Source organism: Coprococcus intestinalis (assembly GCF_023656595.1).
Taxonomy (GTDB): domain Bacteria; phylum Bacillota; class Clostridia; order Lachnospirales; family Lachnospiraceae; genus Coprococcus_A; species Coprococcus_A intestinihominis.
The window spans coordinates 1-49,206 of the sequence record NZ_JAMOKJ010000023.1 but is presented as its reverse complement, the minus strand read 5'-3'; the positions used below and the strand labels follow the sequence as shown (position 1 = coordinate 49,206).

Here is a 49,206-nt window from a genome sequence, read left to right as displayed (position 1 = left end):
TTTAACTCCGTTTTCAGGGATTTCATATATCTAAGTCATTATTTTTCTATTTTGTATAGAATTTAACCCTGCAAAGTAGAATTTACTTCTGCAAAGTAGAAGTTACTTTTGCAACTCACCTATGTCTATGATTTATCCTGCCCATCTTATACATTGTCGAATTCCAGTACATCGTTTCGTAAATAACTATACCAATCGCGTAGGATGCGAATGGTGTAGTTATTTCGAAAACGATGTACTAGCTTCTGTAAGTATCCAGAAATTCCTGATACATACTCTGTCCTTCAGCCTTCTGTCTGTGATAAATACCATTCAGTGAATAGGACACCAGTTCATCTCCCACATACTCCAGCCGCAGTGAAAAGAATGGTGCATCATGCTGCATCAGCCAGAAAAAGATCTTATCTCCCTCCCAGACTTTCAGATTAAATACTTCTTTCTTGTCCAGCCACTCCAGATTGCCTTCATTGCACTCAATCATCTCACCTTCCCAGTCATCCGCTGTATAAAGGTGCATAAATTCTGTCTCATAACGGTCTGTCACAAAAGTGATGATGCCCCGGAACTTCCATGACGTCAAAGTCAGTCCGGTTTCTTCACGTACTTCCCGAAACAGACAATCCTCCGGACTTTCCTTGTCCTCAAACTTGCCGCCAACACCGATCCACTTATCCTTGTTGATATCATGCTCTTTTTTGACACGATGCAACATCAGATACTGATCACCCTTTTCTATATAACATAATGTTGTTAAAAGCATACGTTTCATAATTTATATCCATTCCCTTCAGTCATTCATAAACCTTATCATACACCTGTTAAACCAAAAAGTGTACTTCCAAAAGAAAGAAAAGAACGCTTTCTTTCATATTCATACCAACCTTCTTCAGCAACTCTACGATCTGTTCATCAATATCGCTTTTTGATGCGTTGGTATAAAGGGACATCGGTTCACGGATAATCTCCTCCACATTGTGATGCGGATCCAGAGCTGAATACGGATCCTGGAAAATAATCTGCATGCGCTTATGATAAGGCTGCAGTTTGGCGCCTTCAAGCTTTGTGATATCTTCGCCGTCAAAAATAATCTGTCCGCCTGTCGGCTTTTCCCTCCTTATCCATTGCATTTAATTCTTCTCCCGTAAATACGCACATGGCACGCTGTGTCCTGGTATACTGACGATACGCCGGCATCTCGGATTCGCACTTCTATTTTAGCCATTTCCTACTATTTCGATCAGCTTTTATTTTAATCAACCTTAACCTGATCGATCATAATGTTCAGGATCTGCTTGTCTGTATCTTTCATACCGACACGGCCGATATAGCCCATACTCTTGATAGTACCTTCCACATCCTTCTGAACAATGCCTTCCCCAGGCTGGAACCAGTGATGCTTTCTTCCGAGAAAATGCCCAAGGATCGCCGCATCTACCGCAGATGCGATCTTTGCCGCACAGGAAGATTTCGCTCCATCACAGACAATACCGCCGACATTACCAATCGTATTCACAATCGTTGCGGAAATGTCCTCATAACTGCCGCCGTAAAGATAAGTGATGGCGGCACCGCTTCCGCATGCTGCACTGACAGCGCCGCAGTATGCGGACAGGCTGCCTATATACTTCTTCTGATGGATTGCCACCAGATTGCTCACAACCAACGCACGATACAGCTGTTCTTCTGTACAGAATAAAGACTTGGCAAATTCAATAACCGGCAAAGACACCGTCATTCCCTGATTGCCGCTGCCGGAATTAATAACGACAGGCAGGGAACAGCCGCCCATTCGTGCATCGGAACCGGCTGCTGCTCTCGCCTTCGCACGAATCTTCACATCATCTCCATATACCTGCAGAAGTGTACGGCCGATCTGTGCACCGTAAGGATGCATCAGCCCTTCATCCGCAATGGCCGAGTTCATATCGATCTGTCTCTTTAATACGGCTCTGACATCATCGATATCCACTGTATTGGCAAACTCAAGAATATCTTTCACATTTAATAAAGACTTATCCACATAATTGCTGGATTCTTCACTGACTGCCACTTCAAAAAGAATCGCATCATCCTTTACAATCTTCGTAATATATGTATGGCGGTTAATAATGGTTACCTCCGCATAGTGACTGCCTTTACACACTTTAGCCACAATATAAAGATTCGCCACATCCTCCTGCAGTGTGCATGTACAATATCCTGCCGCCGCCAGTTCTCTTGTCTTCTCCACGTCCTCAGGCTTCACGGACTCCAGCACTTCCAGCTCTCTGGATGCATCGCCACCTACGATACCAAGAATCGCTGCCACATCAATACCTTTCTGCCCGTCAGAATTCGGTACCGTCACACCCTTGACATTCTTGATAATATTGCCGCTGCATCGCATTTCCACATGATCCGGAAATTCTCCCAGAATTTCTCTGGCCTTGGCTGCGGCATAGGCAATGGCAATGGGTTCCGTACATCCCAATGCCGGCACCAGTTCATTCTCCAGTATCTTCACGTAATTGTCATATAATTTCTTATCCAAAATCATTTTCTCCCCATTTGCATTCATATTATTAATATATAACATTACTGTTTTAAATAATCAATAGTCCAATCATATCTTTCTCAACAATATCCCGGCAGACACAAAAAAGCCGTTTCTCACAAGGAGTTCTCTCCCCGGAAACAGCTTTTTGTCTCTTCATTTGTCTGATAAAGGCCCTATCTGCCCATCTGCAGCAACAGCAGCTGGTAACCGACACCAAGTCCGATACAGCCAAGAACAGCCGTCAATGTATACATCCACTGAACCTTTCTGTCATCATTATCATCCAGAATAATACCCATCTCATCGCTGTCCTTATCCTGCACATAATGCTTAATATTCACTTCTGTGCCCTTCGGATACTTCGCACGCATCTCTTCACGGGTATCATAAGTCTTTCTTGTGTAACAATACAGACGCTTTCCGGCCTTCTGTTCACGATACATCAGACGATAACACCAGACAAGATCACAATTCTTGCCTTCCTTCGGATGAACATAACCATCTACAACTGCCTTTGTCTTCTTGCCGCGAATGTAAGGTGCCCAAAAAGTGTAGCAAATTACGCAGACAATGATCAAAAGCAGAAAATTCGATGTATTGAATATCATAGAAAACATTTCCTCTTCCCCTTTCCAAAAATCGACATAACTGTATTATATCGTTTGATAAGTAGACCGTCAACGGATAACGACATTTTTTGACACTTTACTTTGGCAATTCTTTCGGTAATTCCTCTTCCAGAAGAACGGCTTCTTCTGCTTCTTCCGTTGCCTCTGCTGCCAACTCTGCAGGTGTCTCATCCTCAACAGGACTTTCACCGACAGCAATCAGGATTCTCGCAAGTACAAGAGGAATAAATGCCACATATGCCCCCCGCACATTCAATATATACACGGACCATGCACCCAGACATGCCCCACCAAAAAACGACAATACAGTAAATGAATAGATAATCCCCTTCCTAAGGAATTCCTTATCCTTTGTCAGTATGTACTGCGTCCATCCGAGAAGCGCCTGCTTATAGTTATTCGTTGTAAAAATAGAGGCGCTGTTAAATCCGCCTGCCGCAGAGTATACACCCCACTGAAAGGAAGCACAGAAGAAAATCGGATAAAGGCCCACCAACACCGGATCCAGCGGGAGCAGTGACGCCAGTGTTAATCCTGCTGCATCTACCCACAAGGCCAGCTTTCGCATGTTCAATTTCGTATAATTAGTCAAAAGATAAGCGGATACCACACCGAAACCGAAAATGATGAATGCAATCAATCGAAGCAGCACCTTCGACCATTCCATCGAAATCAGATCTGCCGCCATTTCCATAATGTTGCCTGTCTGTGCCGAGCCGAAGTTGCCGGCATGCAGCAGAACTGCATAAGTTCCCATGAAACCGCCCACCAAAGTCAGCAGCCAGTGCATCAAAACTTCCCATTGGTTGTCTGTTAATTTTCTCATTTATTGAAATGCCTTTCTTATTGCATGCTGCGAAACTCTATTGTGTACGGAACATCACAACTTCTGAAATTTCACAATGAATGCTTTTGATTACTAAAAATAATAAAATACCGCTAATTATTTTAAGACAACACTATCCATTTTTCAAGGGGGAAGAATGACTATTTTTGCTCTTATTCAAAAAACTGCTTCAAACTAAGCCTGTCCTGACTTAATTTGAAGCAGTTCATTCAATTCTTAACGTCTGTCACTTATACCTCTATCACAGTTCCCGTCATCAGCGGATGAATTTCCCGCAATTCCCGTGTCAGGATTTCCAGCGCCTTATCGCCGGTACAATGTCCGGTGTAATAAACAGCATCCGGAAGATTCGCTGCCAAATCCATGATAACCGGTTCAGGCAGACATTCGCCTGTTCTAGGACTGTAGAGGTGGAAACCGCCAATCACAATATCCGGTGCTGCCGGACATTGTCTGATAATATTCAGCACACCTTTATGACCGCAGCCCATAAGAAGCACATTCTTCCTGCCCTGAATAAGCAGATGCTGTTCATGCACAAAGTCATCTCTTGTCTTATCTTCTTTCAGCAAATTTTTGTTTGTATCATAAATTTCACCTGTCACATGGCTGTAAATCTGCAGTTCATCATCAATCACATAACTGCCATCCAACAGTTTCACCTGCGGGTGTGTCTTCAATGCCTGATTCAGACCGATATATTCCGGCCCGGTCTTTTTAGCTGTATAATGATCATTAAATGCCTTCTCCTGCAAATAAATCACAGCATGGTCATTGATCGCCAGAAAAGCATCCAGCCCGCCGCCATGGTCATTGTGCCCGTGGGAAATAACAACCGTATCCACCTGAGATAAATCTATCCCCAATGCTTTGGCATTCTTAATAAATAAATCTGTTGTTCCCACATCAAATAGCAGCTTGTGCTTCTCTGTTTCCGCATAAATACTGAGTCCATGCTCTGCCCCAAGCTCACATTTTGTCGTATCCTCCACCAATGTAACAAATTTCATGATCAATACCCCCATTCATTGCTTACTTATATTCTATCATACTTTGCTCAAAATGTCATATGCCATTTATTTTTCAAAGTAATTTTCTTTTGCCAACTACCCTATTCTGTTCGCAGTGCTGTTACCGGGTCGCTCTTTGAAGCTTTATTGGCAGGAATCAGGCCGCCCAAAAGTGTCAGAACAACGCTCAATGCAATTAAGATAAAGGCTGCGCCAATCGGAAGTGCCGCATTCACATCCGTATTACCGGATACAGTGTGAATAATATAGTTCATCGGGAAGATAGCAATAATCGTCAGACCGATACCGATCAGGCCCGCCAACAGGCCGATAATAAAGGTCTCTGCATTAAACACAGCACCCACATTTCCTTTGCTGGCACCAATGGCACGAAGAATACCAATCTCTTTCCTTCGTTCCAGTACACTGATATAGGTAATAACACCAATCATGATGGAGGATACAACAAGCGAAATGGCCACAAATGCAATCAGGACATAGGAAATCATATTCACAATGGATGTAACTGAAGACATCATCATCCCTACCATATCTGTATAGGAAATCACTTTGTCCTCCTGACCGCTGTTCTTCATGTCATCGTTGTAATCCTCAATAATCTGGTCTACCACCTGTTTACTGTCGAAATCAATCGGATAAATGGAAATCGTCTGCGGATCATTCTCATCAGCATATCCCATTTTATTCAGATTACTTTCATAAGAAACCGTGCCGGTTGTCATAAGGGATGTCATCAACTCCTGTAGATCATCCTCCGACATATTCACCTGAATTGCCTTTGCAAAGGCATCCGGATCAATGGAAAAAATATCCTGCATATTACCCATGAGGGATGTCATGGCATTTCCCATGGATTTCTGAAGATTTGTACCAACCTGCTCCATGACTTTTCCCATAGCACTGCTGATCTGACTGGTCAGTTCATTGGTAAAACCACCCATGACACTGGCCATCTTATTCTGGAGATTTGCCTGCAGCGTCTTTGTATCCACAATCTTTTCCGCATACTGTAAGAGCAGCTTCTGTCCGGCATCGGAAGAAATATACTTCAGAAAAGCTGCCTGAATCTTATCAGGCTGTGCCAGATTATTGGCTTTTGCATACTCACCGTATCCATTGGCCAGATCAGTAAGAATTTCTTTTATCTGATCATCCGTAATTGTGACTCCGGACAATTTATCCTTGATTCCCGCAAGTTCCTCCGACAGAATACGGCTCACAGCGTCTGTTTCCAGATAAGCTCTGAAATTCGTGTTAAAATCATCCGGATTCTCCTGTTTTAAGGCAAATTCCTGATAATCTTCCATCACACGGCCAACAAAATCCTTCAGCATATCTTCTGTGATCACGCCTTCCAGCTGCGGCTGCAAAATATCCTTCAATTTCTGCGATAAATACTGAACAGCTTCATCCGAGGTCAGATACTGTTTCAGGCCAGCTGTCAATCCGGTAATATCTGTTGCCGGATCATCCCCCACAGAATCCTGATAGCCCTTCAATAATGCATTGAAAAGCTCAGTCAGGGTATCCTGCGTCAGATTCACGGATACACCTTTCATAATATCCTGAATATCATTAGTCGAGAAAGACGGCATTGCAGCGGATAACGCATTAGCATCAATCAGATCACTCATATCCACATCACTGAAGTCCATATCCGAAAATGACGAAGCATCCATATTCATCCTGGAGGTATCCACCTTAAAAGCATCTTTGAAGGCTTCCTCATTGATTTTGAACAGGTCTTCCATATTCAATCCATCTTCGTCATCCGGGTCATCAAAAGATTTACCGTTAAAGACATTGGTCTTCTGATCTTTCAGCTGATCCTTCACAATATCACTCTGGGCTGCTTCCTGGATCACATGCTCCAGAAGAGACGCAGGATAGCCGACACCTGCTGTCAATGTGGTAATATCCTGTCCTTCCTTTGGCTGAACAACGCCGACAACCTTCAGATCCTCACCATTTTTCACCAAATCTTTGACATATTTATCATTATCCGACTTATCTTTCCACACAGAGAATTCATCGTCATAAACATAATAATCACTGGCATTAACCAGTTTCAGGGTCACCCCGAGAAAATCCTCATAATCATAGGTTTCCGGATCCTCATTGACTTCCACTGCTTTATCATCGGAAACTGCCTCAAGAATCTTGTCCAGTTCCTCCCCGGATTTCAGTCCCAGTGAATACAGCGTCATATCATAAATCTGTCCATCCTGGGTCAGAATAACCACACACTCATGATCATTCTCCGGCCAATGGCCGGCCTTCACATCATACTGATCCTTGTAAAGGGCATCATTGGCCGGCAGCGCATGAAACTGTTCAAAGCCGCTGCTGCCCATCATGGCCAGCATCATGGATGATGAACCGGACAGAGAAGTCAGCGTCTGATCCGGGCAAACCTGACGCACTTTGCCGTTATCTTCCTGCAGATAAATCTGCGGCGTAATGCCAAAATCATACTCAATCGCCTTTGTCTGATTCTTAATATCGGACTTTCCGCTTTCAAAATAGGTTTTCAAAGACTTCAGATCGTTATACTCTGTTCCGGATACAAGCTGTGTCAGGATCTGCATTTCCTTAACTTTGTTATCCGTGCTGGTCGGTTTCTTGGACGGCGTCATCATATCCGCACTCAATGACATCATATTCGTTGTGGTCTTTGTAATCTGCAATGGATATTCCGACATGGTCTTTTCCTCCATGTCTTCAATGTATTTATTCACTCCATGGGACAGGGACAAAATCATGGCAATACCGATAATACCGATAGATCCGGCAAAAGATACCAAGATCGTCCTGGCCTTCTTAGTCTTCAGATTATTAAAACTCAGTGACAATGCCGTCAGGAAAGACATCGATGACTTACCCATATTCTTATGCACCGGCACCGGTACTTCATCCTCCGGAATCTCATATGGATCTGAATCCTCCAGAAGCTTTCCATCCTTCACCTTGACGATTCGTGTCGCATACTGATAAGCCAGCTCCGGATTATGGGTAACCATGACAACCAGTCGGTCCTTGGCCACTTCTTTCAGCAGATCCATTACCTGAATACTTGTCTCACTGTCCAGGGCACCTGTCGGTTCATCCGCCAGAAGAATATCCGGATTATTCACCAGGGCACGGGCCAGAGATACACGCTGCATCTGACCGCCGGACATCTGATTCGGTTTCTTATGGATCTGATTCCCCAAACCTACTTCTTCCAGCGCCTTAATGGCACGCTCCCGACGTTCCTTTCCTGAAATACCGGAAATCGTCAGGGCCAGTTCCACATTCGCCAATACTGTCTGATGCGGAATCAGATTATAACTCTGAAACACAAAACCAACGGTATGGTTTCGATAAGAATCCCAGTCTCTGTCCTTATATTTCTTCGTAGAAATACCGTTAATGATCAAATCACCGCTGTCATACCGGTCCAGACCACCAATAATATTCAGCAGCGTCGTTTTGCCTGAACCACTGGGTCCCAGAATGGCCACAAACTCATTGTCTCTGAGATTCAGGCTCACATCATCCAGCGCCCGCTGAACAAGGTTGCCTGTCTTGTATGTCTTGCTTATATTTTTAATTTGCAGCATAGTCTCTCCTTAAACAAAGCATAAACTGAAGGTTACATAAAATAGTGTCTTTCTTTATGCCACATTATACTCCATAATTATCCCTATAGGCAAGTTGAAAACTGTTTAAAAAGAAACTATTTTGAAAAATATTTTATTCCTCCTATTGTGCAACCTTTTGCCTGGATTTTTTATCTAATAGATGTAATAACTTAAAGCCGGCTTTGAACAGTTACAGAAATAATGATAAAATCCATGATAAGGAAGTGATGAACCATTGACAAAAGAAGATTTAGGACACTTAATTATTGCCTCAACCGATAGTCTTTATAGAATTTCAAAGTCAATTCTAAGAAATGAAACAGACTGTGAAGATGCCGTTTCGGAGGCCATTGTAAAGAGTTTCGACAAAATAAACACTTTACAACATGCATCCTATGCCAAAACATGGCTGGTTCGTATTTTAATCAATGAATGTTACCGCATTTACCGCCAAAAGCAATTTGCGCCGTCAAATGATTTTACATTCAAAGAAAACCTATCCGATGAAGCGGATTATTCTGAATTATATCATGCAATGATGCAGTTGGACGATAAGTATAGAATCCCTGTCGAATTATATTATATTGAGGGCTACAAGATCCATGAAATTACAGATATTCTCAACCGCAGCGAAGGCACCATCAAAAGCCAATTGGCCCGCGGCAGACAGCAATTAAGAAAATATCTTGAATCGGAGGCAGCACAATGAATAAAAATGATTATTTAAAAACACCTGAACATTTTAAGATGTTAGTAGAATCAAAAGTCAATGAACAATTAAATACTCCAATCTCAGATAAGAAAAACCCGACAACATCCATACAGACGAAAAAAGAAAAATCCGGATACCATTTTAAAAAAATCGCAGCTGCGGCTGCTGTCATCGCCATTATTACCACGACTTCGGTTTTTGCAGCTAAACATTTCCGACTTAGCGACTATTTTGAAAGCAGCACAGAAACATACAACGAAAGCTATATGGAAACCATTGATAACCGCGACATATCTGTCAAAAACGGTTTTCCTGAACAAATGAAGCAATTTGAGCAAAATACAAATAAAGTTTTTGACGAACCACTTTTTACATTAACAGAAGCCTATTATGACGGCAACTACCTCTATATTTATGCCCAAGCAACGGATGTCGGACAGGAATATGATGCTATTACCAGTCGAATATTCATTAATGGTACTCAATATATCGGTGATTTCGGACGGCTTCTCGGTCAAACCGAAACGAACGGTTTCAGTCAGGATGAGTATGTCGGAACATTTGCACTTGATGGATTAGAATCAGATAACTTTACTGTAGAAATGCCATTAAGCATTTATCTGGCATCAGAAGAAACTTCTGTCACAGAAACCTCTGCTGTGGTCGAAAACGATTCTGCAGACAACACCGTAACGCCCGCACTCATCCGCCAAGGACAGCAAACTGTATCATTCAAGGTGACCGCCGCAGACAGAGTACTCGGCTATACTGATCAGCAGGTTACAGTCAATTCAGATGTCACAGCGGACATATCCGATTTAAAACGCACTGAGTTAGGCATTCGTCTGAATTTGACCTGGCATCTGGATGCATCCGCGGCCGAAAGATATCTGTATGATTTTGAATATACAGATGAAGAAAACGATAATCTAAGCGGCTATGCCAAACCGGATTATCAGGTCACAGACGATAAAGGAACAGATTACGGTAATGACCAGATACACATTAATCAAATTCAAGCCACCTCGGAAGATGTCGACCCTGTATTAGTCATTAGAAACGAAGACGGCAGCGCAGACTGCATCAGCAAAATCTTTATCTCGGATGTGCCAGAAGACGCAAAACAGCTGACTCTTCAGTTAAAACACAACGGGCAGGCCATTGATGAAATGTCAGTTGAAATCTTGCTAAAATAGTCTCTTCATAACTCCAAAATCCATTTTAAGCAGATAATTTTCAAGGAGAATGCAGCTCACTTTAAATTGCATTCTCCTTGTTTTTGGGGCTGTCGTGAAATAGACAGCTCCTTTATCTTTTAATAAAACAGAAAATAAGATGCCTATACAGAAAGTATGGCTTTATCAAGGATTGCCTTTACCTCCGCAATACTTTTCCTGGCTACATCTGCAATCAATTCAATTGAACAGCCTTTATCATACATACTCCGAATAAACTGCTCTGTCATTTCTTCCGTTACTTCTCTTGTTACTTCTTCTGTTACTTTCTTTGTTACACGTTCAGTGGTTTCTTTTATGGCTCTTTCTTCAATTCCTTCACCTAAATTACACATAATATTCACGTCCCTTCTTAAATCATCATTCATCAGAATATGATATTCATTTTCTATAACCTCTATTTTCTCCTGTACTTTTATTTTATCTGATAACAATGCGTTAAGTAATCGATGCAGTTCATATTTCTTATCACGTTCAGGTAAATCTTTTGTCAATCCAATGAATATAATATTTATCAAATCCTGCTTGCCTTTCCAGTGGCACTCACCTAAAATATTCTCATTAGCAAGATAATATCTGGATAAACTGTTTTCATTCATATCCAGACAAATCCAGATGTTGAAAACCCTCTTTAAATCATTATACTTTGACTTCACGAAATCTCTGCCTTTTTGTGAAGAAATCATCCGGCTTACATAATAAATACTTCTGTTCAAAAGATGATAGTCTGCTGGCTGGTCTTTCTGTATCTCAATGTTAATAATCATCTGCGCCAGACCATCTTTCATCCGTACATAAAAAATGATATCAAATCGTATCGTTCCTTCGTTAATCTCACTGTCTTCTGTATTCAGCCCTTTAATTGACTCAGTTAATATAGTTCTTTCCTTTATCCTACCAGTATTGGTCATTCCTGGATTAACTGGTACAATCCCAATCAACGGCTCTCCTTCAATATATGCAACTGCCTCTTCCGGCTGCATCCCCTTGAATTCATCAACAGTTCTTACAAGTATGTGAGCCAGTATCATCTTCTGTCCAATCAACCGCTTCGCACAAGCATCATACTGTGCCTTATCATTTGCAGCTGCAATAGTGTTCATCAGCTCAGTGTTCATAGTTCAGCATCCCTCTCCCTGTGTTCTTCATTTCGGTTATAAGTTACATCTAAACACTCAATGATTCCACAAGAAGCACTCCGCTTACCCTCATTATAACGAAGAGAAACTCTGGAATCAACTTAAACGAGATGAAACACGCTTTGCGAGTTTCATTCGTTATCGCGATACTCGTCAAGGCCACATGCAAGCCTGGGCTTTGACTCGTTATCCGCGTAAAACACAGCATCTGCGCAATATGCGCAGTATGCTGCTTCTGTATATTCTATAGGTTTCTCTTTCGTAAGCATTAGGCAGAACGTATGTTTTTATTATATCATACATATCCACCGCATGCAATGCAATATCCGTTAATATTCCGTTATTCTTTATTCGTCATATTCGACAGTAAACGCCGCAAAATCAAGGTTTGTATACGTATGCTCTTCTCCGTCTTCTACGCCTGTTCTCACATAAGGTGTTACTGTCAGAGATGTGACATCCTGATTCATGCCTTCGATAATTCCAAACATTTCCCGATAATATTTGCCGTCGGCTTCATAGGATTTTCTCTGTTCCGCACCGGACCAGTCATCTCCATCTACAGTGAACACAATTGTCTGTCTCGTATCCATATTGTCTTCTGTTGTAAAATGATTGCCGTTGTTGTCATCCAGTGCCATAAATACCACCTGGTTACCTCCGCCCTCGCTTGACATCTTATCGTAAAGCTCTTTCTGGCTTTCATCGAATTCCCAGGTCACATGGATATACGTACCTGATTCTGCAATTTTTAACACATCCACGGTAGCTACCACACCATCCTCTGTTATCACAGTCTGTGCCGGCTTAATGATGGCATTTTCATCCAATTTGGCATCAAAGGATATGGTCTGAGTACCCAGAGAATCGGCATCCACTATCAGTGATGCTGTAAAAGAATCCGGCACATCCCTTCCTCCCAGCTGAACGGTGCCCTTATAATCACCCTTTTTAACACCGGAGCCTTCATTCTCCTTAACTTCCTCATCTGAAAGCTTGTCAAAATGAATCATATACACCGCATCTCCGATAGCCAATCGGTCTGAATTTAACTGATGCCTTTTTCCTTTACCTGTCGGGCGTGCATAAAATGCCAGACTCAGACCATCATAATACACCTGGGTAATATCTAGCAGCGGCTCACTGACCCCTTTTACCTCAGCAGCATTATCCTCACCTCTGATATCCACCATAATCTGCGGCCATCCCGGCGTTACGGTCTGATTAAAAGCGCTGGCATCTGTTGTCAAATAAGCTTCCGCACCTGTCTCATCCACTTCTCGACCTACCAGTGATGATGCACCGGATTTTGTCACAGCATAAACTCCTCCGCCAAGAATGCCTGCCAGAACCAAAGCAGCAACAGCTATTTTAACCACTCTCCACCTTCGATTTGAAACATTTGCACTGCTTCGTCTATCTTGCATATACTTCGTATTTCGTTTATTAATTTTTCCTTTTACATGGTTTGTTCCGTCATTCACTTTTACCTCAATTTCATCATCCGCTATTTCTTTTTCCACCATCTCTTTTAAAGCCATTCTAAAACTTTCCGGTGTTTCCGGGAAATCCTTCTCCCAACTATTTTTCTCACTCATACCGCATCCTCCTGTTCATACATACGCCGCATCATTTTCCTGGCCCGGCTCAGACGCATTTTTACTGCACTGTCCCCCAAGTCCAGCATCTGACCGATTTCCTTGATTGTATATTGATTCAGATAATACAATACCAGCGGCACCCTATATTCGATTTCCAGTGACATGATTTTCTGATACAAATCTGAATATTGATGCTGCCTAATCTCTTCTCCGGAAATCTGTTCATGATAAGCTGCCTCACGTTTCCTTTGCCGCAGCATACGATAACATTCATTCAGCAAAATTCGTATAAACCAGGTTTTGGCATATTTCTTCTCACGCAACGTATCAATCTTTGCGAAAGCCTTACTCACTGCTTCCTGAACAGCATCCTGGCAATCCGCATCTTCTTTGAGAATCGACTTTGCCACACGATAAAAATCATCCGTGCCGTCGATAATCAACGCCCCTAACTCTTTCTTGTTCATCCTCTTCACTTCCTCCTTTGATGTATACACCATTTATTTATTCGAGCTCTCATACAACTATCTGTTATATCTATTAGATGCAAAAATACTGACCCTCGTCACAACTTTTTCTCATATTTTATCATTTTACTGCTATTTTTCGAAAAAAATAACAAAGCATCCATTCACCTTGGTAACGCCCTGGATTTCAGCAATATTTCTTTGATATTTTAACCAAAATATGATATAATAAATGAACAATTTTTAGAAGAAAGGACGGTGTGTCCATTGAAGATGCAGGAATCTCCAGAAGATTATCTGGAAACCATTTATATGCTCTCACTTCACAGCTCAGAAGTGCGTTCCATCGATGTAGCCAGACATCTTGGTTACTCCAAGCCAAGCGTCAGTGTTGCCATGAAGCGACTCCGCGAAAACGGATACGTCAATATGGATGACAACAATCTTCTCACGTTGACAGAATCCGGTCTGGCCATCGCCCGAAGCATTTACGAGCGTCACCAGGTTATCTCCGGTTATCTGATGTCCATTGGAGTCAGCGAGGAAACTGCGTTGAAAGACGCCTGCCGTATTGAGCATGTTCTTAGCGAAGAAACATTCCATAAGATAAAGGAAATATTCTATCAGTCACGCAAGTAATAAAAGCATTGTACTGCTAAATAATAAGCGGACTGCATGATGCCTTTTTCTTTGTCACAGAATACGAAAAACCTTACTACGTACAAGAGGCAGTCTGGAATTCAGACTGCCCCTTTTTCTTTTCCCTAAATGCATTTTTTATAATTTCACATTATTATTTTGCAAGTTCCTTGTATTTCTGATAACGTGCTTTGACATCTTCAATTTCTTTCTGGTAAAGTGCATCTGCTTTCTCAGGGAAATTATTCTTAAGAGAAGCATATCTATTCTCTCCCATCATGAAATCCAGGATCTTATCTGTATCTGGTTCCGGTGAATCCAGCTGGAATGGATTCTTTCCTTCTGCAGCACGACGAGGATCATAACGGTATAAATGCCAGTAACCGCATTCTACTGCCTTCTTCATTTCCTCCTGAGAGCATCCCATACCGGCCTTAATATGCTGCTCCAGACAAGGACAATAACAAATTACAATTGAAGGTCCATCATAAGACTCCGCTTCTCTTAACGCCTTCAGTGTCTGATTCGGATCTGCTCCCATAGCAACCTGAGCAACATAGACATACTTATACTGCATAAGAATGCCACCAAGGTCTTTTTTAGCTACAGTTTTACCACCGGCAGCGAATTTAGCTGTCGCACTGATTGGTGTCGCCTTTGAAGATTGTCCACCTGTGTTAGAGTAAACTTCTGTATCAAGAACAAGCAGGTTAACATTACGATTCTGTGCCATTACATGGTCGATACCACCGAAACCGATATCATAAGCCCATCCATCGCCGCCTACTGCCCATACGGATTTCTTCGCAAGATATTCCTTATTTGTTAAAATATACTGAATATCCTCATTTACAGGAAGCTGTTCAAGTGCCTTAACAAGATTATCTGTAACTTCACGTGATTTTTCAGAATCATTCCAGTGTTCCATATATTCACCGATAACCGCCGGTTCTGAGCCTGCATTTTTCAAATTCTCAAGGCGGATCAACAGTTCTTTGCGAATTGCATCTTGCGCCAGATAGAAACCATAAGCAAATTCTGCGTTATCCTCAAAAAGTGAATGCTCCCATGCCGGTCCATGTCCTTTGCAATCCTTGCAATATGGAAGAATCGGTGCCCCGCCGGATACAGCAGATGAACATCCAGCTGCATTACCAACGTACATATGGTCTCCGAACAACTGGCTAATAAGCTTAATATATGTTGTCTCGGCACATCCTGCACAAGCAGCAGAGAACTGGAAGTATGGTTTTGCAAACTGAACATTCTTAATTGTTTTATCATTAATGACTTCTTTTTTGAGATAAGCTTCATTCATTGCAATATTATCAAAATTGTCCTGCTCACTCTTCTGCTCTTCAAATGGTGACATGACAAGCGCATCATCCATCTTTTCGTTCTGATTAACCGGGCAGACCGTCTGGCATACGCCGCAACCAAGACAATCATACGGAGATACCTGCATTCTGAAGAAATAGTTCTTCTGATTGCCTAATCCTTTAGCCGGTGCTGTAACAAATGATGCTGGTACAGCCGCCTTCTCTTCTTCTGATAATAATACAGGTCTTATTGCCGCATGCGGGCAAGCCATTGAACAACGATTACACTGAATACATGAATTTGGATTCCACTGTGGTACTTTTGTTGCTACACCACGTTTTGAATAAGCAGATGTACCATTTTCCCATGTACCATCCAGTACACCATACTTCTGAAAAACAGAAACAGGAAGTTTATCTCCCATCTGTCGATCCATAGGAACTACAATATCACGTACAAAAGGTGTTGCATTCTTCGGCATAGCTGCAGGTGTATCTTCTGCGGTTGCCCATTCTGCAGGTATATTGATTTTTACTGCTGCACTGATTCCTAAATCTACTGCCTTATTATTCAAGTCAACAATCTTCTGACCGGCCTTTTTGAAATAGGAATTATAGTTATTGCGTTTCATATCTTCCTCTGCAACATCCATCGGAATAACCTTTGTCAGTGCAAAAAAGGCTCCCTGAAGAACATTGTTCGTACGTTTTCCAAGACCTATTTCAGCTGCAATCTTAGCGGCATCAATAATATAGAAATTAATATGTTTCTTTGCAAGGTCTCTTTTAATCTTTCCTGTCAGTCTTGTCTCAAGTTCATCCTCTGTCCATGGACAATTTAAAAGGAATGTACCGCCCTCTTTTAAATCCTCTGTAACATCATATTTACCAATATAAGTAGGTGCATGAACAGCAACAAAGTCCGCTGAGTTGACCAGATATGTAGAGCGGATCGGTTCATCTCCAAAACGCAGATGGCTTTGAGTTAAACCGCCTGATTTCATCGTATCATATGAAAAATAAGCCTGAGCATACTTGTTGCCAACTAATCCAATCGTACTAATTGCATTTTTATTGGCACCAACGGTTCCATCACCGCCAAGTCCCCATAATTTACAGGAAATTTGTCCCGGATGAGGAATTTCAATCTCTTTATACTCAAGAGAAGTATATGTCACATCATCATTGATACCAATGGTGAAATTGTTCTTTGGATTATCCTGACGCAGATTGTCATATACTGCAATAAACTGCCCAGGTGTAACATCTTTTGATGAAAGGCCATAACGTCCGCCTACGACTGTAATATCTTTTCTTCCTGCCTGGTTTAATGCAGTTACAACATCCAGATATACCGGTTCACCGACAGAGCCTGTTTCTTTACTACGATCAAGAACAGCAATCTTCTTGCAGCTTGCAGGAATAGCTGCTGCAAAGTGTTCTACTGAAAATGGTCGATACAGATGAATCTGTACAAGGCCTACCTTCCGTCCATTAGCATTAAGGAAATCAACAGTTTCTTTGACAGCTTCAGATGCAGAACACATAACAACAATAACTTCTTCCGCATCTTCTGCACCATAATAGTTAAAGAGTTTATAATCCCGTCCTGTAATCTTATTAATTTCATCCATATAATGCTGAACAGTTTCCGGTACAACTGCTGCTTTAACATTTGCACCCTCTTTACACTGAAAATAAATATCCGGATTTACATTATTACCACGATTTGTAGGATGTTCCGGATTTAAAGATTTGTGACGAAAAGCATCCAGTGCTTCTGTATCCATCAGTGGACGAAGATCTTCATAATCCAGTGCCTCTATTCTCTGCATTTCATGAGAAGTTCGGAAACCATCAAAACAATGCATAAAAGCATACCCTGCCTTAATTGCCGAAAGATGTGCAACCGCTGCCAAATCCATTGCTTCCTGTGGTGATGATGACATTAACATGGCATATCCTGTGGTACGACATGTCATAAAATCTGTATGGTCACCAAAAATGGAATGATGATTAGATGTTACAACTCGTGATGCAATATGCATAACACTTGGAAGGAACTGGCCTCCCATGGCATACATTGCCGGAATCATTAACATCAATCCCTGTGAAGATGTAAATGTCGTTGTAAGTGCCCCTGCCTGAAGCGAACCATGACAGGCGCCTGCCGCACCTGCCTCAGACTGCATTTGCGTAATATCTACTGTCGTACCAAAGAGATTCTTTTTCCCTTTCGCTGACCACTCATCAACTTTTTCTGCCATTGGCGAAGATGGTGTAATCGGATAAATCGCTGCCACTTCTGTAAACGCATATGCTGTATATGCTGCAGCAGTATTTCCGTCCATCACAACATATTTCTTACTCATAATAATATTCTGTCTCCTTATTGTATAAATTATTCTTTATATGTAACTGTTCAGAGCCAAGCAAAATTTCAAAAAACAGGTATAAAATGCTTGCATTTTTAAGACTGTTTTTGAAATTTTATTTGGCGGATACGCCACACCGACGAAATGCGTAGCATTTTGGAGGTCAGCTCTGAACAGTTACCTTTATATTATATAATTAAACGAAATTACAAACCCGGGCAATTGCCATCTCCGTAAATCCAAGAGATTCTGCCTTTGTTTGTCTTCCGCTTGCTACTTCTGCTGTTAATTTAAGGAAATCATCCCCCAACTTCTTCAATTCACCACCATAAATAATCGGTGATGCATCTACATCAATATTGTCACTCATATTAGCATACGTCAGTTTGTTGCCTGTTATTTTGATGACAGGTGCAATCGGATTACCTGTAGGAGTACCACGGCCAGTTGAAAAAACAACAATCTGTGCTCCGCCCGCAACCATTCCGGCTACTGATGAAGGATCATTTCCCGGGGTATCCATAATCACAAGACCCTTTTTCGCCTCAACCTGTTTTGCATAATCATACACTTCCATTACCGGTGTATGACCACCCTTATGAATACATCCGAGGGATTTTTCTTCCAATGTTGTAATGCCGCCTGCTTTATTACCCGGAGAAGGATTGCCTTCACGCACCTCTTCACCTACAAGCTGCAGTGCTTTTTCATATCTGTGAACAATTTCAAATATTCTGTCCCGCACTTCAGGTGTTGCAGCCCGTGAAGCCAAAATATGTTCTGCACCTATAAATTCTGTTGTTTCAGAAAGAATTGAAGTTCCTCCTTCAGCTACAATCCGATCACTGAGTTCACCGATCAGAACATTTGCTGCCAGACCACTGGTTGGATCACTGCCGCCGCATTCTGTTCCAATAATTAACTCGGACATTGGGAATTCTTCTTTCTGAAGAAGTGAAGCCTCTTCAACCATCTCTTTTGCATAGCGGACAGCAATTTCTGCTGCTTTGATTGTTCCTCCTGCTTCCTGAATAATCACCTGTTTCAAAGGTTTATTTGTTCTCTCTTCAATTGCCTTTACCACAAGATCCATCTGACAATTTTCACATCCCAGAGAAACAACAACCGTACCATACACATTCGGATTCGCAGCATACCCTGCCATCACATCCATTGTGTACTGCTGATCCGACGCCACCTGGGAACATCCCAGCTGATTATTAAATGTAACCGATCCAACAACCTGTGACGAAATAATACGCGCTGTATCAGAGGCACAGACACTCGCCGGAAGTATGAGTACCATATTACGAACACCTACACGCCCGTCAGGTCTTCTGTATCCATAAAAATTCATTGCCATATCCTCCTATTTTACTTTAGCTTCCAAGTTTTCTCTATGCCCTTCAACGTTATGGATATGAACATGTTCACCAGCCTTTATGTCTGCGACAGCGATACCAATATGTTCACCATATTTAATAACAGGCATTCCCTTTACAATATCGCGACAGGCAATCTTGTGGTAAATTGTAATATCCTGAAGTGCAGTGAGTGTGTTTTCTTTACCATCACACATCCATGTGACAGTATCCCCTTTTGCAATAGGCTCAATAGCAACAATCACATTGTCCCTACTATCTATAATCATCGCATTCTGCATATGTATCCTCCTATATTTAATACAGTAACTGTTCAGAACCGCCACCAAATCTCGGTTCTGAACAGTTACATATGTTCCTTATTAAAGTGGAATAATCAGAGCACCAATAATTGCAAGTACAAAAATACATACTGATGAAATAAAGGAACCCAGTGTATATGTTTTAAGACCTCCTGTTACGGTTAATCCAGACATATTTGTTGCAACCCAAAAACCGGAATCATTGACATGTCCAATTGAATTACCTCCGGAGAGACATGCAAGTGCAATCCATACCGGATGGCATCCGATAGCTGGTGCAATCGTTGCCATAATACCCATGGAAGTCATGCCTGCAACAGTACCTGATCCCTGTGCCACACGGAAAACCATACCAATACCATATGCAAGGAACATAGCCGGTAATATAGATGTTGTATTTGTTCCTAACAGACCTACAATTGCATCGCCAATTCCTGTAGCTGTAATAACAGACGCAAATGAACCGCCTGCACCTGTAATCAAAAGTACAACACCTGCACTCTTAAGTGCCTCACCCGCAGACTTTTCGATTCCATTCTTTCCAAGGTAAGGCAGACTGACTAAATAAGCGCCAAGTGTACCTAACAGCATAGCAATAACTTTATCTCCAAGGAATGAGCAAATCACAGGTTTCTCTGCAAATAAGGCTCCACCGATTGTACCAAACAGAATACAAACAACCGGAATGATGATTGGAAGAAGTGAAATAAGCAGAGACGGTTTCTTGGTTCTATCTTCCTGACTCTTTCTTCCTTCACGAGCTGCAACCAATTCTTCTGTAACATTTGAGCTATGATTGACATCCTTTTCCTCATTCCAAATACCCTGATCATGAATCTTGATATAAATGAAATTGGATACCATAACTGTAATAAAGCCTACAATTAAACCTACAATAAGCATAATACCAAGGTCAAAGCCAAAAATATCTGCTGCTGCAAGTGGATTTGGTGTTGGTGGTACAACACAGTGTGCAGTTGTTGCACCAATCGTCAGACATCCTGTAACATATCCCATTTTAAGATCAATTTTAGAAGCAATTGTAATACCAATTGGAATAAGAATAATAAATGTTACATCAAAAAATACTGGAATGGATAAAATAAACCCTGCAATACTTAAGCCCCAGATAGCCTTTTTTGCCGGGAATGCAGATACAATTTTATCTGCTATTACCTCAGCTGCACCGCTATCATTCATAAGCTGTCCAAGAATCGTACCAAAACCAACCGGTAAACCGATACTTGTCATCATATTTCCAAATCCAGACGCAATCGTCGATGTTGTAGTGAGCAAATCGAGTCCACCCATAACTCCCATAACTAAACAGGCAATAACCATACCAATCGCTGCATTCAATTTCAATACAATAATACAGAACAGAATAACAGCAATTGCAACCACAAGAGCCAAAATCAATAATCCAGGTGATGTCATACTCTTTTCCTTCCTTTCCTCTCTTTAAATATTAAACTAAAACAAATTTCCATTTTCATCAAATGGCAAATCATATGGTTCTGTAAGAATTTCTATATTTGGATTTTCTTTTGCTAACGGCAAAAGTCCTTCTGATATTTCTATGTATTCGATATGCGCGGTATCCGGTATACGAATCATTTTCATGTTATTCTGATCCTCTGCTTCCGGACAGCAACACAAAGCAAGCTGCAATGCCTCCCGATCATTATCCATGATCATAGGAATTTTCATAAGATGTAAAAATGTGTTGGTTACTCCTGTAGGATACGTCATTTCCAGTTTCATTCTATTAACCAAACGACGTGTCGTAACTTCTGCAAGTCCTACTCCCTGTGCATTGCCATGTGTCTCATCTGTAATATCTAAAATGACACACTTCTCTGCCTGAATTCCGCCTGAGCAATACTGTGGAAGAACAAATCTTCCGGATATATTTGGATCCATTCCATCGCCGGAAATATTCTTACCAATCTTATCAACAACTAAAACATCACATTTATCAAACAATATATGTGCGATCGTCTTATAAGAAAGTTCTTTAAGCTTCGGCTCTTCAGTAATAATTTCCTGCGGCGTAAGCCCTTTGATCAGATATGTTTCATCATAAGCATTTTCAATGACTGCAATACCGCCAATAATAGGTACGTTATCAATAAATGTCCTTCCATACTCCTCAATTAATTCGTGCATAATTGCCGGACTTTGATGATGAATACTCTCTGCACCTTTCTGTTTGCCAAGACCAATTGCCATCATTTTCATAAGACCACTTTCATAAGGTCCCCTGAAAGAAGTATGCGGCTTAATACGGTTAAAAAGGATAATACCATCCGCCTCTGAAGCATTTTTATCCATAAACACAGGCTGATGTCTTACACCAGATAAACCAATCTGTACCGTATCCATTGAACTCTTAATCGGACATCCCATTGCTTCTTCTGTAATGCCATAATCTTTAAGAATCTGAAGCTGTCCTTCAGCAGTTGCGCCACCATGACTGCCCATTGCAGGAACAATATACGGTTCTGCACCTTTTGACTTGACAAAATCAACAATTGCTTTTGCCATCACTGCATTGTTACTCATCCCGCGGCTGCCACATGTAATTGCGATGCGCATTCCCGGTTTCACCTGACCACCCAGGGCTTCTCGGGACAATTCTGCATTTACCATATCCGCAATCATATTCACCGGAATATGTGTATCGTCAAAAACCTCTCGAATTTTCACCATGCGTGGTACAGATACCCCTTTAATGAGATCTGTAATTGTTTCCATGTTCTTTTCTCCCTTATATGTTTTGTTTGTTCCTATATAAGAACTCAGTTCTTATATAGGTTTTTATGGGTATAGTTTATCAATATGTTTATTTTTTGTCAATCAACAAAGTCAACAAAAAAGCGACTTCAAATTTGTTATGTTTTTTGATCTGTTTGGCAAGCATTTTGTCTGAAACAAAAAAAGAGCCTCAATTTAAAAATTGAAGATCTTTTTATTCCCTTATATTTCTTATGGCTTTATGAGTTCAAAGTTATACAATCCCACAAGTTGTTCTATTTGCTGTTGTGCCTCTCTCAGACATTGACAAATCTGTACTCTCTTTTCATCTGTATAGCGGAAAATCGGAACAGAAATACTTAATGCTGCATCAACTCTGCCATTCTGCCGGATTGGCACAGCAAAACAACGCATCTGGGGAGTGGACTCCTCTGTTTCTGTTGCAATTTCTCCGCATCGTATCTGTTCAATCTGACCAAGCAATAGATCCATATCTGAAATCGTATGTTCCGTAAGCTTTGGCAGGCCATCTCTATACAGATCTCTAATCTGTTCATCTGTAAGGTCACTTAGCAATGCTTTCCCGATGGCAGTTGCATTTGCCGGAAGTTTTGTTCCTACCCAGGATATCATTCGAATGGCCTGAGGTGAATCTTTCTTTGCCACATATAAAACATTACCACCTTCCAAAATTCCGAATTGGCTTGTTTCCTGTGTAGACTCAGTTACACTATTCATAATGTTGATCAATGGTTCAAATCCGCTTTGTGACGTACATGAAGCGCCAATAATATATGTACGCAATCCCAACCTGTACTTCCCGCTCCCCGCATCACACATAATATACTTTCTCTGCTCCAACGTATGCACGATCGGGAAAAGGCTGCTTTTAGGTGCTTTCAAGGCTACTGCAAGTTCTGTAAGTGTAAGTCCCTCCTGAACTTCAGAAAGTGATTCCACAATGTCCAATACACGTGCCGTTGCCCTATGTTGTTCTTGTCCCATAAATAACCCCTTTAAAAAAATATTCCATAAAATATACTGCAAAAATTAACCTTTATCTTTAACGTAACTGTTCAGAGCTAACCTCCGAACAGTTACATTTTAACAAACTTTATTTAATAATGCAATGATAGCGTGACCGGGTAATTACTCACAAAAGCAGTAAAAAATAAGGGCGTGTGAAAAACGAAAGTTTTTCACACGCCCTTATTTTTTATACAGCATGTTCAAGTAAAATACCCTCCAATGCTGAACCGCTGCTTGTGTGGCAACGAACGATTTTAAATTTCTTTTTCTCAGCTTCATCTACGGCACATCGTACCATTTTGTGAGAAACGGTATTTGTAAACAAAATGCATAAATCAGGATCACCAATCTGCTTGTCCAAATCGGCAGACATCTGAGTGAATACCTTTGCTTTACATTTATGAGATTTACAAATTTTCTTATACTGACAGACCATTCTGTCATGACCACCGATGATAACAACACTCATGGCTATCCTCCTTCTCAAAACATTTTTTCAGCTGTTCAGAACCGATTTCCGGACTGCCCGGTCTTTATCAGTCGATGAGATTGTCTTCGGCCCTGAACAGTTATTATTTTAAATACCTTCAAGTAAAAATGAGTATAAGTGATAAAACTTCGAAATCGTATTGCTGTTAATTATAAAGCTGCTAACTCTTTGCCCAGTGCTTCGAGTTTTTCTTCAGCTTCTGAATCAGGCTCATTCATGCAAATAGCATCTTCACCGCCGTATACCTGGGCACCGGCCTCTTCCATACGAGCTACCCAGTTGCGCATCCATTCACCGTCTCCCCATCCGTAAGAACCAAATAAACCGATTTTCTTACCTGATGCAAAACTCTCAACTTCTGTTACGAAATCTTCCATGTATGTTTCTTCAAGAGTTTCATTTCCCATGGATGGGCAGCCAAGAGCAAATACAGGATAATCTTTTAAATCGTCAGCTTTGATGTCTTCTACAGACACAACCTTTGCTGTTGCTCCACCATCCTGAATACCTTTGCCTAAAATTGCTGCCATTGCTGCTGTGTTGCCTGTACCGCTCCAGTATGCGATCATAATTTCTTTCATTGTTAAAACTCCTCCTATAAAAAGTGTTTAATTATATCAAAAACGGTGAATGACCGCTCTGATTATACAAATTGATATTGTTCTGCCATTCCAAAACCCATGCCCTGTCTGACCATATCCATGGCAATCTGCTTGACTCTGGCATATAGGCGGAATGTCTCACAGGCCTTTTCTTCATTCTCATATACTTTCCAATATCCGCTGCATAAGCAGTTACGACCATGATGTTCAATAAAGCCTTTGACATCCCCCAGCGGATATCCAAGAAAAATACCCATTTCATGAGGAAAATCCGCTTTGCCAGCCTTGTACTCTCTGAAACGTTTTGCTGCATAAACAAGCATCTCATCCATCGTCATATCTTCAGTATACCCAAACTGCTTCATAAAAGCCCTGTTATCAGGATCCATCAGTTGCCTGTAAAGGGGCTCCTCGCGAAACATGAACCATACCTGGCGTTCTTCACGATGTTCAAAGCACCGCACCTTCAGGCCTGTTGTTTCAACCAGAGATTTCAACGCCTTAGCGTAACTCTGCTCAATAATCAGCAGGTTTGAGGGCTTGATACCAAAAATAACCGGTGCACACTGCTCTGCTGCTTTTTCCTGTATTCCTCTTATTATTTCATACGTCTGCCTGTATGCAACCATCCTTTTACTCTCCTTTACTTGGTTAGATATACCTAACCACCTGATGTCATTATCATACCAGCTCTGTCAAAAAATTGCAATACCATTTATTGAGAATGAATCTCATTACCATGTTTATTGTCATTTTTCATCCAATAAAGTGTTAAAAGGTACTCGTTTATGCTATACTAAAAGCAGTTTTTTATTAAATATAAGGATTACTGGAGGGAAAAATATTGAATACACCACCTGATTTCAGTAAATATACCAAACAGCTTAACATAGAGCAGCTAAAAAAACAAGGTACACAGGCTCTGGCTGATGAACTTTCCTATACACGACAGCTTTATGAATCTCTGGACACAATTTTTCAGGATTCCCTGGACGGTTTCTTTATCACAGATGGCGAAGGTAATGTTTTAAAAGTCAACAAGTCCTATGAAGAAATGTCCGGCATCACCAGTGAAGAGATTATCGGTCAGAATATGCATGACCTTGAATCTACGCTAATCAATTATTCTGCTTCACTGATTGTTATGAAAACAGGGAAAACCGCAACCATTGAACAGAGTTTTCTCAGAACAGGGCGTAAAGCTTACATCACCAGTACTCCTGTATTTTCACCCGAAGGCAAAATTATCATGGTCATCAGCAATACCCGTGATTTCAAAATGATCGAAGAACTCCGTCAGCAGCTCAGTGAACAGATGGTTCAGGTGTCCGAATACAAAGAGAAAATCCGTGCGCTGACACAGCAAAACATTGACCGTTCCCAGTTTCTGGTCAATGATCCTAAAATGTACGAAATTCTTTACAGTGCCACCAAAGTAGCTGACAAAGATACCACTGTACTCATTCAGGGTGAAACAGGAACCGGCAAGGAACTTCTGGCTCACTTTATCCATCAGAACAGCTCCCGCAGGGATAATCCGATGCTGAGCGTCAACTGTGGTGCCATTGCCAAGGATCTCATCGAAAGTGAATTATTCGGTTATGAAGGCGGCGCTTTTACAGGTGCCCTCTCCAAAGGCCGCCCCGGCTATTTTGAAGTTGCCAACGGCGGTACATTATTTCTTGATGAAATCGGTGAAATGCCTATGAATGTCCAAATGAAACTTTTGCGCGCTCTTCAGGAAAATGAAATCATGCGTCTCGGTTCCAGTCAGCCCCGCAAAATCGATGTTCGCGTCATTGCCGCCACTAATCGCGACCTGAAAGAAATGATTGATGCCAATGAATTCCGTTCCGACCTTTATTATCGCCTGAATGTCGTCAATCTGGAAATTCCTCCTCTTCGCGAGCGCAAAAAAGACATCATCCCTCTGGCTCAACATTTTCTTAATCAATTTAATGCCAAGTTTAAAACACATAAAACACTGAGTCCTTACTCCTGCAAAACGCTGGAAGAATATAACTGGCCCGGAAATGTCAGGGAGCTCAAGAACACCATTGAGAAGATGGTTATTCTCAGTGATGAAGATATTATTTCATCTGCCGAATTATGGAGCAGCGAATCCAGTCTGATCAAAGATAATGTCCAGCTTGGCAATATCCAGCTGAAAACCATTCTTGAGCAGATCGAACTGAAGTATATCCGGGAGTACTGCAGTTTATACGGCACCCTTGAAAAAACAGCTGAAAAACTGGATATGAATTTGAAAACTCTGTCCCGAAGGAAAAAGCACCTTGAAGAAAAATATCCCCGTTCTGAAAATCTGTAGTTCTTATTTTTGAGAAGTTTCTCATTTTTGAGATTCCAATTTGTCGTTTTTTCTCATTTTTGAGATATACATAAAACAGTCCTGCCACGAATACCGCAAAACAGGGCTGTTTTTTCTTTGTCAATGTTGGCACGCATCTTGCTTATAACTAAGAATATCAAGTACTATTGATACATTTAATCAATGGATACATGATTCTAAACTATTTACACATTTTAAATTTTTGGGAGGAATTTATTATGCCATTAATGACAGGAGACGAATACGTAAGAAGTCTGCAGAAAATCAAAATGAAAATCTTTCTTTTCGGTGAAGAGATTGACAACCCGGTAGGTAATCCGATTCTTCAACCGGCTGTTAATTCAGTCAAAGCAACTTATGACCTTGCACAAAATCCTGAATATGCTGATCTGATGACAGCGACTTCAAACCTTACAGGTGAGAAAATCAACCGTTTTACACATATTCACCAGAGTTCTGATGATCTTGTTAAGAAAGTTAAAATGCAGCGTTTGCTTGGTCAGAAGACCGCAGCCTGTTTCCAGCGTTGTGTCGGCATGGATTCTTTCAATTCCGTGTACAGCACAACATATGAAGTAGATAAAAAATACGGCACACACTATCATGATAATTTTGTTAAATTCGCTACTTATGTTCAGCAAAACGACCTGACAGTTGATGGCGCCATGACAGATACTAAAGGTGACAGAAGCCTTTCTCCATCCAAGCAGGCAGACCCTGATCTTTTCCTGCATGTTGTTGAACGCCGTCCGGACGGTATCGTTGTCCGCGGTGCAAAAGCACATCAGACAGGTATTCTGAATTCTCACGAAGTGATTGTCATGCCTACCATCGCTATGGGACCTGATGACAAGGATTATGCCGTTTCTTTTGCTGTTCCTCTGGACACAGAAGGTTTAATGATGATTGTCGGCCGTCAGAGCTGTGATACAAGAAAGACTGAAGGATGCCAGCTTGATCTCGGCAATTCTACATACGGTGGTATGGAAGCACTGACAGTCTTCGATAATGTTTTTGTCCCTAATGACCGTATTTTCCTGAATGGGGAAACAGAATTTGCAGGTATGCTCGTTGAACGTTTTGCAGGTTATCACAGACAGAGCTATGGCGGATGTAAAGTCGGTGTCGGCGATGTCCTCATTGGTGCTACAGCCCTTGCTTCAGAGTATAACGGCGTTGAAAAAGCTTCTCATATCAAAGATAAACTGATTGAAATGATTCATCTGAATGAAACTCTTTACTGCTGCGGTATTGCCTGTTCAGCCGAAGGTCAGCCAACAGAATCCGGCAACTACCTGATTGATCTGATGCTGGCCAATGTCTGCAAACAGAATGTTACCCGTTTCCCATATGAAATCGCACGTCTTGCACAGGATATCGCAGGCGGCCTGATGGTTACACTGCCTTCCGAAAAGGATATGGATCATCCTGTAGTCGGTCCTGTTATCCGCAAATACCTTGCAGGCCCTGCAAAGGTAGATGTTATGGATCGTTTCAAGATTATGCGTCTTATCGAAAATCTGACCCTTGGTACCGCTGCTGTCGGTTATCTGACAGAATCTATGCATGGTGCAGGCAGCCCACAGGCTCAGAGAATTATGATTTCCAGACAGAGCAATATGCCTGCTAAGAAAGCAATGGCAAAGCACATTGCTCACATTAAAGATTGATGATCGGAGGTCCTCCCTTTGAATACACTGAACAAGATTCAGCAAGTTGTATCCGATCGTATCCGCCCTGCCCTTCAGGGGCATGGCGGTGATATGACCATTACATCTTTCTCAAATGGAATTCTCAAATTTAAATTTACCGGCATGTGTTCTAATTGTCCTTCAGCATGGATTACAACAGAGGAACTAGTGAAAAACGAAATCCTTTCTAATGTTCCTGAGGTAAAGGACGTCCAAATGGAATTTGCTGTCAGTGATGAACTGATTGACATGGCCAAAAAGCTCCTCAATCATGAAACATGATAAACATGATAAAGTAAAAAGGAACTTCCGATTTAAACCATAAACCGGAAGTTCCTTTTTGTGTACGAATTAATATTTATTTTTATCAGGACTACTGTATAGTCACTTCAACAATTTCATCAGCCGCATTGTAATTATAACCTTTACGGCGCAGTACATTTTGAAGTACTTCTGTCCATTCCGTCTGATTAAGGACGATTTTATTTTGATTTTTCAAGAGAATCTGGCATCCGCTTCCTGAACCTAAAGCGGTCTGGGGTTTCAGTGTTGCCACCTTTAACACCCCGATATCCGTCAGTGTATTGACCATACGGTATACCGTTGCCATACCGATACCCGGATCACGCTGAATGGCTTGATAATAAATCTCTTTACAGCTGGCACATTCATGCTCGAACACGATATCCAATATCAGCTCTCTTTGCTTTGTCACGCGAAAACCACGTTTTCTCAGTAAATAGAGAATTTCTTCCTTCTCTCTGCTGACACGATGATATTGTTCCGTGTCTCTATTTGCAACAGCTGCTGCCGCCACCGCATCCACCTCCACAATGACTGCAATCACCACAGCCCTTGCCATTTTTCTTATCTTTAATCATCGAGCGAACAATCGCTGCGACAATGACTATCAGTATAACGCCTACTATAAGAGTTCCCATTAAGCACTCGCCCGACCTTTCAAATCAATTTAAGCTACTGCTTTGCCTTTTACTTCTAATGTGTTGCTTTCCTTGTATGGACGGAACAGCAGATAGAAGAATCCAATGATTACCAGGATAGCGACAACTGTGAAGATACCAAATGTGTGATTTGCAACAAGGTTACCAATCTGGTTGATAACGAGGGCTACAAGATAAGCGAAACCGCACTGATAACCAACTGCAATCCAGAACCATTTTGCATTGTTCATCTCACGCTTGATAGCACCCATTGCTGCGAAGCATGGTGCACACAGCAGGTTAAATGCCATGAATGCATAACCGGAAACAAGTGTAAAGGAAGCTGCCATTGCCTGATATACTGTACCATCGCCGCCACCATAAAGGATACCCAGTGTACCAACGATGTTTTCCTTTGCTACAAGACCTGTAACAGATGCTACAGTTGCCTGCCAGTTACCAAATCCAAGTGGTGCAAAGATCCATGCAATTGCATGACCTACTCTTGCAAGAATACTGCTGTCTAACTGGTCTTCCGCAAGCATTGTAAATGCACCGTCTACCCAACCGAAATAGGACAGGAACCAAACAAGGATTGTTGATAATGTAATAATTGTACCAGCTTTCTTAATGAAAGACCAGCCACGTTCCCATGTTGCTCTGAGTACAGCACCCGGAGTCGGAATATGGTATGCCGGAAGCTCCATAACAAAAGGAGCAGGATCTCCGGCGAAGATCTTTGTCTTCTTCAGGATAATACCTGAACAGATAATTGCTGCCATACCAAGGAAGTATGCACTTGTTGCAACCCATGCAGCACCGCCGAATACAGCACCTGCGATCATCGCAATGAAAGGTGTCTTCGCACCGCAAGGGATAAATGTTGTTGTCATGATGGTCATACGACGGTCACGTTCATTCTCAATTGTTCTGGAAGCCATGATACCTGGGATACCACAACCTGTACCAACAAGAATAGGAATGAAGGATTTACCGGAAAGACCGAATTTACGGAAAATTCTATCCATGATGAAGGCGATACGTGCCATGTAACCGCAGGACTCAAGAATAGCCAGCAGGAAGAACAGGACAAGCATCTGAGGTACGAAACCAAGGACAGCACCAACACCGGCGATAATACCATCTACGATCAGACCCTGAAGCCATTCAGCACAGTTTGCATTTTCAAGCAGGCCGCTGACTGCATCAGGAATACTGCTGATAAATGTGCCATATGCTGCCGGATCCGGAGCTTCATAACCAGCTTCTGATAAAGCAGCGACAGCATCTGTCAGATCTGCATAAGAAGCAGTTGTTTCTTCTGTTGCAAGTGTTTCTTCATCTTCTACAAGATATGTTGCCTCTGTAGATGGATCTACCTGAGCAACAAATGCATTCACTGCTGCTTCTGCTGCTGATGGATCATAATCATCTGCTTCAGAATCAAGGGCTGCTTCAACAGCGCTTGTATCCATACCCTGATCTGCTTCGTAACTGATGAATCCATTTACAACTTCCAGAGCACCTGCATAAGCTTTATCAGCATCACCATAACCGCCGTCGCTGCCGATAAAGAAGCCATCACCGAACAGATTATCATTTGTCCAGTCTGTTGCTGCAGCACCGATTGTTGTCATGGAAATATAGTAAACAAGGAACATGATCACTGCGAAGATTGGCAGAGCCAGAATACGGTTTGTAACGATTCGGTCAATCTTATCAGAAATTGTATCTGCGCCCGCATGTTTTTTCTTCAGGCAGCTGCCGATAATACTTGCGATATATTCATATCTTTCATTTGTGATGATACTTTCTGAGTCATCATCCATTTCCTTTTCGGCTTTGGAAATGATTGCTTCTACATTTGGTGCGCTCTTCATCTGAGCTGCAATCTTGTCATCACGTTCAAACAATTTAATTGCATAGAATCTCTTCTGAGCATCCGCAACATCAGAACCAAGAAGTGTTTCAATATCATTCAGATATCCTTCGACTTTATTGTTAAACTTATGTACAGTGCCCTGAACAGCTTTGGACTGAGCAGCCTTAACAACTGCATCGGATGCTTCCTTGATACCTGTATTCTTCAGAGCAGAAATCTCATATACAGGACAGCCGCATACTTCACTCAGTTTCTGAATGTTGATGTTATCACCATTCTTCTGGACAAGGTCCATCATGTTGATGGCCATAATAACCGGAATACCAAGTTCCATAAGCTGTGTTGTCAGATAAAGATTACGCTCAAGGTTCGTACCATCAACGATGTTAAGGATCGCATCCGGTTTCTCGTTCAAAATATAATTTCTTGCTACAACTTCCTCAAGTGTATATGGAGAAAGTGAATAAATACCCGGAAGGTCAGTGATAACAACGTCTTTATGACCTTTTAATTTACCTTCCTTTTTCTCAACTGTTACGCCAGGCCAGTTACCTACAAACTGGTTAGAACCCGTTAATGCGTTGAACAATGTTGTTTTACCGCAGTTTGGGTTGCCGGCAAGTGCAATTCTGATTGCCATTTTTTTACCTCCAGATTTTCAACAATTAGAACAGTTAAAACAAACGATAAGGTTTGATTAAGCTAACCTTATGTCCTAAAAAAAGGTTCAATATTTACTGAACCTCAATCAGCTCTGCGTCAGCTTTACGCAAAGATAATTCATATCCTCTGACTGTTACTTCTATCGGATCACCAAGCGGTGCCACTTTACGAACATAGACGGATGTGCCTTTTGTCAGACCCATATCCATGATACGTCTCTTAATAGCGCCTACACCTGTAATCTTTGAAACTGTGACAGTCTGGCCGACTCCTACATTTCTAAGTGTCATGGCTTTGTCTCCTCTCTTATCTGAATGCGCATGCATTCTATCTATACAGACATCCGATTAACGATTCACCGTAATCTTGGATGCCATGCCACGATTCAAGGCTACTCTTGAACCTTTGACAGCAATAATCATGCCGGCATCTGTATTGCCGACAACTTCAACATCTGTTCCGGCAGCAAATCCCAGATTATGCAGATGATGGATAACATCTTCCTTGCCGCGGATATCTGTGATCGTACCTGACTCTCCTACACCTAATAAAGCTAAAGGCATCATGTTTCCTCCTTTAATTCAGGTCCATGTATGCAGAACCTGGTGTATTTATTGATAACGGCTATCATTTACAGTGTTATTATACGCATTCGCAAGGTTAGTGTCAACTATCTTTTTTAGTTTTATTGAAAAATATTCTCATTTTCATCTGTTTCAATGCAATTTTGTAAGTTCTTACTGAAAAATCCTTTCAATATTAGCCACTCATTGAATAAATTTACCTATATCACACTTAAACCTTACTGAGATTACAGATAAGCCTTTGATAGACTGGCCCAATATATGCTATACTCTATTTATATCTATTGTGAACCGCTAAAATCCCAATCCAAACACGCCAGGGTTCTCAATCTCTATAAAAGGAGTACTGCCATGCCAAGCATTATCTTTCATTTAACTGAAGCCAAGCTCATCACTCAACACCTGCGCGAGGCATCTGCTGATTACCCGTTTACCCATATACACGGATGGCAGAACGATTTCACCATCGGAAGTATCCTGCCCGATGCCATTCCACGTCCATTAAAATATAAGACCCATTTCTGGCATCCGTCTGATTTCTCCCATGTGGTGATCGCACCAGATCTTAATTTATGGCAGAAAACATATCCGAATACCCTGAAAGAACCGATGCTGATCGGCTATCTTGCCCATCTTCATCTGGATTATCTGTATTTCACCGAGTATCTGCCATCTATTGTCCGCTTTTTAAATGAACAGGGACTGGATGAAACAGAATCTTTAAAGGCAGTCTCTGTCCAAATCCGTCAAACAGGGGAACAGATGCCTGTGATGACCTTTTTCTCCAAAGATTATTTTTACGGTGACTATATCCGGATGAGTCCGCATCTTATTGAGAAATATCATCTTTCCATGCCTGCTTCACCAATCCATCCATGGCCGGTGAATGAGACAGATTTTGCCGCCTATCGCCAGTTCTGCAAACTGGCTGCTGCCGATCTGTCACTGGACATAAAAAAAGAGCCGGTCAGGATATTCGACCCGACCGACTTCGAAAACTTTGTAAATAAAGCTGCTGAAACATTTATTCAACAGTTTATCCGATAGTTTTTATAATCGTTTACTCTGTTTGCACTACGATTTACCGTTTCACTCTGCAGCACACCGTATTATTTGCTGTCTATCACTTCAAGCATTTTATGCCGCAACAATTTTCTCAAACTCACGGAGTTTCTGCTTTGCTTCCGGGCTCAGATTACGCGGAACCTGAATCTGAACAGCTGCATACATATCACCATGAACAGACGGATCCTTCATGGAAACAATGCCTTTGCCACGGAGTCTAATCTTGCTGCCTGACTGAATACCGGCAGGAATCTTGCATTTCACACTGCCCTTCAGAGTATTCACAATGGCCTCACCGCCAAAAACAGCAGTTGTAAACGGAACGGAAATTGTTGTATAAACATCCATGCCTTTCCGCTCATATCCCGGCTTCTCATCTACGTGGATCTTCAAAAGCAGATCGCCTGCTTCGCCGCCATTCATACCCGGACCACCTTTGCCGCGAAGACGGATACTCTTGCCATCCTCAATGCCTGCCGGTACACGCACCTTCAGGCTCTGAGCCGGAGCACCCTGCCCACTGCTTAAATTAATCACTTTCTCACAGCCAAAGGCTGCATCTTCAAAGCTGACCCTGATCTCTGCATGAAGATCCTGCCCCTTGCTCTTGAAACTGCCGCCGCCAAAACCGCTGCCATAGCTCTGCTTGAATCCCTGGCCGCCGAAACCGCTGCTACTTCTGCCATGGAACATATCCCCGAAAATATCTCCGAAGATATCATCCATATTACCGTTCTGTCCACCCTTAAAATGGAACTCCTGATAACCGCCATTGCCACCAAAACCGCCCTGGAAACCGCCAAAGCCGCTGCCTGCACCTGCACCGCCGTATGCGCCGCCTGCTGCACCTTCTTCAAAGGCTGCAAAACCATACTGGTCATACAGCTTTCTCTTCTTCTCATCACCGAGAACATTATAAGCTTCTGTGACTTCCTTAAACTTCTGCTCTGCCTGCTTATCCCCCGGATTCGTATCCGGATGATATTTCTTCGCCAGTTTTCTATATGCACGCTTAATCGCCTTGTCGTCTGCTTTTTTATCTATACCAAGAACTTCATAATAATCTCTCTTAGCCATCACTGTCCACCTCCGTCTTTATAAGACCTTTCTGAACTTCTTCTATTCTGAACGCATCATGTTAATAGAGGACACGACCATAGCCGTATCCTCTTCAACGCTTTTTGTTCTATTTGTACTATAACACCCATTTCCTATAATGTCAATAGACTTCACAAAAAATCTTCTGTATAAGTCTATCTTACAACTAAGTATACTTTCATTATACAAAGTATGGCTTCACTTAGTTGTCCCGATGCTATTAATTTTATTCAGAAGCTCCTTAATATGCGAACACCATAATCCGCTCCCTTGGATTCTCCCCATCAAACAAGTCCCGGCAGTCTATCTCATCCACAAAGAAAAGCATATCCACCGTCATCAGTTCACTGATATACTCATCTGACGGATAATAGAAGAACAACTGTATCTCACGGGGATTTTCATAGTAGGAATCTTCAATTTTTGCCAGAACTTTTCGAAGAATCTCTACTGAAAAAGGATTGAAGAAAAATACTCTGTCCACCTCTGCAGGTACAACGTAGTTCTCAGCATTCCCCATGACGAATTCCGTCCGGCTGCCCGATACGGCATGGCGTTTGTTTTCGAAGACTGTTTCATATATTCTGCTATCATATTCCACACCGACGGAACGACATCTTGTCTGGTAGGACAGAAAAAAGTCCACACGTCCTTTTCCGCACCCATAATCCAACAGGCAATTACTTTTCCGTATATAGCCACTGCCTGCCAATCGCTCCAGCACCGAATACGGCGTCGGCTCATAAGGGTATCGGTACTGATCCGAACGTGAATCATCGCGTCCCGAAGTTTTTATTTTCAACAATTTATCCCATTGTGTCTCATTCGTATCTATATTATCTCACCTGTGCTTTCATAATAAATGATTCGATCACCGAAACTACTTTTCCCATATCTCTATTGATCCTCCATCTCGTAATTGCAATTTTTGCTCACTCCGGGACTCGCCCCAAAAAAGCTTCTGGTTGCAGCTGGAAATGGAGCTGTACATGGTATCACACACTGGAAGACCCGGATAAACTCAGAGATTGTAATCGCTATAAAGAACGCGATTAAGACAATCTCTCACAAAAGGCTGCCACCGGGCAGCCTTTTCTTCTGTAAGCAAATATCTTTAGTACTATTTAAATAATAATTCCTTTTAAATGATCCATCTCATGCTGACAGATTTGTGCCGTCCAACCACTGAGTTTCTGGCGGCGCACTGTCCAGCTCATATCTCTGTACTCCACTTCGATTTCTCTGTATCTTGTCGTCTTCCTCACACCTGTCAAGGACAAACAGCCCTCTTCCGTCTCATAAGGACCACTTTTCTTCAATAATACCGGATTAAACATCACCAAATCAACAATTCCCATATTCACAATAATGACATTCTTTTTTATCCCTATCATGTTTGCTGCCATGCCAACACATTCCGCACGATGGGCTTTTAATGTGTCCTGCAAATCACGGCCGATCTGGATATCAGCCACTGTCGCCGGTTCTGATTTCTGGCCCAGAAAAAATATATCCTTTGTAATTTCTCTAACCATTGATTTTGTCTTCCCACTCTTTCTCTTTGAATCCCGTCAGCACGAAATCGTCCCCAATGACCAGCGGCCGCTTCACCAGCATACCATCTGTTGCCAGAAGCTTCAGCTGTTCATCCTCAGACATTTCTTTCAGCTTGTCCTTCAAATTCATTTGTTTGTACAATATCCCACTGGTATTAAAGAATTTTTTCAGCGGCAGGCCACTCATTTCATACCAGGCTTTCAATTCCTCGTAAGACGGATGCTCCTCTTTAATCGGCCTTTCATCAAAAACAACCTGATTGACCTCAAGCCATTTCAAAGCTTTCAGACATGTACTGCATTTTCTATAAACTAAAACTTTCAAAGTTTTACCTCCTTTTGGGGTTAAATTATAAGGCGGTGTCTGTCATGGATTTTCTTACATCCTTAACTGTTGCCGTTCTGGCAAGTGTTATTTGCCATCTCATCTGCAAATGGCTCAACGGTGACAATTATTTCTCTTTATAATAAAGATGACAATGACAATAGCCCTCAAAATCCGGATCCTGGATCTGTGCTTTGAATTCATCACAAATACACTTATACTCCGGTTTGATCTCCAGTCTGCACGGACAGTAACCTTCTTTCCGTTTCAAACCTTCCTTGACTCTCGCAACGATTTCACGATCTTCGTTCAAACGCACTTTACCCATCTGTAACGCTCCTTTTCTTAATAGTATCCTCCCACTTTGTATTTCATGATCGCTATTATTTTAGCATACTAAACATGTCTATTCAATTATGTCCCCATTAAGATTTGCTGATAAAAAGTACCTCCCGAAAAGGCGTCTCCTTCTCCAAATGCTGACTGCGATTTTTTCACCATCCGGGAACGGCTCCCCTAAAGGCCTCTGATATACTGATTACATCAAAAGAAAACAGGCACTTAAAGAAAAGGAGATTATATTTATGTGGATCATTATTGCAGCGATTATTATTTTTATTATTTTTGCAGACAGCGACACCAAGCCTTCAGCTAACAAAAAAGGAAACACCAACACAGATTCTCGTTTACACTGCACCGTCAACCGAACAGGATCTTACAGCTCAATCTTAAATCAGATGGAACAGATTGTATTCCTTATTGCCAAACGCTGTCCCTGGATGAAACTTCAGGTATTAGTTATGGTAAGAAAAATCAACGCTTCCACCTGCTCTGTCTCTTTCCAGATTGAGGATGTATATTTAAAGAAAAATAACATCACATTCGGCAGCGAATTTCAGGACAGAGGGGATGGTTCCTATGAATGTATGCATTTTGAAACAAAGCAGGCAACAGGCTTTACAACACCGGAAGCTGTCAAGCGAGAAATGCTTTGCCAGTTTAACTGGTCACAGATTTCAACCAATATCACAGAGCTGAAGGTACTTAATTATGGGGCTTTCACCCATACACCAATGGTTACATTACGCTTTGAAGCCCAGTACAGAGATTAAATCTAACCTTGATTTTTTCTCTCTCTGGGAACACCTCCCGAAAGGGCTTCTGATATACTTAAATCATCAAAACAAAGCAATCCCAAAACAATTGCAAAAAACATGATTTTAATTAAATGGAGGAATTAATTATGGAAAACTACGGAAGATGTAAAGATTGTGAATACGGTGAACCTACTGACTGCAGCTGGAAATGGAGCTGCACATGGTATCATACACTGGAAGACCCGGATGAATTAAAAGATTGCAATCACTATAGAGAACGAGATTAAACAATCTCCTACAAAAAGGACTGTCGCTTAACGATTTTCAATCATTAAGCGACAGCCTTTTTTATTACATCATTCGCTATTTGCGGATAATATCATGGTCTTCCAGTACTTTTTCAACCACCGTTCCATGAACCATCTTCAAAAGCGGCTTCTTCAACAGATTCAGCGGTCCTGGAAGCTCAATATCCAATGGCGATTTGCCATCCATGAGTTTCACGGTGCTGTCTAACAGTTCCCGGATATCATAAACACTGCCCCAGACCTCCGGTACACCTCTGTCTACACCCAGCAGTCCATACACGGCTTCCATCGCTGTACGTACGGAATATTCTGTGGTGAAAACCGTATCTCTCGGTGTTTCTGCAAACTGTCCAAGGAATGCAAAGTTCACGCAGCCATCCGGGATAACATCCGGTCTGTCACCTTTTGCTCTCGGCATAAAGAATGCAGTGATATAAGGCATCATGGTCGGCACACAAACGGCACTGTTTTCTGCCAGATCCATAATCTGATCTTCCGGCACACCCAGATGATACAGCCATTCTGCGGTGATTTCCTTACCTGTACAATCCTTCATCGGTTTCTTAACAAAATCACCCGGTACATCTGTAAACAGACCATACACCCATACGCAGACTTTATCTTTGTCCTGCTCTTTAAACTGTCCCTGTCTGTTAATGGTCCAGCTCAGAAGCCAACTGGAATCCTGACAGCTGACGATGCCTCCTGTAACGACATTGCCTGTTCTCGGATCACGTTTGCAGATGTTGGTAATATAAGGAATAATCTTATCATCCAGTGTTGTGACAGTTACGGACTCCCAGTTTGTCTTGGCCACATCTGAGCAGAATTTCTCCGGATGTCCGAAGGACGGGTCCTGTCTGGCAATATTTTTCCAGAGGCTCCAGACACCGCTTGTTCTGACTTCCGCATCACCATTCGGCGCATGATTCTGATCGCCGTAAATCGTTCCCTCTGTACAGCTGCCGTTTGTAACAAATACAAGGTCGTTTTCTGTCAGCATAATGCCGTTTTCCTTGCCATTGACTTTGCACTCGATCAGAGACGCAATCTTCTTTCCATTCTCAAACTTGAAGACAACATTCGTCACTTCTGTATTAAACTGGAAATCAACCCCGGCATCTTCAAGATATTTCTGCATTGGCAGGATCAGAGATTCATACTGATTGTATCTTGTGAATTTCAAAGCACTGAAATCCGGCAGACCGGCAATATGATGAATAAATCTCTGGAAATACAGCTTCATTTCCAGTGCGCTATGCCAGTTTTCGAAAGCAAACATGGTGCGCCAGTACATCCAGAATGTTGAATTGAAGACTTCATCATCGAAAACATCCTCAATGGTTTTATCGTAAAGGTCTTCATCCTTCGTCATGAACAACTTCATGATTTCCATGCAGCCCTTCTGGCTGAGATTAAATTTTCCATCTGTATGGGCATCTTTGCCCCGATTCACCGTTGCTCTGCAAAGCGAATAGTTCGGATCATGCTTATTCAGCCAATAAAATTCATCCAGAACCGAAGCACCTGGAATTTCAAGGGATGGAATACTATGGAAAAGATCCCATAAACATTCGAAATGATTCTCCATTTCACGACCACCACGCATGATATAGCCACGACTCGGGTCGAAGATACCGTCACAGGCCCCGCCTGCAATGTCCATAGCTTCAAGAATATGAATATGCTCTCCCGGCATCTGTCCGTCACGAACAAGGAAACATGCCGCTGCCAGAGAAGCAAGACCACTGCCTACGATATAGGCATGCTTTTCCTCCACACCCTCCGGCTTTTCCGGTCTGGCAAAAGCTTCATAATTACCATTGGTATAATAAATGCCCTTGCTGTTTTTCTCATATTTGCCGCGCTCTGTATTGCGGTAACTATTGTTGACTGCTGAATTCTTGTCGTCTTTCTTATTAAATGTCCAACCTGAATTTATTTTATGCTGTGTCAATGACCAACCAGAATTTGCCTTATCCCGGATGTCGTTCTGTGATGTGCCGTTCTGATTCTTCTTATCCTGAGACTTCTTCGCCACATAAACCGCTGTGCCCGCTGCCGCAGCCGCTGCCATACCTAATGTTAATTTCTTTTTAGCCATATAGATAACCACCTTTCTTCAAATAGCTGCACATTGACACTCTGTTGCGTTTGGTATCGTGTACAACCGATATTGGATGTCTTTCATCTGTTATTAAGTGATGCCTATATAGTATGACCGATTTTGTCTCTTTTCAATTTACAAAAAAAGAGAAATGATAAAAAACTTATCATTCCTCCGCTTTTGTAAAGTTCCTGATGGAATTCGCGATGCCGCCGTGCAGCGTGATCGCGATCATTCTGGCAATTTCCTCGTAATCTTCTTTCATGCCCTGCTTAATCCAGTCCAGCATAATACCCACAAAACTGTATTTATAAAAATCTGCAATAAAACGCTTATCTTTATCAGGTATCGTCGTATTCGCAGCCTGCTCCTGCTCTTTAACAACCCCCATGATCAAATCCGACGTCAACTGAAACAGAAAATTCTCAATCTGCTCCCTGCTGATACAGCGGTAGGCATTCATAATAAACGGCTTGTTCTCATAAACAACTTCAAAAATCTGCAGCAATCCTTCTGTCCATGTACTGTAAGTCTTCTTGCCCGCCAATGCCCGTGTAGCATCTTCCAGGCAGGACCATTCCACCAAATCATAAATATCCTTAAAATGATAGTAAAACGCCATTCGGCTGATGCCGCAGTCCTTCGTCAGATCGCTGATTGTAATTTTGTCCAGAGGCTTCTGTAAAAGTAAGTGCTTTAATGATGCCTCCAGAGCTTGTTTTGTCTGATTTACCATACTTGTTTCAATTCCTTTAGCTTTCTCAATACGCAAAATGCGCCTGTTTAAAAATCCATACTCCCAAAATCAATGACGCAATCCTCATAAATCCCCGCTTTAACAGAATCCTGCAATGTATACTGCGCCATATCGCCGTTGACGAAATCGTACACCACAACCTGATTCTTTGCCGCATCAATAATCCAATATTCTCGAACACCGGCTGTTCTGTATTTAAACAATTTCGTATAATAATCCATTCTTCTGCTGGCCGGAGAAACAACCTCAATAATCCAATCCGGAGCCCCTGTACACCCCTTGTCATCTAACTTATCAGGATTACAGATAACGGATATATCCGGCTCAACATATGTATTCGTTGCTTCATCCAGATATACCGCAAAAGGAGCCGCATAAACCTTACAGTTTCCGCCATGAGAACGGATATAACTTTTAATATCCGCATATAGTTCACCTGAAATATCCTGATGTTTTCTGCTGGGCGGAGCCATATAATAAATCTGACCGTCAATTAATTCTGCTCTTTCGCCTTCAGGCAAGGCATAAATATCTTCAATCGTATAATTTTCTTCTTTTAATAACGGCACATAATCCCTCCTCTTTTCTCAACTATATCATATTTATCCAAACAATCACTTACTGTCATTATACAATAGATTAAATCATCCATCAATTTATATATATCGCCATTTTTTGCCCCAAAACCTCTTCTTTTTACTTTACAGCGTATCGAAATTTTGATTTTCATTTTAAATAAAAGAGATTGGCTCTCAGCCTTCCCAGTCCAAACCATAAAAAATAACGTTCTGGCACGACTTTCTGCGCCTAAGCGCAGCGGAGTGCAGAACGTTATTTTTTATGGTTTGGAACTTCAAAGTTCCTGAAGCCAATCTCGTCTATTAATTAAAGAATTTCGATACCGGCAGATTCACACTGCTGCAGTGTCTCTTTGTCCCAGACAGATGCCTGAACTTCACCCACATGGGCTTTCTGAAGCAACAGCATACAGATTCTGGACTGGCCGATACCGCCGCCGATTGTCAGCGGCAGTCTGTTGGACAACAGCAGCTGATGGAACGGTAGCTTACGTCTCTCATCACAGCCGGCCTTAGTCAGCTGTTCATCAAGGGACTTCGCATCAACACGGATACCCATGGAAGATACTTCCAGTGCACACTGTAATGGTTCATGCCAGAACAACAGGTCACCATTTAACTGCCAGTCATCATAGTCCGGTGCACGTCCGTCATGGCGTTCGCCGGATTTCAGAAGATCACCGATCTGCATAATAAAGATCGTCTTCTTCTCTCTGGCATAGGCATTCTCTCTTTCCTTCGGTGTCAGATCCGGATACATATCTTCCAGTTCCTGAGATGTGATAAAGGAAACTTCTCTGCAAAGCTCTGTATGCAGATGTTCATACTGATATTTCACTTCATCCAGGGTATTGCAGATGGATTCCACAATACGTTTCACAGTGGTCATCAGATAATCGAAGTTTCTATCCTCTTCTGTGATAACTTTTTCCCAGTCCCACTGATCCACATAAGCGGAATGCAGATTGTCCAGTTCTTCGTCACGACGAATAGCATTCATATCACACAGCAGACCTTTGCCTACAGGAAAATCATAATTATAAAGTGCCATACGCTTCCATTTTGCAAGAGAATGTACAACCTGGGCTTCCATATGTGCATCCGGAATATCAAAAGATACCGGTCGCTCCACGCCGTTCAGATCATCGTTCAAACCGGAAGCCGGATCAACAAATAACGGTGCTGTCACACGTTTCAGCTTTAACGCCATACATAATTTCTTCTGCATCAGGATTTTAATCATACCGATTGCTTCCTGAGTCTCATAACTACTCAGGCAAGAACGGTAATTTTCAGGTATTATTAATTTTCCCATTTCTGCCCCATCCTTTTCTTAATAAATTTCCGGTCATTATTCAGCCGCAAGTTTTCCAGCTGCACCCAATAATGACAAGCATAGACAAATATCGGCTTTTACTGTCGGGATTCTCCCAGCTCAGCGCCTCTTTCCAGTGCGTCATCAATATGCTCACAGAAGTTTTCAGCACCGACCTTATCATAAAGTCCCGACTTCTTCATCGCTGACATCGGCTGTTCATTCACATGAGAAAAGATCAGCGTCACATTCTTCTTCTGACATTTCTCCCAAAGCAGTTCCAGTGCATGCATCGCTGTTGCATCAATAGCATTCACGCTTCGCATACGCAAAATCAGACAATTATTGAAATCTTTCGCATGAATCTCAGCAATCTTATCGGCAGCACCGAAGAATAACGGACCACTTAACTCATAAACACGAATATTTTTGGCTACATCCCTCAAGTTAATACTGTCAGGATCATCGTCATCACTTTCAACATACTTCCAGCCTTCAACAGCCGTCTCCTCACTCATGCGCTTCATAAACAGCATTGCAGCAAGTACCACATTAACCTCAATGGCAACAACAAGATCAAATACAACTGTCAGACCAAAAGTCAATACAAGCACTATTATATCACTCTTTGGCGCTGTTTTCAGCAAATATACAAATTTACGCCAACCGCTCATATTATAGGCTACCATAAACAAAATCGCTGCAATCGTCGGCATCGGAATCAGTGCCGCATAAGGCATCAGCACAACAAGAATCAACAGAAGTACAACTGCATGAACCATACCTGCAATCGGTGTACGTCCGCCATTCTTGATATTGGCTGCTGTACGGGCAATGGCACCTGTGGCAGGGATACCGCCAAATAACGCAGAAACGATATTGCCCGCGCCCTGGGCTACCAGTTCTGTATTGGAACGATGCTTTGAATTAATCATACCATCTGCAACGACACATGACAATAAGGATTCGATCGCAGCCAGGATGGCAATGGTAAATGCATCCGGAAGCAGTTTCTGTACCATATCAAAATTAAACACCGGAACTGTCAATGCAGGCAGCGCATTGGAAATTGTATATAAATCACCGATTGTATTCACCGGCATATGTAAACCTTTCACCATGGCAATACCGGCGATAACTGCCAGAAGTGACGGCGGAATCGTCTCATTGATCATCGGCCAGACAATCAGAATCGCCAGACATACCGCACCAACGATGACTGCCTGCACATTAATGGTGCTGATAAAACGAATATCCCCCACTAATTTGTCCATTGTCTCAATCAGCGGTTCTTCCGAAACAACTGTCAGACCAAGAAAATCTTTAATCTGCCCAATAAAAATCGTAACGGCAATACCGGCTGTAAAACCTGTCGTGATCGTATATGGAATATATTTGATCAGGCTTCCCATTCGACAGACACCCATAATGATCAGGATAATACCGGCCATCACCGTTGCCAGTGCCAGTCCTTCTATACCATTCTCCGCGGCTATGCCGGCAACAATTGTCGCAAATGCGGCTGTCGGTCCTGCAATCTGCACACGGCTTCCGCCAAGAAATGAAATAACAAATCCGGCTGTAATTGCCGTATAAATACCGCGCTCAGGCGTCACCCCTGAAGCCAGGGCCAGGGCAATCGACAACGGCAGTGCAATGATTGCCACAATAATGCCAGCCACAATATCTTTAACCAGCTGTTCTTTTGTGTAGCCCTTCATCACGGACCACAACATTGGTTTTAATTTTTCCATTAAATTCTTTCCTCTCTCTATCTACATCCGTTTTTACACGCAAAGCATGTTTATTATACGCTTAGAATCTGGAAAAATCTACACAAAATCATAAAAAAAACTGCTACACCTTTTATCCAGTATAGCAGTTTAAAGTCTTTATTTCTCTGGGGTTCCTATTTATTCGCCAGATATTCCTCCACAGCATACGCCGCATTGGCGCCATCCGCAGTGGCTGTCACAATCTGACGCAACGCCTTCGTCCGGATATCGCCCACTGCAAACACTCCCGGAAGATTGGTTTTTGTGGACTCGTCTGCAATGATATAACCCTTCTCATCCAAGGCAATCTGTGTCTCAATCATGCGTGTTGCCGGTACACGACCTACACTGACAAATACACCATCGCAAGCGATTTCTTGCTCTTCGCCATTTTTCACATTTTTTAGTTTTATGCCTGTTATCCGTGTATTATTTCTCTCTCCCTCGAAACGCCGTCCCTGCCGACCATCATGACCCTCATCCGCCACTATACTTTCAAGAACACTCTCAACCGTCTGATTCCACTGAAATTCAACATTTTCCGCCTGCATCAAGGGCTGATGATAAATTTTGGTTGCCCGCAGCTCATCTCTCCGATGAACAAGAATAACTTTTTTACAGATTCTGGACAAAAGCAGTGCATCCGCAGCCGCGCTGTTGCCGCCGCCCACAACAACCACTGTTTTATCTTTATAAAACATGCCGTCACAGGCAGCACAATAATGCAGGCCATGACCGACCAATCGCGCTTCGTCCGGAATACCCAGTTTTCTCGGATGAGCCCCCATAGCCAGAATCACTGTTTTTGCCTCAAAAATTCCTTCATTGGTATGCACCGTCTTTACAGGCCCCTGCAAATGAACGCCATCCACTTCAACGATTTCTGTTTTTGCCCCAAAGCGCTCTGCCCCCTGCTGCATTTTTTCTCCCAGCGTGAAACCATCAATGCCCGCCTCAAAACCGGGATAATTATCAATCTGTGTTGTCAGGGCCATCTGTCCGCCCGCTGATAGCTTCTCAAGTACCAGTGTATCCAGACCAGCTCTGGCGGCATACAGTGCTGCCGTATAACCGCCCGGACCGCCGCCGATAATAATCACATCATATAAATGTCTCATTCCGTTCCTCCATTCTATACCGCACTATCCGATGATTTCTAAATACATTTTCCGAATTTCTGTCATATCATAATATTTTGCTCATATTCCGACCTCAGCTGTTCTTTCGTATAAAGTCCTCGACTGCCGCCTTCGAACCCGGCCCCACAATAGAATCTACAGCTTGTCCGTTTTTGTAAAGCACCAGTGTCGGCACAACTTCAATCCGTTCCTGTCTTGCCAATTCCTGCTCATTATCAATATTCACTGAGCCAACTGTCAGGATATCTTTATATTCCTCTGCAATCTTCTCCATAGCCGGTGCCAGCCTTCTGCAGTACACGCACCATGGTGCACTAAATTCCACTAAAACTGTTTTGCCTTCCGCAACATATTCATCCAAAGTTCTTTTATTAAATTCTCTCATCCTCTATCAAATCTCCTTTTCTTATCGTTCATGTCTTATCTGTTTCTTATGTCTGTAGTATAACCTTTTATCGGAAATCCTTCCGTGACTTTGTCACCAAAGTTCATTGACTTCCATCATAAATTTCTTTATACTGAAAACAACTTTTGCTATGTATTCAGGAAAGTCATCTATCTCTTGATGAAGCTGACAATTTGTCAGCTCCTCAAAAACTAGGAGGATATATTTTGATTTCAAAAGAAAAAGATTTTCAGGAGTTTTTTCCCGTTTGGAATAAATTAACTGCCGGACAGCAGGAACAGCTTGAATACGCTGTCCGTTATGAACATGCAAAAAAAGGAACCATCATTCACAATGGTTCCCTTGACTGTGTTGGCGTTCTGCTCATTCATTCCGGCCAGCTGCGCGCCTATATGATATCTGAGGAAGGCAGGGAAATCACACTTTTCCGCCTGTTTGAAAGAGATCTGTGTCTGTTCTCCGCCTCCTGCATGATGCCGAATATCCAGTTCGACACCATCATCGAAGCCGAAAAAGATACGGATTTCTGGCTGATCCCGCCTAATGTCTATAAATCCGTCATGGAAGCGTCCGCTGCTCTGGCCAATTATACAAATGAAATTCTCAGCAGCCGTTTTTCTGATGTCATGTGGCTGATGGAACAGATCATATGGAAAAGCTTTGATAAGCGGCTGGCTGAATTCCTAATTCAAGAAAGCGACATTGAAAAAACCAACCACCTGAAAATCACTCATGAAAAAATTGCCAATCACATGGGAACGGCCAGAGAAGTGGTCACCCGTATGCTTCGCTACTTTCAAAATGAAGGTTGGATCCGACTAGCCCGTGGCACCATCGAACTCATCCATCCGGAAAAATTAACTGCACTTACTGAGAATTAATAGTTCCATATCAGGTCATCGATTTCATCCCTGTCAGGAATCGAAGCCTGTGCCCCATGGCGTGTAACAACAATCGATGCCACACCGTTGGCCATGCGAATGGCCTGTATCATTCCCATTTCCTGTGCCAGTCCATTGACCATTGCAGCAGTAAATGCAGCTCCGGCCGCCGTTGTATCCACAGGTACAACCGGCTTTGCCTCAAAGAAAAGCTTCTCATTGCCATCGGCCAGCATGGCACCTCTTGCTCCAAGGGTAACCACAACCTTAGAAACACCTTTTTCAAGCAGTGCATCTGCTGCCGCCTTGATCTCTTCATCTGTTTCTGTCGGCATACCTGTCAGTATACTCAATTCTTTCTCATTCGGTTTCATAATATCAATTAAAGGAAATAACTCATCCGGCAGATCCGCTCTGGCCGGTGATGGATCGAGAATCATGCATTTATCTGCCTTTTTGGCCATTCTGGCCAGTTCAAGCACCGTGTCGATTGGCGTCTCCAACTGTGTCATAATAAAATCGCTCCATTCCACAGACGCCTTTTGTTTGCGAAGCAGATCCGGTGTCAGGCATGCATTGGCTCCGGAAATAACAATAATACTGTTGTCGCCCTTCTTGTCCACATCTATGATCGCCATACCCGTCGGTGCCTCCGGCATACGATTAATTGCCGTTGTGTCCACACCTGCCTGGGCTAAATTCTCCGTCAAAATCATGCCATTATTATCCCATCCGACACAGCCAATGATTCGCACATCGCCGCCCAACTTGCCAACTGCATAAGCCTGATTGGCCCCTTTGCCACCCGGATGATAAGTAATGCCATCGCCGATGATCGTCTCTCCCGGCACCGGATGATGATCCACTGAAAGCACCATATCCATATTCAAGCTCCCCACAACAAGAATTTTCTTCATATCCCCTTTTCCTTTCCTTCCCACTGTCGCCTTTTCATCAGCATATCAGAACCAGTCTTTTTGCCATCTCAATTTACAAGCGGAACTTCGCTTAAGCGTTCATACTATTGTTGTACCACATTTTGAGAGTAACTACAACCTAACTTTTCTTACAGCATTCGTTAAAAACAATCGATTAAATTTCATCTTGATAACGCAGTAAAATAGGTTTATAATTGCTCTGGTGCTTATGGCACTTTCTATTTTAAAGTATTTCAGAAAAGAGTGATTTTTTTGACAACTAATGATCATAGACCCGTACTGCGAGGTGAACTGGTTCTTGTACTGGCCGTCATCATCAACAGTATCGGCGTTCTGCTGATGCTCCATTCCGGTTCCGGTATTTCGGCTATTTCAAGCGTTCCCTATGCTTTTAATCTAGTATTACCAACGCTTTCTCTTGGCACATGGACGTATATCTTTCAGGGTCTTCTTGTCTGTGTACTCATGATACTTCGCCGCAAATTCGTCCCTGCTTATTTGTTCAGCTTTGTTGTCGGGTTTTGCTTCGGTGAAATGATGGATATCAATGAACTCTGGGTTGACCATCTTCCATTGAGTATTCCCCTTCGAGTTGCTTACTTTATATTAAGTTATCTGATTTTGTGTTTCGGCATTGCCCTTTCCAACCGCTGCAAACTGCCAATCACACCAACCGATTTGTTCCCACGGGAAATGGAAGATATCACAGGCAAACCCTATTCTAAAATAAAAATCAGCTACGACGTGACCTGCCTGATCATCACAGCCTGCATGACATTCTTCTTCCTCGGCCATATATCCGGCCTCGGCATCGGCACTGTGCTGGCTGCTTTTACCATGGGTAAGGGTGTCGCTCTTGTTGGCAAAAAAATCGACAAAAAAGCCGCATTTGTGTCCTTTCTGGAGCATTAGGTGACATGCTCCCACCACTTAAATCACAGATTTTGAAGTGGGGGCTTCTTGCTCAATGGCTCTACTGAGCCAAGTATCTACAAGCTATCCTCGCGTGCCCCGCGATTCATTTTTCCCCAGTTA

Annotated in this window: 48 protein-coding genes; 11 read left to right on the top strand and 37 right to left on the bottom strand. The window is 42.2% G+C overall.

Going from position 1 to position 49,206, the window contains the following annotated elements:
- Positions 1-238 precede the first annotated feature (238 nt).
- From NBH03_RS14250 to NBH03_RS14220, 7 genes are all read right to left on the bottom strand, one after another.
- Positions 239-769 (bottom strand): NUDIX hydrolase, encoded by a 531-nt coding sequence (locus NBH03_RS14250; RefSeq protein ID WP_215690393.1) that lies wholly within the window; start codon positions 767-769, stop codon positions 239-241.
- A gap of 49 nt (positions 770-818) precedes the next feature.
- Positions 819-1,127 carry an ATP-binding cassette domain-containing protein gene (locus NBH03_RS14245; protein ID WP_250799963.1) on the bottom strand — a complete coding sequence of 103 codons (309 nt, stop codon included), beginning with the start codon at positions 1,125-1,127 and terminating at the stop codon, positions 819-821.
- Positions 1,128-1,249: 122 nt separating this feature from the next.
- The gene (locus NBH03_RS14240; RefSeq protein WP_250799962.1) at positions 1,250-2,530 is read right to left on the bottom strand and encodes an L-cysteine desulfidase family protein; all 1,281 of its coding nucleotides are present in this window, start codon (positions 2,528-2,530) and stop codon (positions 1,250-1,252) included.
- A 179-nt stretch (positions 2,531-2,709) separates the two neighbouring features.
- Positions 2,710-3,144, bottom strand: coding sequence for a hypothetical protein (locus tag NBH03_RS14235; protein ID WP_015514894.1), 435 nt, complete (start codon positions 3,142-3,144; stop codon positions 2,710-2,712).
- Between the two features lie 97 nt (positions 3,145-3,241).
- Entirely contained in the window at positions 3,242-3,991 is a 750-nt protein-coding gene (locus tag NBH03_RS14230; protein ID WP_117540551.1) for a YoaK family protein, read from the bottom strand.
- A gap of 251 nt (positions 3,992-4,242) precedes the next feature.
- Positions 4,243-5,022, bottom strand: coding sequence for an MBL fold metallo-hydrolase (locus tag NBH03_RS14225; RefSeq protein WP_250799961.1), 780 nt, complete (start codon positions 5,020-5,022; stop codon positions 4,243-4,245).
- Positions 5,023-5,123: 101 nt separating this feature from the next.
- Entirely contained in the window at positions 5,124-8,645 is a 3,522-nt protein-coding gene (locus tag NBH03_RS14220) for an ABC transporter ATP-binding protein/permease (protein WP_250799960.1), read from the bottom strand.
- 256 nt (positions 8,646-8,901) lie between these two features.
- On the opposite strand from NBH03_RS14220, the gene NBH03_RS14215 reads away from it, so the two are divergent.
- Together NBH03_RS14215 and NBH03_RS14210 are read left to right on the top strand one after the other, a co-directional pair.
- Positions 8,902-9,375, top strand: a complete 474-nt coding sequence (locus NBH03_RS14215; protein ID WP_215690397.1) for a sigma-70 family RNA polymerase sigma factor — start codon at positions 8,902-8,904, stop codon at positions 9,373-9,375.
- Positions 9,372-10,574: a DUF4179 domain-containing protein gene (locus tag NBH03_RS14210; protein WP_250799959.1), complete on the top strand. Its 1,203-nt coding sequence runs from the start codon at positions 9,372-9,374 to the stop codon at positions 10,572-10,574. The genes NBH03_RS14215 and NBH03_RS14210 overlap by 4 nt, the downstream gene beginning before the upstream one ends.
- 143 nt (positions 10,575-10,717) lie before the next feature.
- On the opposite strand, the gene NBH03_RS14205 is transcribed toward NBH03_RS14210, so the two are convergent.
- The 3 genes from NBH03_RS14205 to NBH03_RS14195 form a co-directional block, all read right to left on the bottom strand.
- Entirely contained in the window at positions 10,718-11,731 is a 1,014-nt protein-coding gene (locus NBH03_RS14205) for a PD-(D/E)XK nuclease family transposase (protein WP_215690399.1), read from the bottom strand.
- Positions 11,732-12,099: 368 nt separating this feature from the next.
- Positions 12,100-13,350 (bottom strand): hypothetical protein, encoded by a 1,251-nt coding sequence (locus NBH03_RS14200; RefSeq protein ID WP_250799958.1) that lies wholly within the window; start codon positions 13,348-13,350, stop codon positions 12,100-12,102.
- Positions 13,347-13,820, bottom strand: coding sequence for an RNA polymerase sigma factor (locus NBH03_RS14195; RefSeq protein ID WP_178440619.1), 474 nt, complete (start codon positions 13,818-13,820; stop codon positions 13,347-13,349). The genes NBH03_RS14200 and NBH03_RS14195 overlap by 4 nt, the downstream gene beginning before the upstream one ends.
- 267 nt (positions 13,821-14,087) lie before the next feature.
- Between NBH03_RS14195 and NBH03_RS14190 the strand changes: the two genes are divergently transcribed.
- Positions 14,088-14,459, top strand: coding sequence for a metal-dependent transcriptional regulator (locus tag NBH03_RS14190; protein ID WP_117526591.1), 372 nt, complete (start codon positions 14,088-14,090; stop codon positions 14,457-14,459).
- A gap of 154 nt (positions 14,460-14,613) precedes the next feature.
- Here the strand turns inward: NBH03_RS14190 and nifJ are convergent, their stop codons facing one another.
- The 9 genes from nifJ to NBH03_RS14145 form a co-directional block, all read right to left on the bottom strand.
- Entirely contained in the window at positions 14,614-18,150 is a 3,537-nt protein-coding gene (nifJ, locus tag NBH03_RS14185) for a pyruvate:ferredoxin (flavodoxin) oxidoreductase (RefSeq protein WP_215690402.1), read from the bottom strand.
- 199 nt (positions 18,151-18,349) lie between these two features.
- Entirely contained in the window at positions 18,350-19,510 is a 1,161-nt protein-coding gene (locus tag NBH03_RS14180) for a UxaA family hydrolase (protein WP_215690403.1), read from the bottom strand.
- Between the two features lie 12 nt (positions 19,511-19,522).
- Entirely contained in the window at positions 19,523-19,816 is a 294-nt protein-coding gene (locus NBH03_RS14175; protein ID WP_117540575.1) for a UxaA family hydrolase, read from the bottom strand.
- Positions 19,817-19,897: 81 nt separating this feature from the next.
- Complete coding sequence (locus NBH03_RS14170; RefSeq protein WP_250799956.1) at positions 19,898-21,274, bottom strand: GntP family permease; 1,377 nt, start codon at positions 21,272-21,274, stop codon at positions 19,898-19,900.
- Between the two features lie 36 nt (positions 21,275-21,310).
- On the bottom strand, positions 21,311-22,594 hold the full coding sequence (locus NBH03_RS14165; protein WP_227081352.1) for a nickel pincer cofactor-dependent isomerase, group 22: 1,284 nt from the start codon (positions 22,592-22,594) through the stop codon (positions 21,311-21,313).
- A gap of 231 nt (positions 22,595-22,825) precedes the next feature.
- Positions 22,826-23,599 (bottom strand): IclR family transcriptional regulator, encoded by a 774-nt coding sequence (locus NBH03_RS14160; RefSeq protein WP_215690405.1) that lies wholly within the window; start codon positions 23,597-23,599, stop codon positions 22,826-22,828.
- 211 nt (positions 23,600-23,810) lie between these two features.
- Positions 23,811-24,092 (bottom strand): DUF2325 domain-containing protein, encoded by a 282-nt coding sequence (locus NBH03_RS14155; protein WP_015514886.1) that lies wholly within the window; start codon positions 24,090-24,092, stop codon positions 23,811-23,813.
- 170 nt (positions 24,093-24,262) lie between these two features.
- Complete coding sequence (locus NBH03_RS14150) at positions 24,263-24,694, bottom strand: flavodoxin (RefSeq protein WP_117526467.1); 432 nt, start codon at positions 24,692-24,694, stop codon at positions 24,263-24,265.
- A gap of 62 nt (positions 24,695-24,756) precedes the next feature.
- Positions 24,757-25,344, bottom strand: a complete 588-nt coding sequence (locus NBH03_RS14145; protein WP_215690406.1) for a DUF3793 family protein — start codon at positions 25,342-25,344, stop codon at positions 24,757-24,759.
- Positions 25,345-25,559: 215 nt separating this feature from the next.
- Here NBH03_RS14145 and NBH03_RS14140 point away from each other — a divergent pair, with 215 nt between their 5' ends.
- From NBH03_RS14140 to NBH03_RS14130, 3 genes are all read left to right on the top strand, one after another.
- Positions 25,560-27,044 carry a sigma-54 interaction domain-containing protein gene (locus NBH03_RS14140; protein ID WP_215690407.1) on the top strand — a complete coding sequence of 495 codons (1,485 nt, stop codon included), beginning with the start codon at positions 25,560-25,562 and terminating at the stop codon, positions 27,042-27,044.
- A gap of 239 nt (positions 27,045-27,283) precedes the next feature.
- On the top strand, positions 27,284-28,735 hold the full coding sequence (locus NBH03_RS14135; protein WP_215690408.1) for a 4-hydroxyphenylacetate 3-hydroxylase family protein: 1,452 nt from the start codon (positions 27,284-27,286) through the stop codon (positions 28,733-28,735).
- Positions 28,736-28,753: 18 nt separating this feature from the next.
- Complete coding sequence (locus NBH03_RS14130) at positions 28,754-29,038, top strand: NifU family protein (protein ID WP_227081353.1); 285 nt, start codon at positions 28,754-28,756, stop codon at positions 29,036-29,038.
- Between the two features lie 91 nt (positions 29,039-29,129).
- Here NBH03_RS14130 and NBH03_RS14125 read toward each other — a convergent pair whose 3' ends face one another.
- The 5 genes from NBH03_RS14125 to NBH03_RS14105 form a co-directional block, all read right to left on the bottom strand.
- Positions 29,130-29,618, bottom strand: a complete 489-nt coding sequence (locus NBH03_RS14125) for a Fur family transcriptional regulator (RefSeq protein WP_227081354.1) — start codon at positions 29,616-29,618, stop codon at positions 29,130-29,132.
- On the bottom strand, positions 29,548-29,697 hold the full coding sequence (locus NBH03_RS16020; protein WP_117526484.1) for a FeoB-associated Cys-rich membrane protein: 150 nt from the start codon (positions 29,695-29,697) through the stop codon (positions 29,548-29,550). Before NBH03_RS16020 ends, NBH03_RS14125 begins: the two co-directional genes overlap by 71 nt.
- Before the next feature lie 29 nt (positions 29,698-29,726).
- Positions 29,727-32,219, bottom strand: coding sequence for a ferrous iron transport protein B (gene feoB, locus NBH03_RS14115; RefSeq protein ID WP_250799955.1), 2,493 nt, complete (start codon positions 32,217-32,219; stop codon positions 29,727-29,729).
- Positions 32,220-32,313: 94 nt separating this feature from the next.
- Complete coding sequence (locus NBH03_RS14110; protein ID WP_015514881.1) at positions 32,314-32,532, bottom strand: FeoA family protein; 219 nt, start codon at positions 32,530-32,532, stop codon at positions 32,314-32,316.
- Positions 32,533-32,589: 57 nt separating this feature from the next.
- Positions 32,590-32,808 (bottom strand): FeoA family protein, encoded by a 219-nt coding sequence (locus NBH03_RS14105; protein WP_227081356.1) that lies wholly within the window; start codon positions 32,806-32,808, stop codon positions 32,590-32,592.
- Positions 32,809-33,177: 369 nt separating this feature from the next.
- Between NBH03_RS14105 and NBH03_RS14100 the strand changes: the two genes are divergently transcribed.
- Entirely contained in the window at positions 33,178-33,873 is a 696-nt protein-coding gene (locus NBH03_RS14100; protein WP_015514879.1) for a hypothetical protein, read from the top strand.
- A 90-nt stretch (positions 33,874-33,963) separates the two neighbouring features.
- Here NBH03_RS14100 and NBH03_RS14095 read toward each other — a convergent pair whose 3' ends face one another.
- The 5 genes from NBH03_RS14095 to NBH03_RS14075 all read right to left on the bottom strand — a co-directional run bounded on the left by NBH03_RS14095 (position 33,964) and on the right by NBH03_RS14075 (position 37,198).
- The gene (locus NBH03_RS14095) at positions 33,964-34,968 is read right to left on the bottom strand and encodes a DnaJ C-terminal domain-containing protein (RefSeq protein WP_250799954.1); all 1,005 of its coding nucleotides are present in this window, start codon (positions 34,966-34,968) and stop codon (positions 33,964-33,966) included.
- Positions 34,969-35,230: 262 nt separating this feature from the next.
- A complete protein-coding gene (locus NBH03_RS14090) occupies positions 35,231-35,791 on the bottom strand; it encodes a class I SAM-dependent methyltransferase (protein ID WP_284703472.1) in 561 nt (186 codons plus the stop codon).
- 322 nt (positions 35,792-36,113) lie between these two features.
- Positions 36,114-36,524: a peptide deformylase gene (locus tag NBH03_RS14085; protein ID WP_250799953.1), complete on the bottom strand. Its 411-nt coding sequence runs from the start codon at positions 36,522-36,524 to the stop codon at positions 36,114-36,116.
- Complete coding sequence (locus NBH03_RS14080) at positions 36,517-36,870, bottom strand: arsenate reductase family protein (protein ID WP_215690415.1); 354 nt, start codon at positions 36,868-36,870, stop codon at positions 36,517-36,519. Before NBH03_RS14080 ends, NBH03_RS14085 begins: the two co-directional genes overlap by 8 nt.
- A 127-nt stretch (positions 36,871-36,997) precedes the next feature.
- Positions 36,998-37,198, bottom strand: a complete 201-nt coding sequence (locus NBH03_RS14075; RefSeq protein WP_250799952.1) for a ferredoxin thioredoxin reductase catalytic beta chain — start codon at positions 37,196-37,198, stop codon at positions 36,998-37,000.
- Between the two features lie 256 nt (positions 37,199-37,454).
- Here NBH03_RS14075 and NBH03_RS14070 point away from each other — a divergent pair, with 256 nt between their 5' ends.
- Together NBH03_RS14070 and NBH03_RS14065 are read left to right on the top strand one after the other, a co-directional pair.
- A complete protein-coding gene (locus NBH03_RS14070) occupies positions 37,455-37,982 on the top strand; it encodes a hypothetical protein (protein ID WP_250799951.1) in 528 nt (175 codons plus the stop codon).
- A 131-nt stretch (positions 37,983-38,113) separates the two neighbouring features.
- On the top strand, positions 38,114-38,254 hold the full coding sequence (locus NBH03_RS14065; protein WP_015514873.1) for a hypothetical protein: 141 nt from the start codon (positions 38,114-38,116) through the stop codon (positions 38,252-38,254).
- Between the two features lie 76 nt (positions 38,255-38,330).
- Here NBH03_RS14065 and NBH03_RS14060 read toward each other — a convergent pair whose 3' ends face one another.
- From NBH03_RS14060 to NBH03_RS14030, 7 genes are all read right to left on the bottom strand, one after another.
- Positions 38,331-40,379: an oleate hydratase gene (locus tag NBH03_RS14060; RefSeq protein WP_250799950.1), complete on the bottom strand. Its 2,049-nt coding sequence runs from the start codon at positions 40,377-40,379 to the stop codon at positions 38,331-38,333.
- 169 nt (positions 40,380-40,548) lie between these two features.
- Positions 40,549-41,118 (bottom strand): TetR/AcrR family transcriptional regulator, encoded by a 570-nt coding sequence (locus NBH03_RS14055; RefSeq protein ID WP_015514871.1) that lies wholly within the window; start codon positions 41,116-41,118, stop codon positions 40,549-40,551.
- 47 nt (positions 41,119-41,165) lie between these two features.
- Positions 41,166-41,708, bottom strand: coding sequence for a Uma2 family endonuclease (locus tag NBH03_RS14050; RefSeq protein ID WP_250799949.1), 543 nt, complete (start codon positions 41,706-41,708; stop codon positions 41,166-41,168).
- A gap of 316 nt (positions 41,709-42,024) precedes the next feature.
- A complete protein-coding gene (gene asnA, locus NBH03_RS14045) occupies positions 42,025-43,032 on the bottom strand; it encodes an aspartate--ammonia ligase (protein ID WP_250799948.1) in 1,008 nt (335 codons plus the stop codon).
- Positions 43,033-43,130: 98 nt separating this feature from the next.
- On the bottom strand, positions 43,131-44,786 hold the full coding sequence (locus NBH03_RS14040; RefSeq protein ID WP_250799947.1) for a SulP family inorganic anion transporter: 1,656 nt from the start codon (positions 44,784-44,786) through the stop codon (positions 43,131-43,133).
- 155 nt (positions 44,787-44,941) lie between these two features.
- Positions 44,942-45,925: an NAD(P)/FAD-dependent oxidoreductase gene (locus tag NBH03_RS14035; protein ID WP_250799946.1), complete on the bottom strand. Its 984-nt coding sequence runs from the start codon at positions 45,923-45,925 to the stop codon at positions 44,942-44,944.
- Positions 45,926-46,019: 94 nt separating this feature from the next.
- Entirely contained in the window at positions 46,020-46,331 is a 312-nt protein-coding gene (locus tag NBH03_RS14030; protein WP_227081371.1) for a thioredoxin family protein, read from the bottom strand.
- Between the two features lie 227 nt (positions 46,332-46,558).
- Here NBH03_RS14030 and NBH03_RS14025 point away from each other — a divergent pair, with 227 nt between their 5' ends.
- Positions 46,559-47,233, top strand: coding sequence for a Crp/Fnr family transcriptional regulator (locus tag NBH03_RS14025; protein WP_250799945.1), 675 nt, complete (start codon positions 46,559-46,561; stop codon positions 47,231-47,233).
- On the opposite strand, the gene rbsK is transcribed toward NBH03_RS14025, so the two are convergent.
- A complete protein-coding gene (gene rbsK / locus NBH03_RS14020) occupies positions 47,230-48,150 on the bottom strand; it encodes a ribokinase (protein WP_117540617.1) in 921 nt (306 codons plus the stop codon). The two genes, NBH03_RS14025 and rbsK, sit on opposite strands and share 4 nt — an antisense overlap.
- A gap of 273 nt (positions 48,151-48,423) precedes the next feature.
- Here rbsK and NBH03_RS14015 point away from each other — a divergent pair, with 273 nt between their 5' ends.
- Complete coding sequence (locus tag NBH03_RS14015; RefSeq protein WP_227081373.1) at positions 48,424-49,083, top strand: DUF6198 family protein; 660 nt, start codon at positions 48,424-48,426, stop codon at positions 49,081-49,083.
- The last annotated feature ends 123 nt before the right edge of the window (positions 49,084-49,206 follow it).

Coding starts and splice junctions, on each gene's coding strand:
- NBH03_RS14065 (WP_015514873.1), top strand. CDS start 38,114: ATGGAAAACTACGGAAGATGTAAAGATTGTGAATACGGTGAACCTACT.
- NBH03_RS14175 (WP_117540575.1), bottom strand. CDS start 19,816: ATGCAGAATGCGATGATTATAGATAGTAGGGACAATGTGATTGTTGCT.
- NBH03_RS14040 (WP_250799947.1), bottom strand. CDS start 44,786: ATGGAAAAATTAAAACCAATGTTGTGGTCCGTGATGAAGGGCTACACA.
- NBH03_RS14155 (WP_015514886.1), bottom strand. CDS start 24,092: ATGAGTGTTGTTATCATCGGTGGTCATGACAGAATGGTCTGTCAGTAT.
- NBH03_RS14095 (WP_250799954.1), bottom strand. CDS start 34,968: ATGGCTAAGAGAGATTATTATGAAGTTCTTGGTATAGATAAAAAAGCA.
- NBH03_RS14230 (WP_117540551.1), bottom strand. CDS start 3,991: ATGAGAAAATTAACAGACAACCAATGGGAAGTTTTGATGCACTGGCTG.
- NBH03_RS14135 (WP_215690408.1), top strand. CDS start 27,284: ATGCCATTAATGACAGGAGACGAATACGTAAGAAGTCTGCAGAAAATC.
- nifJ (WP_215690402.1), bottom strand. CDS start 18,150: ATGAGTAAGAAATATGTTGTGATGGACGGAAATACTGCTGCAGCATAT.
- NBH03_RS14170 (WP_250799956.1), bottom strand. CDS start 21,274: ATGACATCACCTGGATTATTGATTTTGGCTCTTGTGGTTGCAATTGCT.
- NBH03_RS14145 (WP_215690406.1), bottom strand. CDS start 25,344: ATGGTTGCATACAGGCAGACGTATGAAATAATAAGAGGAATACAGGAA.
- NBH03_RS14070 (WP_250799951.1), top strand. CDS start 37,455: ATGTGGATCATTATTGCAGCGATTATTATTTTTATTATTTTTGCAGAC.
- NBH03_RS14110 (WP_015514881.1), bottom strand. CDS start 32,532: ATGACACTTAGAAATGTAGGAGTCGGCCAGACTGTCACAGTTTCAAAG.
- NBH03_RS14195 (WP_178440619.1), bottom strand. CDS start 13,820: ATGAACAAGAAAGAGTTAGGGGCGTTGATTATCGACGGCACGGATGAT.
- NBH03_RS14220 (WP_250799960.1), bottom strand. CDS start 8,645: ATGCTGCAAATTAAAAATATAAGCAAGACATACAAGACAGGCAACCTT.
- NBH03_RS14055 (WP_015514871.1), bottom strand. CDS start 41,118: ATGGTAAATCAGACAAAACAAGCTCTGGAGGCATCATTAAAGCACTTA.
- NBH03_RS14235 (WP_015514894.1), bottom strand. CDS start 3,144: ATGATATTCAATACATCGAATTTTCTGCTTTTGATCATTGTCTGCGTA.
- NBH03_RS16020 (WP_117526484.1), bottom strand. CDS start 29,697: ATGGGAACTCTTATAGTAGGCGTTATACTGATAGTCATTGTCGCAGCG.
- feoB (WP_250799955.1), bottom strand. CDS start 32,219: ATGGCAATCAGAATTGCACTTGCCGGCAACCCAAACTGCGGTAAAACA.
- NBH03_RS14250 (WP_215690393.1), bottom strand. CDS start 769: ATGAAACGTATGCTTTTAACAACATTATGTTATATAGAAAAGGGTGAT.
- NBH03_RS14100 (WP_015514879.1), top strand. CDS start 33,178: ATGCCAAGCATTATCTTTCATTTAACTGAAGCCAAGCTCATCACTCAA.
- NBH03_RS14035 (WP_250799946.1), bottom strand. CDS start 45,925: ATGAGACATTTATATGATGTGATTATTATCGGCGGCGGTCCGGGCGGT.
- NBH03_RS14200 (WP_250799958.1), bottom strand. CDS start 13,350: ATGAGTGAGAAAAATAGTTGGGAGAAGGATTTCCCGGAAACACCGGAA.
- rbsK (WP_117540617.1), bottom strand. CDS start 48,150: ATGAAGAAAATTCTTGTTGTGGGGAGCTTGAATATGGATATGGTGCTT.
- NBH03_RS14060 (WP_250799950.1), bottom strand. CDS start 40,379: ATGGCTAAAAAGAAATTAACATTAGGTATGGCAGCGGCTGCGGCAGCG.
- NBH03_RS14180 (WP_215690403.1), bottom strand. CDS start 19,510: ATGAATTTTTATGGATACAGAAGACCTGACGGGCGTGTAGGTGTTCGT.
- asnA (WP_250799948.1), bottom strand. CDS start 43,032: ATGGGAAAATTAATAATACCTGAAAATTACCGTTCTTGCCTGAGTAGT.
- NBH03_RS14225 (WP_250799961.1), bottom strand. CDS start 5,022: ATGAAATTTGTTACATTGGTGGAGGATACGACAAAATGTGAGCTTGGG.
- NBH03_RS14030 (WP_227081371.1), bottom strand. CDS start 46,331: ATGAGAGAATTTAATAAAAGAACTTTGGATGAATATGTTGCGGAAGGC.
- NBH03_RS14165 (WP_227081352.1), bottom strand. CDS start 22,594: ATGGAAACAATTACAGATCTCATTAAAGGGGTATCTGTACCACGCATG.
- NBH03_RS14085 (WP_250799953.1), bottom strand. CDS start 36,524: ATGGTTAGAGAAATTACAAAGGATATATTTTTTCTGGGCCAGAAATCA.
- NBH03_RS14150 (WP_117526467.1), bottom strand. CDS start 24,694: ATGAAAGAAATTATGATCGCATACTGGAGCGGTACAGGCAACACAGCA.
- NBH03_RS14210 (WP_250799959.1), top strand. CDS start 9,372: ATGAATAAAAATGATTATTTAAAAACACCTGAACATTTTAAGATGTTA.
- NBH03_RS14075 (WP_250799952.1), bottom strand. CDS start 37,198: ATGGGTAAAGTGCGTTTGAACGAAGATCGTGAAATCGTTGCGAGAGTC.
- NBH03_RS14105 (WP_227081356.1), bottom strand. CDS start 32,808: ATGATGCCTTTAGCTTTATTAGGTGTAGGAGAGTCAGGTACGATCACA.
- NBH03_RS14205 (WP_215690399.1), bottom strand. CDS start 11,731: ATGAACACTGAGCTGATGAACACTATTGCAGCTGCAAATGATAAGGCA.
- NBH03_RS14125 (WP_227081354.1), bottom strand. CDS start 29,618: ATGGCAAGGGCTGTGGTGATTGCAGTCATTGTGGAGGTGGATGCGGTG.
- NBH03_RS14160 (WP_215690405.1), bottom strand. CDS start 23,599: ATGGGACAAGAACAACATAGGGCAACGGCACGTGTATTGGACATTGTG.
- NBH03_RS14245 (WP_250799963.1), bottom strand. CDS start 1,127: ATGCAATGGATAAGGAGGGAAAAGCCGACAGGCGGACAGATTATTTTT.